Origin of the sequence: Cellulomonas sp. PhB150 (genome assembly GCF_003755175.1) — a bacterium.
GTDB lineage: Bacteria > Actinomycetota > Actinomycetes > Actinomycetales > Cellulomonadaceae > Cellulomonas.
The window spans coordinates 1-56,800 of the sequence record NZ_RKHX01000003.1 but is presented as its reverse complement, the minus strand read 5'-3'; the positions used below and the strand labels follow the sequence as shown (position 1 = coordinate 56,800).

The following is a 56,800-nucleotide window of genomic DNA, read 5'->3' as shown; positions in this document are numbered from 1 at the left end:
GGCCGCGGGGGTGCCGCTCGTGGCAGGGTCCGGGCTGCTGGGCTCGGTCGACGAGGCGCTCGCCGCGGCGGCGGTCGTCGGGTACCCGGTGATGGTCAAGGCGGTCGGCGGGGGCGGCGGGATCGGCATGCAGGCCTGTGCGGACGCCGACCAGCTGGTCGCGGCGTTCGACCGTGTGCAGCGGCTCGCCGCCGCGAGCTTCGGCAGCGCCGGCGTCTTCCTCGAGCGGTTCGTCTCCCGGGCCCGGCACCTCGAGGTGCAGGTGTTCGGCGACGGGCTGGGCCGCGTCGTCAGCCTCGCGGACCGCGACTGCTCGCTGCAGCGCCGCAACCAGAAGGTGGTGGAGGAGGCGCCGGCTCCCGGCCTGACCGACGAGATCCGCACCCGGCTGCGCGCCTCCGCGCGGGACCTGACCGCGTCCGTGGGCTACCGGTCGGCGGGCACGGTCGAGTACGTCTACGACGTCGAGCGCGGCGAGATCTCGTTCCTCGAGGTCAACACCCGCCTCCAGGTCGAGCACCCCGTGACGGAGGCGATCACGGGCGTCGACCTCGTCGAGTGGATGCTGCGGCTCGCGCAGGGCGATCCCTCGTTCCTCGAGTCCGTGCCCGACGCCGGGCCCGCGCTCACGGGCCACGCCGTCGAGGTCCGGGTGTACGCCGAGGACCCGCGCAAGGACTACCAGCCGAGCGCCGGCCTGCTCACCGAGGTCGTCTACCCGGCCGGTGCCCGCGTCGACGCCTGGGCAGAGACCGGCCAGGAGGTCAGCAGCCACTACGACCCGATGCTCGCCAAGATCATCACGCACGCGCCGACCCGCACCGCCGCGTTCGAGGCCCAGACCGCGGCGCTCGCCGAGACGCGGATGAGCGGCCTGCAGACGAACCTGCCGCTGCTGCGGACCATCGTCGGGCTGCCGACCGTCCTCGAGGCGACCCATACGACCGGCACGCTCGCCCACGTCGGCGACGACGAGCCCTACGTCGACGTCCTGCGCGGCGGCGTCATGACCACGGTCCAGGACTGGCCCGGGCGGCTCGGGTTCTGGGACGTGGGCATCAGCCCGTCCGGGCCGATGGACGACCTGTCCTTCCGGCTCGGCAACCTCGCGGTCGGCAACCCCGAGGGGGCTCCCGGGCTCGAGTGCACGCTGGCCGGGCCACGCCTGCGGTTCAGCCACGCCGCCGTCGTCTGCGTGACCGGCGCCGACGCACCCGTGACCGTCGACGGCTCGCCGGTCGCGCAGTGGGAGCCGATCACCGTCCCGGCCGGGTCCGTGCTCGACGTGGGGACGCCGCACGAGGCGGGGCTGCGCACGTACGTGCTGATCCGTGGCGGGCTCGACGTGCCGTCGTACCTGGGGTCGGCCGCGACGTTCTCGCTCGGCGGGTTCGGCGGGTACACCGGCCGCGCGCTCGTCGTCGGCGACACCCTCGTCCCCGGCGCCGTGCCCGACGACGCGCCGGCGCCCGCGCCCGTCCCGCGCGACGTGCGGCCCGAGCTCGTGCACGCGTGGGAGGTCGCGGTCCAGGAGGGGCCGCAGCCCGCGCCGTCGTACTTCACGCACGACGACATGGACATGCTGTTCTCCGCGACCTGGCAGGTGCAGACGCACGCGAACCGCACGGGCATCCGCCTGACCGGGCCCAAGCCGCAGTGGGCGCGGCCCGACGGCGGGGAGGCCGGCCTGCACCCGTCCAACCTGCACGACAACCCGTACTCGGTGGGCGCGCTCAACGTCTCGGGAGACACCCCGATCCTGCTCGGCCCGGACGGGCCCAGCCTGGGCGGGTTCGCCTGCCCCGTGACCGTCGTGGTGGGGCACCGCTGGAAGATGGGTCAGATCCGACCCGGGGACACCGTGCGCCTCGTGCCGGTGCCCGACGAGACCGCGGCGCTGCTGCGCACGTCGGACGCGCTGCGGTCCGCCGCTCACCTGGGCGCGCACGTCGCCTCGGGCACCGACGGCGACGACGGCGTGCTCGCCCGCGTGGCCGGCGACCCCGCCGACCCGCTCGGCGTCCCCGACGTGGTGTACCTGCGCGGGGGCGACGACAACGTGCTCGTCGAGTACGGGCCGATGGTGCTCGACCTCGGGCTGCGGATGCGGGTGCACGCCCTCGGCGAGGCGTTGCGTGCCGCGGGCACACCGGGCGTCGTCGACATCACCCCCGGCGTGCGGAGCCTGCACGTGCACGTGGACCCGGCTGTGCTGACCGTGCGCGCGCTCGTTGACGTGCTCGTCGGCCTGGAGTCGGAGCTGCCCGCGACCGCCGACCTCGTGGTCCCGTCGCGGCGGGTCCACCTGCCGTTCTCGTTCGACGACCCGGTGATCGGCGAGGCCGTCGCGCGCTACCAGGCGGGCGTGCGGCCCGAGGCGCCGTGGCTGCCGTCGAACATCGAGTTCATCCGCCGGGTCAACGGGCTGGCGTCGACCGACGACGTCTTCGACACGATGCTGCGCGCCGAGTACCTCGTGCTCGGCCTCGGCGACGTGTACCTCGGGGCGCCCCTAGCGGTGCCGCTCGACCCGCGCGACCGGCTGATGACCACCAAGTACAACCCCGCTCGTACGTGGACCGCCGCCGACACCGTCGGCCTCGGTGGGCAGTACCTGTGCGTGTACGGGATGGACTCGCCGGGCGGATACCAGCTCGTCGGGCGCACCGTGCCGATCTGGTCCGGGCACCGCCAGCGGGGCGTGTTCGAGCCCGGCAAGCCGTGGCTGCTGCGGTTCTTCGACCGGGTGGTGTGGCACGCGGTCTCGGCGGAGGACCTGCTCGAGCAGCGCGCGGCGTTCGCCGCCGGACGGCTCGACGTCGAGGTGGAGCACGGCACGTTCTCCTACCGCGAGCACCTGGCGCTGCTGGCCGAGCACGCCGACGACATCGCCGCGTTCCAGGGCCGGCAGGCCACGGCGTTCGCCGCCGAGCGCGCGGCCTGGGAGGCGGCGGGCGAGTTCGACGCGCCCGACGAGCCCGCGCACTCCGGCGACCTCGGCGCCGGACCGGGTGAGATCGAGCTGCTGGACGGCTGCGTGCTCGTCGAGGCGCCCATGGTCGGCAGCGTGTGGCGCATCGAGGCCCGAGCCGGGGAGCAGGTCCGCGAGGGTGACCTGCTCGTCGCCCTCGAGGCGATGAAGCTCGAGCTGGGCGTCACGGCCCCGTCCGACGGGCGCGTGGTGCAGGTGCTCGTCACGCCCGGGCAGCTCGTCGCGCCCGGCGCCCCGCTCGCGATCCTGGAGGTGGGTGCATGAGCGACGTGCTCGTGGAGACCATGGCCGAGCAGCGCGTGCGCGACGCGTACGCGCGGATCGCGGCGGCCGACCGGCCCGAGGTCTGGATCGCGCTGGTGCCCGAGGCCGACGCGCTCGCGGCCGCACGGGTGGTCGACGCCCGGGTCGCCGCCGGCGCCGACCTCCCGCTCGCCGGGCTCACGCTCGCGGTCAAGGACAACATCGACGTCGCCGGGATGCTCACCACGGCCGGCTGCCCGTCGTACGCGACCTCGCCCGCCGGCCGCCCCGGGCCGGCCCCCGTCACCGCGCCCGCGGTCGAACGCCTCGTCGCCGCGGGCGCGGTACTGCTCGGCAAGACCAACCTCGACCAGTTCGCGACCGGGCTCGTCGGGACGCGCAGCCCGTTCGGCGCCGTCCGGCACGCGACGCTGCCCGACCGGGTGTCGGGAGGGTCGAGCTCGGGGTCCGCCGTGGCGGTCGCGCTGGGGATCGCCGACATCGGCCTCGGCACCGACACCGCGGGCTCCGGTCGGGTGCCGGCCGCGTTCGGCGGGATCGTCGGGATCAAGACCACGGTCGGCCTCGTGCCGACGTCGGGCGTCATCCCCGCCTGCCGCACGTACGACGTGGTCACGACCTTCACGCGCGACCTCGCCCTCGGCGTGCTCGCCACGCGGCTCATGGTCGGGACCGATCCGACCGACCCGTCGGGGCGGCCGTGGCCCGCCGACGTGCGGCTCGGGCTGCGGGCCGCGCCCGTCGTCGCGGTGCCCCGGCCCGACGACCTGCTCCCGCTGTCCCCGACCTGGCGCGCCGCCTTCGCCGCCGCCGTCGCCTCCGTGCGGGCGACCGGCGCGTCCACCGTCGAGGTCGACGTCTCGCCGATGCTCGAGGCCGCCCGCCTGCTGTACGACGGCGCGATCGTCGCCGAGCGGTACGAGGCTGTCGGCGCGTTCCTCGACACCGCACCACCCGACGCCGACCCGACGGTCGCCGCGATCATCGCGGCCGGCCGTGACGTCGCCGCGCACGCCTACGTCGCCGACCGGGCGACGCTCGCCGCCGCGGCCGCCCGGACCGAGGAGATCCTCGCCGGGGCGGACCTGCTCCTGCTGCCCACGACGACCGAGCACCCGACGATCGCCGCGGTGCAGGCCGACCCGGTCGCGATCAACCGGCGCCTCGGGACCTACACGAACTTCGTCAACATGCTCGACCTCGCGGCGGTCGCGGTTCCCGCGGGCACCGTCGACGGCGGACCGTTCGGCGTGACCGTGCTGGCCCGGGCGTTCGACGACCAGCTCGCCCTCGACCTGTCCGCGCGGCTGCTGCGTGAGTCCGTCGGGTCGGTGGTCGAGGCGGGCGTGGACGTCCTCGTCGTGGGCGCCCACCTGCGCGGGCAGCCGCTGCACCCCGAGCTCGAGGCGCTGGGCGCGCGGTTCGTCGCGAGCGTGCGGACGAGCGCCGCCTACCGGCTCGTCGCGCTCGACACCGTGCCCCGCAAGCCGGGGCTGGTGCGGACCGGCTCCGGGTCCCCGATCGCGGGAGAGGTGTGGCGGATGTCGGCGGGCGCGCTCGGGTCCTTCCTGGCGGCGCTGCCCGCACCGATGTCGCTCGGCCGCGCCGAGCTCGAGGACGGGAGCTGGGTCGTCGGGTTCGGGTGCACGGCCGAGGCGGGGGCCGCCGGCGTGGACGTGACCGACGCCGGGGGATGGGTCGCCGCGCTCGCCCGCGGGATCGACGCGCCGGCCGGGTGAGGCCGCGCTCCCGGGTCACGGTTCAGCGCTCCTTCCGCGTGATCCTGCGGGACAGCCCGACCGAGCCCGGTCGGGTAAACGCTGTCATCGTGTCGGAGGTCGGCGGTACGGTCCCGGAAAGGACTCGACGGCTGGGGGCCGACGATGCGACGAGCGGTGCTGTGGGGCGTGGGTGCGGGGGTGCTTGCGATCCTGATCTGGGTGGTCGAGGCGCGCAGCTTCTTCCGGCCCCTGCTCGCCGTCGCGCCCGTGGTGGTCTACGCGGTCGTGCTGCTGGTGCGGGTGGTGATGGAGCCCACCGGTGAGCGGCCCGCGCTCATCCCGCTCGCGTCCGCCCGCCGGGCTCCGCGCGACGACTCCCCGACCGTGCTCCCGTCGGCTGCGGACTCGCGAGTGGTGCTCCCGTCAGCCCCGCAGCCGGTCGCGCTGCCGCCGGACTGACGCCGGGCTCAGTGCGGGTGCGGCTCCCGGTCCCGTGCGGGGATGCGCAGACCTGACGCGCGCAGCCGGCGGATGAGGTCACCAGCGCTGACCGGGACGGCGCCGAGGCCGACGAGCTCGTCGTACCGCGCGTCCGGGATGTCGTAGTGGTCGAGGTCGAAGCTGCGCTCGGGCAGACCGGCGCGCTCGGCGAAGGCGTGCAGCTCCGCGAGGGACGAGTCGCTCACGAGGTGGGCCCAGAGGCGGTCGTGCCGCGGCCACATCGGCGGGTCGACGAGCACGGTCATCCCTCGAGCGTAGGTGCCCGCACCGCGCACCGGCGCGCGCTCACCTCGGCTCTCGACTCCGCCGATCCGTCGCGGAGACCTGGGCGGCGCAGACCGCGCGTGGCCCGACGGCTCGCGAGCTCCGGGTCACGACGGCGTGAACATGCGGGCCGCCTGGGTCTCGGCCTCCGCGTAGGTCTGCCCGGCCGCCTGCATCGCGTGGCTGATCTGGCCGAGCGCGTGGTCGAGCCGCGTGGACGCGGCGGACCACTCGTGCAGGACCGCCGCGAACTGGGTCGCGGCCGACCCGCGCCAGCTGTCCTGCAGCGCCGTGAGCTGGCGCTGCATCCCGGCGACCTCCGTCCGGATCGTCGCCGCCCGCGTCTGGACCGCGGCTGCCGCTGCGGTGACCTGGGTGCTGTCGACCTCGTACCTGCTCATGCTGCCTCCTCACCGGCCGCGCCCGGTCGGCGCGTCCCTCGGATCGACGCTAGGCGGGGCCGACGTCGTCCGGACGCGGTCGCCCGACATCGGTGGACGGGCAGCGCCCCGCGGCAGGCTGTGGTCGGCTCGACGGCCGACCGGGGCCACCAGGGTCAGGATCCGGTGGCGGTCTGCTGCGGTGCCTCGTCGGCCAGCTGGGCCTCGAACTTCGCCTGCTCCTTCTCGAGCCGCTGCAGCTCGGCGGACACGTTCTGCCGCGCGGGCTCCTCCCACGCCGCACCGAGCGGCGAGGAGAACAGGGTCGGGCGTGCCAGCAGCTTCTTCAGGATGCGGATGCGGGCCCGGACGTAGTCCTCGACGGGCAGGTGCGCGTACTCGGCGCGCACGTCGTGCAGGTACGCCTTGTAGCGCTGCGGCTCGGCGGCGAGCATCGCGAGGTCGGCGTCGCACAGGACGGCGCAGTCGAAGTCGTTGGGGTCCGGCGAGTGCCGCACCAGCGCCACCACGAGGTCGTGCACACGCTCCGCGCGCTCGTCGGGCACGCCGAGCCCGACGAGCTCGGACCGGGCGAAGCCGGCGCTCGCGGCCTCGTCCTCGCCGCCCTTGTTCGCGTAGGACTTGGAGCCGGCCGAGTCGAAGACGACGCCGTGGTACCAGGCCGCGAGGCGCACCAGGTCCGGCTCGTGCGTCTCCTCGGCGAGCTCGTCGACGCGGACCAGCACGTCGACGAGGTGCTTGAGGTTGTGGAACTCGCGGCCGGGCTCCGACCAGCGGTCGACGAGCACCTGCCCTACGTCACGGATCTGCTCGTCCGGCGCGGTGGCACCGGCTCCGCGTGCGCTGCGCTGGAAGGCCGACAGCAACCACTGCGGTGCGTCATGGACGCCCATGGAAAAACCTCACGACGGTGACTAGGACGCGCCATCGTAGCCCCGGCCGCGCGGCGATGTGAGCCGGTTCGGGCGTCGCGCGGCGCTCGACGACGCGGATCAGAAGCCGGGGCTCGCGGTCGACGGTCGGTCGGGCACCGGTGCTCCCCCGATCGGGAGCGCGACCCGGACGGTGGTGCCGCCGCCGGGCGTCTCGAACAGCGCGACCGAGCCCTCGTGCGCGGCGACGATCGCGGCCACGATCGCCATGCCGAGCCCCGAGCCGCCCGACGAGCGCCCGCGCGAGGCGTCGACGCGGTAGAACCGCTCGAACACCCGGGCGGCGTGCTCGGGGTCGATCCCGGGGCCGTGGTCGCGGACCTCAAGGACGCCGTGCTCGCCGTCCGTGCCGACCGCGATCTCCACCGCGGTGCCGGGCGGCGTGTGCCGGGCCGCGTTGCCGACGAGGTTGCTCAGCACCTGGCGCAGGCGCGGCTCGTCGCCGACCACGACGCACGGTCCGGTCGACGCGCCCTCGACGAGCGGCACGAGTCGCGGGGTCCGGCTCGGGTCCAGGGCGTGCAGGTCGCTGAGCGCGTCCGCGGCCAGCACGGTGAGGTCGACCGGCGTGCTCTGCAGCGGTCGGCCCTCGTCGAGCCGGGCCAGGGAGAGCAGGTCCTCGACGAGCCCGCCCATGCGGGTCGCGGAGTCCTCGATCCGGCGCATCGTGTCGTCGACCTGCTCGCGCTCGGTCAGGGCGCCCATCCGGTACAGCTCGCCGTAGCCGCGGATGCTCGCGAGTGGCGTGCGCAGCTCGTGCGAGGCGTCGGCGACGAACCGGCGCATGCGGGCCTCGGAGGTCGTGCGCGCGTCGAAGGCCTGCTCGATCTGGGCGAGCATCGTGTTGAGGGCCGCGCCCAGGCGGCCGACCTCGGTCGAGGCCGGCGCCGCGGGGACGCGCTGGGTCAGGTCGCCGTCGGCGATGGCCTCGGCGGTCGCCTCGATCTCGCGCAGCGGGCGCAGCGAGCGGCGGACCGCCCAGCGCCCGGCGAGCGCGCCGGCCGCGACGATCGCGATGCCGCTGAACACCAGGACGAGGAGCATCGTCCGCACGGTCTCCTGGACGCCCCCGAGCGGCAGCCCGACGGCGATCGTGCCGACGAGCTGCTGACCCTGCGTCACCGGGTAGACGACGACGCGCCACGACGAGCCCGCCTGGTCGGAGTCGACCGTGAACGGCTCGCCGTGACGGGCGAGCGCCTCGTCGACCGTGTAGGCCGGGACCTTCGGAGTGCCCCAGGTGTCGCTCACGCTCTCGCGGACGTAGTGCGCGGGCACCCCGTCGAGGTCGGTGAGCTGCAGGTAGTAGTCCGTCGGCACGTGGGACTCGTCGCTGCCGGCGCCGAACGGGTTGAACGTCGACTTCGCCGACGCCACGCCCTCGGTCTGCAGCTTGCTGTCGATCTGGTCGATCAGGCTGCGCTGGAGCAGGGTCGTCGCGACCGCCCCCGCGACGAGCAGGCCGACGGCCAGCAGCACGGTGGTGATGCTGATCAGGCGGCCGACGAGCGGCATCCGGTCCCACCGCGCGCGGGTCCGCGCGAACCGGCGGGTCCTGGCGGCGGGTGGGGCCGGCGCGAGCGGGGCCTCCGCCGTCATGCCGTCGCGCGCAGCAGGTAGCCCACGCCCCGCTTGGTGTGGATCAGGGGAGGCAGCCGCTCGCCGGACGGGCCGTCGACCTGGTCCACCTTGCGGCGCAGGTAGGAGATGTAGGACTCGACGATGTTCGCGTCGCCGCCCCAGTCGTACTGCCACACGTGGTCGAGGATCTGCGCCTTCGACAGGACGCGGCCGGGGTTGAGCATGAGGTAGCGCAGGAGCTTGAACTCGGTGGGGGACAGCTCGATCTCCTGGCCCGCGCGGCGCACCTCGTGCGAGTCGTCGTCCAGCTCGAGGTCCGCGTACCGCAGGATGCGCGCGTCGTCGTCGCGGTCGGGGCCGGTGCGCCGCAGGATCGCGCGGATCCGGGCGACGACCTCCTCCAGGCTGAACGGCTTGGTGACGTAGTCGTCGCCCCCGACCGTCAGGCCCTGCACCTTGTCCGCGGTGTCGTCGCGCGCCGTGAGGAACAGGACCGGCGTGTGCTGGCCCTTCTCGCGCAGGCGCCGCGTGACCGTGAAGCCGTCCATGTCCGGGAGCATCACGTCGAGCACCAGGAGGTCGGGCTCGACCTCGCGTGCGAGACGCAGCGCGGAGGCGCCGTCGGCGGCGGAGTGGACGTCGAACCCGGCGAACCGCAGCGACGTCGCCAGCAGCTCGCGGATGTTCGGCTCGTCGTCGACGACCAGGAGCGTCGCCTCGGGCTCGTGCGCAGTCATGCACCGATCATGGCCCGGGACGCTGAGAGTTTCCTGGACGCCACCCGGACATGAATGGCTTCCGGCATTTCGGACGAGGGCCACCCCGGCGGTACCGTCGAACGGTGACTTTCGTGCTGACCGTGGTGCAGAACGCGCCGGACGTGCCGCTCGACCGCCTCGAGGGCTGGCTGCAGGACGCGACCCTCCGAGTGGTCCGCGCCGACCTCGGCGAGACCCTTCCCTCCGTGGCCGAGCTGGGCGACGGCCTCGTCGTCCTCGGCGGGCACCAGAACGCGTACGACGACGAGGTGGCCCCGTGGCTGCCCACCCTGCGCGCGCTGCTCGCCGACGCCTCGCGCTCCGGCGTCCCCACGCTCGGCATCTGCCTCGGCGCGCAGCTGCTCGCGGTCGCCCGCGGCGGCCAGGTGGCCGTGGCCGCCCCGCCCGGGACCGAGGCCGGCGTCGTGCCGATCTTCTGGCGCCACGAGGCGGTGTCCGACGCCGTGCTCGGGCCGCTCGTCGCGGGGCTGTCCGAGCGCCGCGTCACGTGGCAGCCGACGCTCCACTCCGACGCGGTCGTGGACCTGCCGGCCGGTGCGGTGTGGCTCGCGTCGTCCAACCAGTACCCGTACCAGGCGTTCCGGATCGGCTCGGCGTGGGGCGTGCAGTTCCACCCCGAGGCCTCGACGACGACGCTGCGCGACTGGGCGACGTGGGACGGCGGCGTCGACACCGAGGCGCTCCTGGCCGACTACGCCGCGCGCGAGGCGGAGCTCGTCGAGATCGGCGAGACGCTGGTCGGCGGCTTCGTCGACCACGTGCGCGCGACGGCCGAGCAGCGCGTCGACGCCTGACAGCCCTACCCCTCGTCGGGCGTCACCTCGGTGACGGAGCCGTCCTCGACGTGCCAGCGGCGCGTGAGCCGGACGGTCTCGAGCATCCGCCGGTCGTGCGTGACCAGCAGGATCGTGCCCTCGAACGCCTCCAGCGCGGCCTCGAGCTGCTCGATCGCGGGCAGGTCGAGGTGGTTGGTCGGCTCGTCGAGCACCAGCAGGTTGACCCCGCGCGCCTGCAGCAGCGCGAGGGCCGCACGCGTGCGCTCGCCGGGTGACAGCGACGCCGCGGTGCGGTGCACCTGGTGGCCCGCGAGGCCGAACTTGGCCAGCAGCGTGCGCACGTCGGCCGTCGGCCAGTCGGGCACCTGCGCGGCGAACGCGTCGACCAGGGTGTCGTCGCCCTCGAACGCCCGCCGGGCCTGGTCCACCTCGCCGACGAGCACGCCGGCGCCGAGCTGCGCGGTGCCCTCGTCGGGCGCGAGGCGGCCCAGCAGCAGGGCCAGGAGCGTGGACTTGCCCGAGCCGTTCGGCCCCGTGACCGCGACCCGGTCCTGCCAGTCGAGCTGGAGGTCGACGGGCCCGAGCGTGAACCCGCCGCGCCGGACGACGGCCGCACGCGCCGTGGCGACCACCGCACCCGAGCGCGGCGCGCTCGCGATGCTCATCTGCAGCTGCCACTCCTTGCGCGGCTCCTCGACGCTCTCGAGGCGCTCGATGGCCTTGTCCGTCTGGCGGGCCTTGGCGGCCTGCTTCTCCGAGGTCTCGCCGCGGAAGTGCTTGATGTGCTTGTCGTTGTCCGTGGCCTTGCGCCGGGCGTTGCGCACGCCCTTCTCCATCCACGCGCGCTGCGTGCGGGCCCGCTTCTGCAGGGTCTCGAGCCGCGCGGCGTAGCCCTCGTAGGCGGCGCGGGCCTGCTCGCGGGCGATCGAGCGTTCCTCCAGGTAGGCGTCGTAGCTGCCGCCGTACACCCGCACCTGGCGCAGGCTGCGGTCGAGCTCGACCACGGACGTGACCGTGCGGCTGAGGAACTCGCGGTCGTGGCTGACGACGACGATCGGGGCGTCGGCGCGCTGCACGAAGTCCTCGAGCAGCGCGATGCCGTCGGCGTCCAGGTCGTTCGTCGGCTCGTCGAGCAGGTACAGGTCGAACCGGGACAGCAGCAGCGCCGCGAGGCCGACCCGCGCGGCCTGGCCGCCGGACAGCGCCGTCATCGGCAGGTCGAGGTCGACGTCGAGGCCGAGGTCGTCGACCACGGTGCCGACTCGGGAGTCCAGGTCGGCGCCGCCGAGGGCCAGCCAGCGCTCGAGCGCCTGGCCGTACTCGTCGTCGGAGCCGGGGGTGCCCACCGCGAGCGCGTCGGCCGCGGCGTCCATCGCGGCCTGCGCGGCGGTCACGCCCGTGCGGCGCTCCAGGTGCGCGGCGACGCTCTCGTCGGGCCGCCGCTCGACCTCCTGGGCCAGCAGCCCGAGGGCGGCGTCGGGCGGCGCGACCTGCACGGTCCCCGCCTCCGGCGCGCGCAGCCCCGCGAGGATGTGCAGGAGCGTGGACTTGCCCGAGCCGTTCGGCCCGACGAGCCCGACCACGTCACCGGGCGCGACCACGAGGTCAGCCCCGGTGAACAGCTCCCGGTCGCCGAAGCCGGCGGCGACCCCCTTCGCCTGCACCGTCGCCGTCATGCCACCCATTCTCCCTGACGTGCGCCACTCGTTTCCCGCGGCGATCAGCAGCTCGGCGCCGAGCAGGTGTGCGCGTGGGTGTGCGACACGCCGCACCGGGCGCGGCGCGTCGCACACCCACGGGTGCGCAGCGGGGGCAGCCGTCAGTCGGTGGCGGGCTCGCCGATGCCCAGGTCCTCCGCGTCCACGATCGTGTACGCGTAGCCCTGCTCCGCGAGGAAGCGCTGGCGGTGGGCGGCGAACTCCTGGTCCACGGTGTCGCGCGCGACGACCGTGTAGAAGTGCGCGGTGCGGCCGTCGCCCTTGGGGCGCATGATCCGGCCGAGCCGCTGCGCCTCCTCCTGGCGCGAGCCGAACGAGCCGGACACCTGGATCGCGACGGACGCCTCGGGCAGGTCGATCGAGAAGTTCGCGACCTTGGACACCACCAGCTTGTGGATCTCCCCGGTGCGGAACGCGTCGAACAGCCGCTGCCGCTCGCCCACGGGGGTCTGGCCCGTGATGAGGTCGGCCTGCAGGTGCTCGGCGAGCTCGTCGAGCTGGTCGAGGTACTGCCCGATGACGAGGATCTGGTCGCCCGCGTGCTTCGCGACGAGCTTCTCCACCACGTGGTTCTTGCCCGGAGCGGTGGCGGCGAGGCGGTACTTGTCCTCGGGCTCGGCGGTCGCGTAGAGCATGCGGTCGCGGTCGGGGAGCGTCAGGCGCACCTCGACGCAGTCGGCGGGCGCGATGTACCCCTGCGCCTCGATGTCCTTCCACGGCGCGTCGAACCGCTTGGGCCCGATGAGCGAGAACACCTCGTCCTCGCGGCCGTCCTCGCGGACGAGCGTCGCGGTCAGCCCGAGGCGCCGACGAGCCTGCAGGTCGGCCGTCATGCGGAAGATCGGCGCCGGCAGCAGGTGCACCTCGTCGTAGACGACCAGGCCCCAGTCGCGGGCGTCGAGCAGCTCGAGGTGCGTGTAGACGCCCTTCCGCTTGGTGGTCAGGACCTGGTAGGTCGCGATCGTGACCGGCCGGATCTCCTTGCGGGCGCCGGAGTACTCGCCGATCTCGTCCTCGGTCAGCGACGTGCGCTTGATCAGCTCGTCGCGCCACTGCCGCGCGGAGACCGTGTTGGTCACGAGGATGAGCGTCGTGGTCGACGACTTGGCCATCGCACCCGCGCCGACGAGCGTCTTGCCGGCCCCGCAGGGGAGCACCACGACCCCCGAGCCCCCGTGCCAGAACCCCTCGACGGCCTGCTTCTGGTACGGCCGCAGCTGCCAGCCGGCCTCGTCGAGCGAGATCGCGTGCGCCTCGCCGTCGACGTAGCCCGCCAGGTCCTCGGCGGGCCAGCCGAGCTTGAGCAGCACCTGCTTGAGGTGGCCGCGCTCGGAGGGGTGGACGACGACGTCGGTGTCGTCCAGCCGCGTGCCGAGCAGGCCCGCGGTCCGCTTGGAGCGGGTGACCTCGGCGAGCACCGCGGCGTCCAGGGCGTGCAGGACGAGGCCGTGCACCGGGTCCTGCACGAGCTGCAGGCGCCCGTAGCGGGACATGATGTCGGCGACGTCGACGAGCAGCGCGTGCGGGACCGGGTAGCGGCTGTACTGCAGCAGCACGTCGACGACCTGCTCGGCGTCGTGGCCCGCGGCGCGCGCGTTCCACAGGCCGAGCGGGGTCAGTCGGTAGGTGTGGACGTGCTCGGGCGCACGCTCGAGCTCGGCGAACGGGGCGATCGCGCGGCGGCAGGCGTCTGCCTGGTCGTGGTCGACCTCCAGCAGCAGGGTCTTGTCGCTCTGCACGATCAGCGGGCCGTTGGTCACGCGGTCTCCTCGTCTGCGATGCCGTCGTCGCTCTCGGGCGCGGCGACGGGTCGGGCGCGGCGGACGGACGCGATGCGGTGCACCGCGACGGTCAGCTCGGACTCGCGCTGCACGTCGGCGGCGCGCAGCCGTCCTCCGTCGATGCGCAGGGGCCGCAGCAGCCGGCGTTCCGGTCTGCCCGTGGGGCCCACCAGCTCGACCCACACGTCCGCCTTCTCGGCGACCGCCTCGCGCAGGAGCAGCAACGCGTCGCCGGGCTCGTCTGTTCCGTCGTCGGCGGCCGGGGCGGGCGCGCGTGCCGGCGCGACGGGCTCGGGTGCCCGCAGCCGGGCGACCAGAGCAGTGAGCTCGGCGGCGGTGGCCTGGGCCGGTGCCTCGGTGCCGGCGCGCCGGCTCGCGGCGGCCCGGCCGCGCCGGCCGACCCGCCGCACCTCCCGCGCCACGTGCAGGACGTGCCCGTCGGGCGTCTCGGCGGCGGGCGCGAGCCCCTGCGCGCGCAGGGCGTCGATGAGCTCGCGCGTCGGCGCCTGCGCGGCGAGCACCGTCGGCGCGAGCGTGAACAGGCCGAGCCCGGACAGCTTGGGGTTGTCGACCAGCCCGGCCAGCAGCGCGGGGTCGTCGCTGCGCAGGTAGCTCGAGGCGGCGCCCGCACGCAGGCGGCCGTGCCGGCGCGCGGCGTCGCGCACCAGGTACTCGAGCGGCTGGGGCACGGGCCCGCGCGCGAACCGTGCGAGCTCGGCCAGGAGCCCCTCGGCGGTCGCGCCGTCGTCGAACGCGAGGCGCACGGTGTCCGCCGTGAAGCGGACGGTCACCGCGCCGCCGCGGGACTCGACGCGCGCCGTGCGGGCGATGAGGGACTCGAGCTCGTCGCTCGGCCGGCCCGGGACGATGCCGGTGAGGTCGCCCTGCAGCAGGATCTCGTCGAGCGAGGGGGGCAGCGTCGCCTCGAAGGTCGCCGCCGCCTCGTCGGCCGACGAGAGCAGGGCCCGGCCGGCGTCCGAGAGCGCACCCGCGCCCAGCACGCCTACGTCGGCGGCCTCGGCCAGCACGGCGGCCACGGCGGACACCGGCGGCACCGACCGCGGCGTGCGCCACGCCAGCACCTCGAGCACGGCGTCGGCGTCGGGCGCGGCGCCGGCGGGCTGGGCCGCGAGCATGCCGAGCACCGACCGGCGCAGGCGGGGGGCCCACGCGCGGTGCAGGTCCGGGCTCAGCGCCGGGCGGACCGTGCCGGCCTCGTCGCGCCCGCCGACGAGCCACGGCGTGCGGCTGGTCGCGAGCCACGTCGAGGCGAGCAGCGCCCACCGGGTGGCGACGGGCGCGAGCGACCACTCGTCCATCGCGACGGTGGGGACGAACGACGGCAGCTCCTCGCCGTCGTCGCCCACGAGCCCGGCGGCGGCGGCCAGCTCGACGACCAGCGCGGCCAGCCGCTCGTCGACCTCGAGCTCGGCGGCCACGCGACGCAGCTCGCGCACGCCCAGACCTCCCGAGCGGAGCACCCCGGCGGGGCTCTCCTCCCAGACGCGGCCGAGCTGGGCGACGAGGCGGACGATGCGCTCGCCCGCGTCGGTCGACTCCGCCGCGACGGTCGCGGGCAGCCGGGTGGCGAAGTGCGGCTGCGGCGCGAGGGCGGCGGCGCGGTGCGTGCGGCCCGAGCGCAGCGCCAGCGCCACGGTGCGGGGGAGCACGACGTGCCGGCCGTCGCCCATCACGAGCAGGCGGCGGCGGACCATCCAGTCGACCGCCGCGGCGGTCGCGGTGGCGTTGGACGGAGCCAGGCCCACGGGCGGTCCCCACGTGAGCGCCTCGAGGACCGGGGCGACGCCGGCCGGTGCGTCGGGCAGCACGTCGACGACGTCGCCCGGTGGGTCGGTCGGTGACGCGGGCGCCAGGCCGGCGGGGTACGGGCCGAGCAGCTCGGCCAGGCCCGGGGCCGGGTGCAGGCCGTCTTCGTCGCGGAACAGCAGGGCGAGCTCGCCGGCGCGCTCGAGCGCGGAGTCGACGAGCACCACGCCCGCGGGGGTGTCCGCGATCGCCGCCCGGACGTCTGCGTCGGGCCCGAGTGCGACGACGGCCTCGAGCACCTGCAGCACCCCGGCGTCGACCGAGGCCAGCGCGCGCTCCAGGCTCCCGCGGCTCGTCGCGCGCACTCCCAGCGAGGCGATGGTCGTCGGCGAGGGGGTGGCGAGGTCCGGGCGGCCACGCAGCAGCGCGACGAGATCGTCGTCGGAGCGCGACCGCAGGAAGCCGGTGAAGGTGGACATCCGTCCCACGATACGTGGGCGGGTGTGAGCCGGGTAACGTCCAGGAGTTGAACCACCGACGATCGGAGTCCGGCGTGCCCCTGTCCGAGCAGATCCTGGCCGGCCTGCGGGCCGACGCGTCCGCCCAGCTCCCGCAGGTCGCCGAGCTGCGGCACGCGCTGCACCGCGTCCCCGAGATCGGGCTGGACCTGCCGCTCACGCAGCAGATCGTGCTCGACGCGCTCGCGGACCTGGACCTCGAGGTCAGCACGGGCACGGCGCTCTCGTCGGTCACCGCCGTCCTGCGCGGGGCCCGACCCGGGCCGGCCGTGCTGCTGCGGGGCGACATGGACGCGCTGCCCGTGACCGAGGACAGCGGCGAGGACTTCACGTCCGAGCACGTGGGCGTCATGCACGCGTGCGGGCACGACCTGCACGTCGCGGGCCTCGTGGCCGCGGCCCGGCTGCTGGCCGCCCGCCGCGACGAGATCGCCGGGTCGGTCGTCCTCATGTTCCAGCCTGGCGAGGAGGGCGACGGCGGGGCCGAGCAGATGATCGCCGAGGGCGTGCTGGACGCCGCGGGCGAGCGCGTCGTCGCGGCGTACGGCGTGCACGTGGCCTCGGCGCTGCTGCCGACCGGCGTGGTGTCCGGCCGAGCGGGCACGGAGATGGCGGCCGCCGACTCGTTGCGGGTCACGGTGCACGGCAAGGGCGGCCACGGCTCGGCACCGCACCGCGCTCTCGACCCGGTGCCGGTCGCGGCGGAGATCGTGCTCGCCCTCCAGGCGATGGTCACGCGCCGGTTTGACGCGTTCGACCCGGTCGTCGTCACCGTCGGGGCGATCCTGGCCGGCACGACGAACAACGTGATCCCGGAGCAGGCCGAGCTCCAGGTCACCGTCCGCACCTTCTCGCACGCGACGTGGGAGGTGGTGCCCGCCATGATCACGACGCTGTGCGAGAGCATCGCCGCCGCGCACGGCCTCACCGCGACGGTCGACTACCTGCGCGGCTACCCGGTCACGGTGAACGACTCCGACGAGCTCGACCGCACCGCGCGCCTCACGCGCGAGCTGTTCGGCGAGCAGGCGTGGCAGACGATGCCGCAGCCGCTGGCCGGCGCCGAGGACTTCTCCTACGTGCTCGAGCAGGTGCCGGGCTCGTTCGTCTTCGTCAGCGCGACGCCCGCGGGCGTGGACGCGCGCACCGCCCCCTACAACCACTCGGCGCAGGCCGTGTTCTCCGACGACGCGCTCGTCATCGGCCCCGCGCTGCTCGCCGCGCTCGCGCTCGACCGGCTCGGTGACGCGGCCGCCAGGTGATGAACGCGGGCCAGGGCCGGTAACCTGGACCCAGACGTCTCCCAGCACACCCAGAGAACGAGGTACGCCGTGCCCACCGGCAAGGTCAAGTGGTTCGATGCCGAGCGCGGGTTCGGGTTCATCGCCGGCGACGACGGCGGCGAGGTCTTCCTGCACGCCTCGGCCCTCCCCGACGGCGTGACGCCGTCGGTCGGCACCAAGGTCGACTTCGGCGTGGCCGACGGCCGCCGCGGCCCCCAGGCGCTGTCCGTGAAGATCCTCGACCCGCTGCCCACGGTCGCGAAGGTCGTGCGCAAGCCGGTCGACGACATGGCCGTGATCATCGAGGACCTCATCAAGGTGCTGGACCGCGTCGGCAACGACCTGCGCCGCGGCCGCTACCCGGAGAAGGCCCGCGCCGTGCAGTACGGCACGCTCCTGCGGGCCGTCGCCGCCGACCTCGAGGCCTGACGTGGCCACCGCCACCAAGGACGCCGTTCTCGGCTCGGCCGTCGACCTCGCCCGCAAGGTCGCGATCGAGCTCGCCGGCAACCCCGCGGACGTCGGCGAGCACCTCGGCGTCGTCGTCGAGGGCGAGCGCCTCGTCTCCCACCGGTTCGCCTCCCTGGCCCGCGGCTACCGCGGCTGGGAGTGGACGGTCACCGTCTCGCGCGTGCCGCGCGGCCGCATCGCGACCGTGTGCGAGGCCGAGCTGCTGCCCGGCGACGACGCGATCCTCGGCACCGACTGGGTGCCGTGGTCCGAGCGCCTGCGCCCGGGCGACGTCGGCCCCGGCGACGTCCTGCCCTTCCGCGCCGACGACCCGCGCCTCGAGCCCGGCTGGACGCCCTCGGGCGACCCCGAGCTCGACGAGGTCGCGATCGACGAGCTCGCGCTGGCGCGCGTGCGCGTGCTCTCGCCGCAGGGACGCGACGAGGCCGCCGAGCGCTGGTTCCGCGGGTCGAACGGCCCGACGAGCCCCGGCTCGCTCGCCTCGGCAGCGGCGTGCCAGACCTGCGGCTTCCTCGTCCCGCTGCAGGGTGCGCTGGGCACCGTGTTCGGGGTGTGCGCCAACGAGTGGTCGCCCGACGACGGCAAGGTGGTCAGCCTGGAGCACGGGTGCGGCGCGCACTCGGAGACCGGCAGCGAGCCCGTCCCGACCGAGTGGCCCGAGTCCGCGCCGCTGATCGACGAGCTGCGGATCGACGTGATCCCCGCGCTGTCGACGCTGCCGCACGCGACGCCGGAGGTGGACGTGGCCGTCGAGGCCCAGGCCGACGAGGCCGAGCCCGCCGACGACTCCGCACCGGCCGACGACGTGGCACCGGCCGACGACGTCCTCGACGGTCCGACCGAGGTGGCGCCAGCCGCCGACGACGAGCCGGTGGCACACTCGGAGCCGTGACGGTCGACCCCTTCGGCACTGCCGCGCTCCGTGCGGCCGCCCTCGGGGCCTGGAAGGCGTCGCCCGCGCGACTGCGCGAGGACGCCAACGTCGAGGAGGACCACGCCCGCGGCTACTACCGCGACCGCGTGGTCGTCGAGCTCGCGCAGAACGCCGCCGACGCCGCCGTGCGCGCGGGCGTGCCCGGCCGGCTCCTGCTGCGCCTCGCGCGCACCGGCGAGGGCACGACCTTCGTCGCGGCGAACACGGGCGCCCCGCTCGACGAGGCGGGCGTCGCGTCGCTGGCCTCGATGCGCGCGTCCTCGAAGCGGGACGCGGGCACGCACGCGGTCGGCCGGTTCGGGGTCGGGTTCGCGGCCGTCCGGGCGGTCGCCGACGAGGTCAGCGTGCTGTCCACGACCGGCGGCGCCCGCTTCAGCCTGCGCGACACGGCGGCCCTGCTCGCCCAGGCGGGCGCCGACGTCCCGTCGCTGGCCGACGAGGTCCGGCGCCGCGACGGCTCGCTGCCGGCCCTGCGGCTGCCCCTGCCGGCCGACGGTCGCCCCCCGACGGGCTACGACACCGCCGTGGTCCTCGAGCTGCGCGACGAGGTCGCCGCCGACGAGGTCCGCGCGCTGCTCCGCGCGGTCGGCGACCCGCTGCTGCTCGCGCTGCCCGGCCTCGTCGAGATCCTGGTCGAGGACGGCGACGAGGCTCCCCGGCGGCTCGCGCACGTCGAGGACCGCTGGACGGTCGCGTCCGACGAGGGTGAGCTGCCGCTCGCGCTGCTCGCCGACCGCCCCGTGGAGGAGCGGTCCGCACGCGCGTGGCGCGTCACGTGGGCGGTCCCCGCGCCGCAGGGCTGGGCCGACGAGCGACGCAGGGCTGCCGACCGCGTGGTGCACGCGCCCACGCCGACCGACGACCCGCTCGACCTGCCCGCCCTGCTGGTCGCGACCCTGCCGCTCGACCCCACCCGCCGCCACGTCGCCCCGGGACCGCTGACCGACGCGGTGCTCGACCACGCCGCCGACGTCTACGCCGACCTCGCCCGCCGGCTGGCCGAGGCCGACGGCGACCCGCTCGCCCTGGTCCCGACCGGCCTCGGCGCGGGCCCGATCGACGCCGCGCTGCGCCCCCGCCTCGTCGCCGCGCTCGCTCGCACCCCGCTGCTCGCGGCGGCGGCCGACCCCGGCCGCCGGGTCGCGGCCGGCATGGCGGTCGCCCTCGCGGGCGCGGTGCAGCCGGCCGCGCTCGCCGCCCTCGGTCGTCGCGTCGCGGGCCTCGTCGTGCTGCCGCCGGGGCGCGAGACCCAGGCGCGCGCGCTGGGCGTCGACGTCCGGACGCTCGCCGACCTGGTCGAGGAGCTGCCCGCCGCCGAGCCGGGCGAGTGGCCCGCCCTCTACGAGGCGCTCGCGTCCCTCGCCCAGGACGGCCCGCAGCGCGAGGCCCTCGGGTCGCTGCCGGTGCCGCTCGTCGACGGTCGGGTCGTGCGCGGCGCGCGCGGGCTGGTCGTGCCGACCGGGGAGGTCGACGCCGAGGCGCTCGCGGTCGTCGCGGGCTGGGGCGTGCGGATCGTCGACCCCGGGGCCGTGCACCCGCTGCTCGAGCGGGTCGGCGCGCAGCCCGCGGATGCGCTCGCGCTGCTGCGCCGCCCGGAGGTCCGGCGGGCCGTGCTCGACGAGCCCGACGCCGGCACGACCGTGGCGACCGTCCTGGCGCTCGCCGCCGCCGCCGGGCGCCTCCCCGACGACGTCCGCGCCTGGACCGGGCTCCTCGAGCTCGAGGCCGCCGACGGCGAGCCGACCCCAGCCGACGGGCTCGTCCTGCCGGGATCGCCTGCGGCCGAGCTCCTGGACCCCCGGGTCGTGGCTCCGCTCGCGCGCGACCTGCTGGACCGCTGGGGCGCCGAGGTGCTCGTCGCGGTGGGCGTGCGCGGTGACCTCGTCGTGCTCACGGTCGAGGACGTGCTGGCGGACCCCGCCTCGGTGGGTGAGGGCGACGACCCGGCAGCGCTGCAGGCGCAGTCGCTGGACGGCTGGGAGGACTACCTCGAGGACCTGGGCGAGGTGCTCGGCGCGGGCGCGTACGTGGGGCAGGTCGCCGCGGTCGCCGACCTCGACGCGGTGGGTGACGGGCGCTGGCCGGCGGTCCTCGCGCGGCTCGCGGGCGACCCGGACCTGCGTCGTGCCCTGCTCGACCCCGTGCGCTCCGAGACCGGCACCGTGGGGCCGTCGTACACGGCCTGGTGGCTGCGCGAGCGCGGTGACCTGGACCTGCGGGAGCCGTTCGTCGTGGGCGGAGAGCCGGACGCGCTGGTGCGCGCCGCCCCGGCGTCCGTGCGCGGGCTCGACGAGGAGGTGCAGCGGGCGCTCGGCGGGATCGGCGGTCCGGGTGACCTCGACGGACCCACGTGGATGCGGGTGCTCGCGCGCTGGGGCGATGGGTCCCGCGAGGTCGACGTGCGGGTCGCGACGTCGGTGTGGCGGTGGGCGGCGCCCGACGAGCCGCCCGACCGGCTGCCGGCGCTCGTGGACCTCGGGCGGATCGAGATCGTCGCCGCGGCGCGGGCCGCCGTCGCCGACTCGCCCATGTGGTGGCAGCGGACGGACGTCGCCGCGATGGTGCCCGCGACCGACGTCGACCGGGCGGTCGAGGCGTTCGACCTGCCGCGCGCCTCCGAGCTGGCGGCGGGCCTCGTCGACGACGGCGGCACGACCTCGACCGTGCCCGCCGCGGTGGCACCGGTGCTGCCGGGCGCACCCCGGACGTGGACCGAGCACGACGAGCTGACGGTCGACGGCGTGCCGGTGGACTGGTGGGTCGAGGACGGCCACCCGCACGCCGTGCACCTGTCCGGGCTCGCGTCGGCCCTCGCGCAGGCGGCCGGTCGGTGGGACCTGCGCTACGCGCTCGAGGCCGTCCTCGTCGACCCGGAGCGGGCCGTGGAGGTGGCGGTCGACGTGCTGGCGTGACGCGTCAGGACTCGGTCGTCGTCCGGTGCCGGCGCGCCCAGTCCCAGCCCACGACGCCCAGCACCGCCCCCGTCGCGCAGACCGCGACCGGGATGCCGCCGATCGTGTCGGTCAGCCACAGCACGGCGGCGACCACGAGGGCGACGAGCCACAGACCCGTGCCGATCGTCATGACGCGGCCGAGGTCCACGTCGAGCGGCGCCACGGGGGCGTCGTCGGGGGACCTGCGCCGGGAGGGGGAAGCCACGCCCGAAGCCTACGCGGCCCGCTCCCCGCCCATGGCCGTCGCGGCCGTGAGGGCCTCGGGCATCACGTGCAGGTAGATGCGCGCGACGTCGACCGGGTCGAACCCCGTCGCGACGACCGCGGCGGTGTCGTCGGCCTCGTGGGCGAGCACCGCGTCGAGCACGCCACCGTAGAAGCCGCCGCCGCCCCGGAGCCCGCGGGCCAGCTCGGCCGAGACGCCGGAGCGCTCGACGACCGAGTCGACGGACAGGTCGAGGGCGCCGGCGAGGCCCGAGAGCATGCCGACCGTGTACGCGGCGTCGTCGTCGCCGGCGAGCCGCCAGCAGGCGAGCGCGCGCGTGATGACCGACCACAGGACGTCGACCGCGGCCGGGTGACCGCTCACGACCATCGACGTGACCAGGGCGGACAGGCGGCGGGGCCCGAGCAGGCCGACCGCGCGCGGCAGCGAGTCGATGTGGTGGCTGAGCCCGGTCGCCGAGGCGTTGACGACCTGCAGCACGCGCATGGACAGCTCGGGGTCGAACGAGACCGCGCGGACGACCTTGCCGTGGTCCGGGACCTCGGCCGAGAGCAGGCGCAGGAGCTGCAGGTGCTGCACCTCGCCGGCCGAGACGGCGCGACCCTCGTCGGGGTCCTGGCGACGGACGAGCGCGCGCTGCATGAGGTCCATCGACAGCTCGTGCGCGAGGCTCGCCCGCTCACGGGTGTCGGCGTGCTCGCCGACCGCCCACGCGCCGCCCTCGTGGATGCGCTCGACGAGGAGCGCCAGGCGGTCCGGGTCGCTGCGCAGGTCGACCTTGACGAGGTCGGCGAACGGCAGCAGCGCGTCCTGCGCGGGGGTCGCGGCGTAGCCGGACAGCGCGAGGCCCGCGCCACGCTCGCGCAGCTGGGCGAGGAGCTCGTCGGCGTCGTCCTGGCGGGCGACGGCCGCGGGCACCTCGGCGACGAGCGCGCGCGGGGTCACCGGCAGCGGCAGGTCGCCGCGCAGCATGCGCGCCCCGATCCGGAGCACCACGGGGCGGTCGCCCACGAGCTGGCCGAAGTCGGTCGCCGCGTACTGCTCGTCGGCGAGACGCTCCTCGGCCGCGGGCGTGATCAGCGCGTCCTGCGGGTCCGCCACGTCGGCACGCACCGCGTATCCGAACAGGGATCCGTCCGGGTGGACGACGGCCTGCCGCCGGATGGCGACACGGCTGGATGATGACATCGACTGCCTCCTCGACTGAGCACTCCACCCGCCCATCGGCCGGGAGCGCCCAGGTGTGAGGCGTCTAGGAGATCGGCGCGCGCAGGGGCCAGTCGCCGTCGAGCACGGTCTGCACGGTCCGGCCGGTCGCCACCTCGACGACGAGGGGCGCGAGCAGGTTCGCCGTCGGGGCGTCGCCCACCGTGGACGGGTGCACGACGACGAGCAGCGCCCGCTCGCCGTCGGTCGCGTCGAGCTCCGGCGCGTAGTCCGGGAAGTGTGCCGTCGGGTCGACGACGAACAGCCGCGCCTGCGGCTCGTCGCCCTGCGAGCGCAGGGCGAACAGGACGCCGGCGTCGTCGAGGGGCTCGAGGCGGTACGACGAGCGACCGGGCAGCCCGGGCAGCGGCTCGAGCATCTCGAGGTCGGCCGGGATGTCGCGTGCCCCGACGCGCACGGTCGCGACGGTCATCGCAGGAAGTCCAGCAGCGTCGGCTGCAGCACCTTGGCGGCCGCACCGAGCGCGCCGTTGTAGGCGACCTCCTGCGTCTGCAGCTCGAGGATCACCTCGGCCAGGTCGATGTCCTCGATGCCGGACAGGTGCGACTTCACGTCGAGCTCGTTGCTCAGCAGCGCGCTCTGGGTGTCCAGCACCTGCTTGTGCCGGGCACCGACGCCCGAGAGCTGGCTGAGCATGGCGTCCATCCGGGTGTCGATCGCGTCGAGCTTCGTCGTGGGGTCGCCCCCGGCGCGCAGGGTGGCCGAGATGTCGTCCAGGAGCGCGAACACCGAGTCGGAGCCGGTGCCGAAGACCGCGGCGCCGTCAGCGTCGACGCGGACCGTGGACGTGGCCCCGACGCGGCGGTCGACGCTCGCCCCGGTGCCGGTCCAGGCGTACGACGCGTCGAACGCGACCCCGGCGTCGGACGTGCCCGCGAAGACCGTCCGGCCCACGTAGGTGGTGTTGGCCTGGCCGAGGAGCGTGGCCCGCAGGCCGTCGATCTCGGTGGCGAGCGCCTCGCGCGAGGTGCTGCCGAGCGCGCCGTCGCCGCCCTGCATCGTCAGGTCGCGGGCCCGCCGGAGCGTCGCGAGCGAGCCGGTCAGCGCGGTGTCGACCGTCGTGAGCCAGGAGTCGGCGTCCGAGGCGTTGCGCTTGTACTGGCCGATCGCCCGCTGGTCGCCGCGCAGGCGCAGCATGTCCGAGGCGGCCGCGGGGTCGTCGGACGGGACCGAGACGTTCTTGCCGCTGGACATCTTCGACTGCAGCGCGGCCATCGCCGACAGGCTGCCCTGCAGGTTGGCCAGCGTGCTGTGCTGGATGGTCTGGTGCGTCACGCGGGGGATCACGATGGTTCCTACCTTCCGACCAGGCCGGTGCGGTTGATGAGCGTGTCGAGCATCTCGTCGATCGCCGAGAGCACCCGGGCCGCGCCCTCGTAGGCGCGCTGGAACGCCAGCATGTTGACGGTCTCCTCGTCGGTGTCGACGCTCGCCTGGGCCAGCTGCTGGCCTGCGGCGCTCGCGCGGGCCGACTCTGCCACGCCGGCCCGCGCCTGCGCGCTGGCCGTGCGCACGCCGAGGTCGACGACGAGGTGGTTCCACGCCGCGTCGGGGCCGTCGTTCCTGCCCGCGAGCGACGCGATCGCGTCGGCGACCGAGCTGTCGAGCGCGCCCGCGCCCGGGGCCGCGACCGCGATGCCCGCGGGGTCGGTGACCGCGACGTGCAGGCCGAGCGCGGCGGGGCGGCCGGCGGTGAAGGCGAAGAAGTCGCCGCCCGCCGTGCCGCTCGTCGTGAGCGCCGTGCCGTGCAGGGCGTTCACCTGCGTGGCGAGCGTCTGGGCGAAGGTGTCGTAGCCGGCGGCGGCCTGGGCCAGGACGCCGCCCGTGCCGTCGGCCTCGGCCGGGGCGAGCACCGAGAGCAGGCCGGCGACGCGGCCGCCGTCGAGCCCGACGTTCTGCGCGGGGCGGTCGGCCCACACGACGGAGACCGCCGTGGCCGGCGTCGTGGTGACCTGGTCGAACGACGTGGCGCCCGTGACCGCGAGGGCCGACGAGCGGTTGCCGGAGACGAGCGCGTTGCCCGCGACGAACACGTCGAGGCGGCCGTCGGCGCGTAGCTCGGTCGACGCGCCGACGAGGCTGGAGAGCTGGGTCGCGAGCAGGTCGCGCTGGTCGGTCAGCTCGTGGGCGGTGCCGCCCGCGTTGGTGATCTCCAGGATGCGCGCGTTGAGGTCGGCGACGCCGGCCGCGGCCGTGTTCACCTGGTCGACGAGCGCGACCGCGGTCGAGCGGGTCTGGGTCCACTGCGTCTGCGCGGCCGTGTACAGGGTGCCGAGGCGGTCGGCGACGGCCTTGGCGTCCTCGAGCAGGACGGCCCGCGACGACGCCTTGTCGGGTGAGTTCGCCACGTCGTGCCACGCGGCCCACATGGTCGACAGCTGCGACGCGAGGCCCGTGGAGGCGGGCTCGCCGACACCCTGCTCGAGCTGGACGAGGGCGTCGGCGCGGGCCGCCAGGTACGCCGAGCTGGACGTGCTGGTGCGCACCTTGGCGTCGAGGAAGATGTCACCGAGGCGGTCGATGCTGCCGACGCGGGTGCCCTGGCCGGTGCCGGTCGTCGTCGAGAACATCGACGGCACCTGCGCGGCGGGAAGCGACGACAGCGTCGCGCGCTGCCGGGTGTAGCCGACGGTGTTGGCGTTGGCGATGTTCTGACCCGAGACCTCGAGCGCCTGCCGCTGGGCGACCAGCGAGCTCAGCGCGGTGCCGAGCCCGGAAAAGGTGCTCACGTGGATCGTCCTCCTACGGGTGTCAGTCGTGCGGGCGTCAGAGCGTGCGGTCGACGAGGCGGGCGGCGGGCTCGGTGGCCGCGCTCTGGCCGCTGCCGTCGTACGTGTGCACGTCGTGCAGGGACGCCAGGGTCTCCTGGGTCGCGCGGTGCGACATCGCGAGGAGCTCGCGGTTGCCGTCGGCGAGCTGGGAGATCTGGGTGGTGAGCGAGGCGAACGCCTCGCGGTGCGCGCGGAGCAGGTCCGACCAGGGCTCGGGGGCGCGGTCGGCCAGGTCGGCCAGGCTCGCGCCCTCGGGCAGGCCGAGCTCGGCGCTCACGGTCGTCGCCTCGACGGCGCGACCCAGCTCGGCGTCGCGGATCTGCGAGAGCACGGTCTCGACCTCGCGGGTCGCGTGGGCGAGCCATCGGGTCTTGCCGCTCGTGAGGAGCAGCTGCTCCTCCTCGAGCTTGAAGAGCAGCAGCTCGAGCAGGTTCCGCTCGTGCCACAGCACCTCGGACAGCCTGTTGTAGGCCATCGTTTCCTCCTGTCGTCCGTCGCGGGCCGTCGTGGACCAGGCAGCAGGTTCACCGGCTCGCGTCCGCCCTGGACTATCGGCAGGCGCTCGGCAGTGCTGAAGCATCCGGGTGGAGCGTCCGGGGCATTCTGGCGTGGTGCGGCTCCGATGGCTAGACCGGGCCGCTCTGCGGGTGGGCCCCTGAACTGGACGAACGTTCAAGAGAACGGTTTCGTTCGTGGGAGCGCGTCCACTCCAATGTGAGGTATGTCACACTCTAACGGCTGGGGTGGTGGCACCCAAGGGTGTCCACGAGAACGATGGCCCTGGTAAATCGTCGAAATCTAGGACCAAGGTCCTCGAAACGCTTCGATGATGCTGTGAGCGCTCACAACTTTCTTCGGAAAGTTCGCTCAAGCCAGCGTGCCGAAGCGCCGAGCGACATCCTGTGAACACCGCTCCGACCTCCGTCGACGACCTCGTCGTCAGCAACCTGGCCCTCGTCGGGTACGCCGTCTCCGAGCTCCTGCGTCGGGTCCCGCCGACCGTGGCGCGCGACGACCTGGCGTCCGCCGGCAGCCTCGCGCTCGTCCTCGCGGCGCGGTCGTACGACCCGTCGACGGGCGTCCCGTTCGCGCGGTACGCGTCGCTGCGGATCCGTGGGGCGCTGCTCGACGAGCTCCGCTCGATGGACTGGGCGACCCGGGGCTCCCGCACCCGGGTGCGGGAGCTCGCCGCCACGACCGAGCAGCTCGCCGCCGCGCTGGGGCGTCCCGCGACGCGCGACGAGATCGCGACCGCGCTCGGCGTCGAGGTGCGCGCAGTCGACCAGATCCGCGCCGACGCGGACAGGCGGGTGCTCAGCATCGACGCGAGCGAGGGCGTCATCGCGGACATGATCATCGACGGCACGAGCACGCCGGAGGAGGCGGTCCTCGCGTCCGAGCGCGTGCACTGGCTGCGCGCCGCCGTCGACACGCTGCCCGAGCGTCTGCAGGTCGTCGTCCGGGCGATCTTCCTCGAGGACCGGTCCGTCGCGGACCTGGCCGAGGACCTCGGCGTGACGCAGTCGCGGATCAGCCAGCTGCGGACCGAGGCGCTCGCGATGCTGCGCGACGGGCTCAACACCCACTTCGAGCCCACCCTGGTCCCGGTGGCGGAGCGGCCCGACGGCGTGGCCGAGCGGCGCCGGCAGACGTACTTCGCCTCGATCGCCTCGCGAGCCGCGCTCAGCGCGCAACGCACGAGCGATCGCCTGTCCTACGTGCCGGAGCCCGCGGTCTCCGACGAGGACGCCGTCTCGCGTCAGGTGCTCGCCTGACAGATCCGTCCGCAGAACTCCTCACACCCCCCGGGGTGCGGTCGATGGGAGGGAGGTAGCCCACGGATGGGCTTTCCTGACCCGACTCAAGGAGGAAGAGAACGATGGGTCTCTCGATCAACCAGAACATCGCGGCCGTGAACTCGTACCGCAACCTGTCCAACACGCAGAACGACCTGAGCAAGTCGCTCGAGAAGCTCTCGTCCGGCTTCCGGATCAACCGTGCGGCCGACGACGCCGCCGGTCTGGCCATCTCCGAGGGCCTGCGCTCGCAGGTCGGCGGGCTGAAGGTCGCCGCCCGCAACGCGCAGGACGGCATCTCCGTCGTGCAGACCGCGGAAGGCGCGCTCACCGAGGTCCACTCCATCCTGCAGCGTGTGCGTGACCTGGCCGTCCAGGCCGGTAACGACTCGAACAACACCGAGGCGCGCGCCAACATCAAGACGGAGTCGGACAGCCTCGTCTCCGAGCTCGACCGCATCTCGAAGTCCACCAACTTCAACGGCACCAAGCTGCTCGACGGCTCGGCCGGGACGCTCAAGTTCCAGGTCGGCGCGGACGGCAACGCGGACAGCCAGATCTCGGTCGACCTGTCCGGCGCCAACGTCAAGGCGATCGCCGACTCGCTCGGCGCCGCGGCCTCGGGCACGACCCTCTCGGTCGACACCCCGACGCTCGTCGCGGGTGCGCAGTCGTTCAGCATCACGACCCCGGGCGCCACCAAGACCGTCACCACGGCGTCGGTCGGCACCGCGGGCGACATCAAGACGGTCCAGCAGCTGGCCGACAAGCTCAACTCCGACAGCGCCTTCTCGGCCGACCTCACGGCGTCGGTGGACAAGGACAACAAGCTCGTCGTCCAGGCCAAGAACGGTGGCACCGTCGTCGGTGGCGCCACGGCCGGCACGGACGCGAGCTCGGGCACCGGCGTCGGCACCAGCGCCGCCGTCACGGGCACGACGGGCCTGGACTTCAGCTCCGCCGCGAACGCGCAGAACTCGATCACGCGCATCGACGCCCAGATCAAGTCGGTCTCGACGGCTCGTGCCGGGCTCGGTGCCCTGCAGAACCGGTTCGAGCACACGATCAAGAACGTCAACGTCGCGGTGGAGAACCTGTCCGCGTCGGAGTCCCGCATCCGCGACACGGACATGGCGTCGGAGATGGTCTCGTTCACGCGGGCCCAGATCCTGTCGCAGGCCGGCACCGCGATGCTCGCGCAGGCCAACCAGATCCCCCAGGGCGTGCTCTCGCTCCTGCGGTGATCGACGCGGCTGAGCCGCTCGCACCACGACCCCGCCCCGGACCGCACCACCTCGACCAGGTGTGCGGCCCGGGGCCGGGGTCGGCACGACCGCCCGGTGGCGGCCCGACGATCGTCGGCCGCCCCGGGCGCTCCCACACACGGACGGAGGGGCCATGGCGACCCTGGGCATCGACGGGCTGGTCAGCGGCCTCGACACCACGAGCCTCATCAACCAGCTCATGCAGGTCGAGTCGGGACCGCAGACCCTGCTCAAGACGAAGCAGACGGCGACGACCTCGCTCGTGACCGCGCTGCAGGCGCTGAACACTAAGGTGTCCTCGCTCGCGGACGCCGCGACCAAGGCCGCGACCGCGTCGTCGTGGCAGGTCGCGAAGGCGACCTCGTCGGCGTCCTCGGTGACGGCGACGACGTCCGCCGGCGCGACCGCCGCGGCCCTCAGCTTCACGGTCGACGAGGTCGCGACGAGCCAGGTCTCGCTCGCCTCCTACGACGACCTCGTCGCCGGCCTCGGGGGCGCCACGACGCTCACGCTGCGCCGCCCCGACGGCACCACCACCGAGGTCGCGGTCGGCGAGAGCGCCGCGGACCTCGCGAAGAACATCTCCGCGTCGGGCGCCGGGGTCTCCGCGGCGGTCGTGACCGCGAACGGGACGACCCGCCTCCAGCTGACCGGCACCGCGCCCGGCGCCGCGAACGCCTTCGAGCTGCTCGCCGGCAAGGCTGCCGACGTCGCGGACGGGCAGCCGCCCCTCACGACCACCTCCCTGCGCGCTGCGGGCGACGCGGCCATCACGCTGTGGGCCGGCACGTCGGGCGCCCAGCAGGTGACGTCCTCGACCAACACGTTCGCCGACGTCCTGACCGGGGTCTCGATCTCGGTCTCCGCGGTCGAGGCTGCGCCGGTCACGCTCACCGTCGGCCGCGACACCTCGGCGGTCACCGCGCTCGCGTCGGGCCTCGTCGGCTCGCTCGGCGTGGTGCTCTCCGAGATCACCTCCCGCACCACGGCCACCACGACGACCGACACCGACGGGCGCACGGTCGTCTCGGGCGGGCTGTTCGCCGGCGAGAGCGCCACGCGGGACCTGCAGCAGCGCCTCCAGCAGGCGGCCTCCTACCCGGTCGACGGCATCTCGCCCTCGACCGTGGGGATCGTCGTCGGGCGCGACGGCACCTTCACCTTCGACCAGACGACCTTCGAGGCCGCGCTCGCCGCGGACCCCGCGAAGGTGCAGAAGGTCGTCTCGGGTCTCGCCCAGCGCGTCGCGGACGTCGCGACCCGCACGTCGGACAAGGTCGACGGCTCGCTCACGCTGCAGATCGCCGGGCAGCAGACGCTCGTCTCGGACATGGGCGACCAGATCGCGAACTGGGACGTCCGCCTCGCGCTGCGGCGGGAGTCGCTGCAGCGCACGTACTCCGCCCTCGAGGTCACCCTCTCGGGCCTGCAGTCGCAGTCGAGCTGGCTGTCGAGCCAGCTCGCGTCGTTGTCGACCTCCTCCAGCTGACCGGTAAGGAACCGCCATGATCGACGCACGCTCCCGCTACGTCACCGACGCCGTGGCCACGGTCGGCCCGGCCCGGCTGCTGACGATGCTGTACGACCGCCTGCTGCTCGACGTCGACCGTGCGGCCGAGGCACTGGCCGCGGGCGACCGGGCCGCCGGTGCGAGCCAGCTCCAGCACGCGCAGGACATCGTGGCCGAGCTGATGTCGAGCCTCGACGAGCGCGTGTGGGACGGCGGTGCCCAGCTCATGGAGATCTACCGCTACCTGTTCACGGCGCTCGTGGACGCGGCCGTGCGGGCGGACCCCGAGCGGGTCACCGAGTGCCGGGCCGTCATCGAGCCGCTGCGCGAGGCGTGGCACGAGGCCGCGCTCGCCGGTGCGGCGCCGAGCCCGTCGCCGGTCGTCGCCGCCACGCCCGGTGCGGGCCTGTTGGGCGTGGGCTGACGTGCCCGACGGGCAGGACTGGGACGCGTCCTGGCGCGGCGCGCTCGACGCGCTCGAGCTGGACGTGGCCTGGGTCGAGGAGGCGCTGAGGGCCGCGCACCTGCCGGCGGCCGACGAGGTCGCCCGTCTGGCCGCCTGGGTGCCGCCCACCGGCCTCGGCCCGCTGCCGGCCGACCTGGTCGTGCGTGCGACCGCGCTCCTCGACCGGCAGACGCAGGTGGCGCGCGCGACGATCGAGGCGATCACCCGCAGCAGGCGCCACGTCGCGGCCCTCGACGCGCTGCGCCCCCACCGCGGCGACGTCGCCGTCTACGTGGACACGCAGGCCTGACCGCCGCCCTCGACCCCGTCGGTGCACGGGCCGGTGCTCGGCCGGTGCTCGGGCCGGTGCTCCGATCGGGTGACGAGCGATTGACCGGCCGGAAACCCTTACAGGGCCGCCGAACTCTCCGATGGGGACAGCGAGCACGGATCGCTCACCCCGCAGGCCATGGACAGGCCGCACCTTTCACGTTCGCATGAGGTGGCCCTGTCATGGGTGTGTTCGACTCCGTGAGCTCCGTCGCGCTGAGCAGCGCCCTGGACGGGCTCGCCCTGCGCCAGCGCGCGATCGCCGACAACGTCGCCAACCTGCAGACGCCCGGCTACCACGCGCGCGTCGTCGAGTTCGAGGGCGCGCTCGCCTCCGCGGTGCGTGACGGCGACGGTGCGGCCCGCGCGACCCTGAGCCGGTCCGACGCGGCGACCCGCGAGGACGGCAACAACGTCAACCTCGACGAGCAGACGCTGCTCAACGTGGAGACGAACCTGCGGTACCAGCTCGCCAGCCAGGCCGTCACGGGGACCTTCTCCTCCGTGCGCGCCGCGATGCGGACCTCCTGATGGGGATCTTCGGCGCGATCGGCATCGCGCAGAGCGGTCTCACGGTGCACCGCACGTGGCTCGACGCCGTCAGCGACAACCTCGCGAACCTCTCCACGGTGCGTCCCACGTCCGAGGACGCGTTCCGCGCGCGCTACGTCGTGGCGCAGGAGACCCCCGGCGCCGAGGGCGGCGTGCAGGTCGCGGGCGTCGCGTTCGGCGACGCGGCGGGCCGGCTGGTGTACGAGCCGGACAACCCGCTGGCCGACGAGACGGGCTACGTGCGCTACCCCGACATCGACATGTCGAGCCAGATGGCGCAGCTGATCATGGCGCAGCGCGGCTACCAGGCGAACGCCGCCGTGGTCGACCGCGCCAAGGAGACCTACCAGGCAGCACTGCAGATCGGACGTTCCTGATGACCATCCCCGTCGCCGCCGTCGGCGCCCCCACCGCCGTCCTGCCCACCGGCTCGGTGGGCGCCACCGCCGCCGTGCCCGCGGGCCACGGTGCCGCGTTCGACTCCGTGCTCGGGTCCGTGGACGGCCTCCAGCAGCTCCAGTCCACGTCGAGCGACCTCGCCGTGCAGGCCGCGACGGGCTCGCTCGAGAACGTCCACGACTACACGATCGCGGCCGCGAAGTCGTCGCTCGCGATCGAGCTGACCGCCGCGGTGCGCAACAAGGCCGTCGAGGCGTTCTCCGAGATCATGCGGATGCAGGCCTGATGCCCGCGCAGGTGCAGGCCGCGCTCGACCGGCTGACCGGTGCGGTCAAGCAGTTCTCGATGGCGCAGCGGACGCTCGCGATCATCGGCGTCGCCGTGCTCGTGCTCGGTGCCGTGGGCCTGAGCAGCTGGATGTCGCGGCCGACGATGAGCCCGCTGTTCACGAGCCTGTCCGGTGCCGACGCGAGCGCCGTGGTCGACGAGCTCGACGCGCAGGGCGTGGCCTACCAGCTCGCCGACGGGGGATCGACCGTGCTGGTCCCCGCCAAGAACCTCTACAGCCAGCGCATCCACCTGGCCGCGGAGGGCATCCCGGCCAACGCGGACGGCGCCGGCTACTCGCTGCTGGACGACATGCCGATGACGTCGAGCGAGTTCCAGCAGGAGAAGACCTACCAGCGGGCGCTCGAGGGCGAGCTGGCCAAGACCATCGGCGCGATCGACGGGATCGACGCCGCCACCGTCAAGCTCGCGATCCCCGAGGACACCGTCTTCGTGGCCACCAAGCAGGACCCGACGGCCTCCGTCTTCGTCCGGACCCGTGCCGGGGTCACGCTCTCGGTCGACCAGGTCGACTCGATCGTGCACCTCGTCTCGGCGGGCATCCCGGACATGGTGCCCACCGACGTCTCCGTGGTGGACGCGACCGGCAAGGTCCTGTCCGCCGTCGGCACCGGCACCACGGGCGCGTCCGGCGGGCGCGAGACCGACTACGAGGCGCGTGTCCAGGCGTCCGTGCAGACGCTGCTCGACCGCGTGATCGGCGTGGGCAAGTCGGCGGTGACGGTCACCGCCGCCCTGAACTTCGACGAGACGCAGCGGACCACCGAGAAGTTCGACGCGACGCCGAACACCCCGCCGCTGGCGTCGTCGACCAAGAAGGAGTCGTACACCGGCACCGGCTCGTCGGCGACCGGCGTGCTCGGTCCGGACCAGACGGTCGTGGGGCCCACAGCGGGCGACGACCCCGGCAAGTACAGCTCGACCACCGAGGACGTGACGAACTCCGTCAACAAGACGACCGAGGTCGTCACGGCCGCGCCGGGGGCCGTCGAGCGGCAGTCCGTGGCCGTCGTCGTGGACGAGAAGGCGGCAGCCGCGCTCGACATGGCCCAGCTGCAGGCCACGATCGCCGCCGCGGCGGGCATCGACACGACGCGCGGCGACACCCTCGCGGTGCAGGCGGCGGCGTTCGACACCTCGCAGGCGGACGCCGCGGCCACGGCCCTCGCGGCCGCCGACGCCGCGGCCAAGACCGACAAGGCGAACGCGCAGGTGCGTCAGCTCGCGACCGTCGGCGGCGTCGTCCTGCTCGTGGTCGTCCTCATCATCCTGCTGGCCCGCCGCTCCGGCCGGTCCCGGCGGACGGCCGTCGACCTGGGCGAGCTGCCCGTGCTCGGCGGCCCGGACGGCGCCGCGCTCGGCATCGAGGGGTCGGGCGCCGACGAGCTCCCGGTCCTGCCGCCCGCGCCGCGGCCGCTCGAGCCGGACCCGATCGCGCTCAAGCGTGCCGAGATCACCGCGCTCGCCGACGACCAGCCCGAGGAGGTCGCGGACCTGCTGCGCTCGTGGCTCAGCACCCCGGCCGGGGCGCGGCGCTGATGGCCGCCACCCTGACCGGCTCGCAGAAGGCCGCGATGCTGCTCATCCAGCTCGGGCGCGAGCGCGCCGCGCGCGTGATGTCCTCGCTCGACGTGGCAGAGATCGAGGAGCTCACGGCCGAGATCCTGCGCCTGGACCGCGTGGACCAGCAGCTGGCCGACGAGGTGCTCGAGGAGTTCTACGCTGCCTCGGTCATCGGCCCCGGGGTCGGTGGCGGGCTGGGTCTGGCGCAGCAGCTGCTCGAGGCGTCCCTCGGCGCCGACGAGGCGGCCTCCGTCCTGGAGCGCCTCCAGGTCAGCATGGCCGGCCAGCCGTTCGAGTTCCTCCAGCACGCCGACGCGCGCCAGGTCGTCTCGCTCCTGTCCGGGGAGCACCCGCAGGCGATCGCCCTCGTGCTCGCGCACCTGCGCCCCGACCACGCGTCCGCGATCCTGGCGGGCCTCGAGCCGAACCTGCAGGGCGACGTCGCGCACCGCATCGCCCTCATGGAGCGGGCCTCGCCGGACGTCGTGACGGTCGTCGCGGAGTCGCTGCAGCGCAAGGCGTCGACGGTCCTCGCCCCGCGCGAGCTCGCCGCGGTGGGCGGCGTCCAGCCGCTCGTCGAGATCATCAACCGCGCGGACCCGACCACGGAGAAGGCGATCCTCGAGGGTCTGGCGACCCGCGACGAGGAGCTGGCCGAGGAGGTCCGCAGCCGGATGTTCGTGTTCGGCGACATCGTGCTGCTCGAGGACCGCGCGATGCAGCTCGTCCTGCGCCAGGTCGAGACGGCCGAGCTCTCGGTCGCGCTCAAGGGCGTGGCCGACGAGGTGCGCGAGACCGTGCTCCGCAACCTGTCCGAGCGGGCGCGCGAGAACCTCGTCGAGGAGATCGACCTGCTCGGGCCCGTGCGCCTCTCGCAGGTCGAGGAGGCACGCGCGGGCATCGTCCAGGCGATCCGCCGCCTCGAGGAGAGCGGGCAGATCACCGTGCGGCGCGAGGGCGAGGACGAGTTCGTTGCCTGACTTCCGCAGCGCTCCCGTCGAGCCCGTGCGCGCGTTCCACCCCGCCGCGCTGGGCAGCACCGCCGCGCGCGACGAGGCCTACGAGGACGCCCGGTCCGCGGGCTTCGCCGCCGGCTACGCCGCGGGTGCCCGGCGGGCTGCCCAGGAGGCCGACGCCCAGGCCGCGCGCGTCGTGCGGGCCGCGGCGGCGGACGCCGAGGACGCCGCGCGCCAGGTCGCCGAGGTGCTCGTCGCGCTCGACCGCGCGGCCGCCGCGGTGCGGGCGATCGTCGCACCCGTCCTGGCGGACGCGACCCTCGCGCTGCACGAGGGCGCGCTCACGCTGGCCGAGGCCGTGCTGGGCGTCGAGCTCGCGGACGACGAGCGGTCCGCGTCCGCGGCCCTCGCGCGCGTCCGCGCCGCCGAGCCCGGGCCGGGACCCGTGACGGTCCGGCTCCACCCGCGGGACCTCGCCGCCCTGCTCACGAGCGATGCCGACGTCACCGACCTCCGGCTCGAGGCCGACGCGGGCCTGGCCCCGGGTGACGCCGTCGCCGAGCACGCCGAGGGCCACCTCGACGCACGCGTCGGCGCCGCCCTCGGGCGCGCCCGCGCCGCCCTGACCGACGCGGGGGACGGCCGATGAGCCCCCTGACGGCCGAGCGACCCCGCATCAGCCTGCCCCCGACCGTCCTGGCCGCCGCCCGCCCCGAGGCGGTCGGGCGGCTGCGCGCGGTCGTCGGCCTCACGCTGGACGTCGTCGGCACGAAGGCGGCCGTCGGCGAGCTCGTGCAGGTCGGGACCGGGCCGGGCTCGGTGCTGGCCGAGGTGGCCGCGACGACGGCCGGGACCGCGCGCTGCATGCCGCTGGGCCCGACCCGCGGGCTGCGCGCCGGCATGCCCGTGCACCCCGCCGGGTCGTTCCGCGTGCCGGTCGGCGCCGGCCTGCTCGGCCGCGTGCTGGACGGGCTCGGGCGCCCCATCGACGGACGCGGCCCGCTGCACGCCCAGGCCTGGGTGCCGGTCGACGGCCGCGCGCCGCACCCCCTCGAGCGAGCCCGGGTGGACGCCCAGCTCGGGCTCGGGGTGCGTGCGCTGGACACGCTGGTCAGCGCCGGTCGCGGGCAGCGGCTCGGGCTGTTCGCCGGGTCCGGGGTCGGCAAGTCGAGCCTGCTGTCGATGATCGCCCGTGGCACCGAGGCGGAGGTCTCGGTGATCGCCCTGGTCGGCGAGCGCGGCCGCGAGGTGCGCGAGTTCCTCGAGGACGACCTCGGCGCCGAGGGACTGGCGCGCAGCGTCGTCGTCGTCGCGACCTCCGACGAGCCGGCGCTGGTGCGCCTGCGCTCGGCCTTCGTCGCGACCCGCATCGCCGAGCACCTGCGCGACGAGGGGCGGCACGCGGTGCTGATGATGGACTCCCTGACGCGGGTGGCCATGGCGCAGCGCGAGATCGGGCTCTCCGTGGGGGAGCCGCCCGCGACCCGGGGCTACCCGCCGAGCACGTTCGCGCTGCTCGCCCAGCTCCTCGAGCGCGCCGGTACCGGGCCCACCGGCTCCGTGACCGGCCTGTACACCGTCCTGGTCGACGGCGACGACCACAACGAGCCGATCGCCGACGCCGCGCGGTCGATCCTCGACGGCCACGTGGTCCTGGACCGGCGGCTGGCGGTCGCCGGGCACTTCCCGTCCGTCGACGCGCTCGGCTCGGTGAGCCGCGTCGCGACCCGGGTGACCTCGCCCGAGCAGCGCGAGGCGGCACGCCGGCTGCGTTCCGTGCTCGCCGCGCGCCGCCAGGCGCAGGACCTGCTCGACGTGGGCGCCTACGTGGCGGGCTCGAACCCGCTCGTCGACGCCGCCGTGACGCACGGGCGGCAGATCGACCAGTTCCTGCAGCAGTCCATGGACGAGCGGGCGCTGCCCGCCGAGTCCTGGCAGCGCCTCGCGGCGCTCGTCCACACCCTGGGAGACCTGACATGACGCGTGCGTTCCCTCTCGCCGGACTGCTGCGCATGCGCGGCCGGGCCGAGGAGCAGGCCGTCGCCGACCTCGCGACCGCGCGGCGCGACGAGGCACGCGCCGCCGACCTGCGCCGGGCGACCGCTGCGGCGCTGGCCGGAGCGGGCATGCCCGCCACGGGCGACGACATCGCGTGGATGGCCGCGGTCGCGAGCCGCTCGACGCTCGCCGCGCTGCTCTCCGAGCGCGACCACCAGCTCGGCCGGGCGGCCGAGACCGTGCAGGACTGCAGCGAGGCGTGGTCGGTCGCTCGACGCGACGCGCGCGCCCTCGAGCTCCTCGAGGAGCGGCACGTGGCGACAGAGCGCGCCGAGGAGCTGCACGCCGAGCAGGTCGTGCTCGACGAGGTCGCGGCACGCGGAGCGGCCCCGGCCCGGATCGGAGCGACGTCGTGAGCAATGAGTCCATCGCCGCCGTCCAGTCCCGCGTGCAGGAGCTGCGCGCGCTGGTCGCCCCCGCGTCGGCGAGCCCGGCGACCTCCGCCTCCACCTCCCTCTCCACCTCCGGGGCCGCGGGCTCCGGCGGCTCGGCGGCCGCCTTCCAGACGGCGCTCGCCGAGGCGACCGGCACGACCGCGTCGACCGCCGCGGCCGCCGCCGCGTCCTCTCTGGCCGGCGCGGCCGGCGCGGCCAGCGCCAGCGGCGTCCCGACGGGTGCGGGCATCGCCCCGGAGACCGACGTCACCGCGCAGGACCTCATCGCGACCGCGAAGACGTACCTCGGGGTCCCGTACGTGTGGGGCGGCGAGTCGCTCTCCGAGGGCGGCCTCGACTGCTCGGGCCTGGTGCTGCGGTCGCTCACGGACCTGGGCGTCGACGGCGTCCCGCGGACCGCGCGGGAGCAGATGCACCTCGGCACCAAGGTTCCCTCGATGGACGAGGCCCAGCCCGGTGACCTGCTCGTCTTCGGCGGCGGCACGCACATCGCGATCTACCTGGGGGACGGGAAGATGATCGACGCACCCAAGCCCGGCGGCCACGTGAACATCCGGGACGTCTACACGACGCCGACGGCGATCCGGCGGATCCTGCCGCAGGAGGGCGCTGCCGCAGCCGCGGTGCCCGCCGCGATCACGTCGCTCGGCGCCGACGCGACGTCGCTGGCCGCGCTGCTCGGATCGGGCACGACCTCGTCGTCGTCGGTCGGTGGCGTGTCGTCGCTGGCCGGCCTGTCGTCGCTGTCCGGCCTGTCCTCGCTGTCCGGCCTGTCGGCGCTGTCCGGACTCGGCGCCGTCTCGGGCGCGTCCTCGTCGGCCGGCGCGACGTCGTCCGCCGACGCGCAGCGCCTCGCGTGGGAGCTGTTCGCCGGGGTCGCCTCGTGATGCCGGCCGCGGTCGCACCGACCGCCGCCCCCGTCGCACCCGCGCGAGCCTCGTCGGGGCAGCGGCCGGACGCGGGCGACCCGTTCGCGAGCGCCCTGCGCGCGGCGGGCGTGCGCGACCAGGAGCCCGCCACCCCGACCGCCCGCCCCGGCCGTGACCGCGGCGAGCGCACGACGGAGCCCGACGACCCGTCGGCGACCCCGACCGCTGCTGCGTCGACGACCGCGGCGCCCGGCGCCGTCGACCCCACCGCTGCCGCCCCGACGACGCCCCCGGGTGCCGTCGTGCCCACGGCACCCGGCGACTCGGCGGCCCCCGGAGCGGCAGCCGCGGCCGCCGCGCCGCTCGTCGCCGCGGCCGAGCCGGCCCCGGCCGTCCTCTCGGCGGGCGCGACCGCGCTCGCGGCACTCACCGCGGCGACCCCGACCACGGCGACCCCGACCGCGGCGACCCCGACCGCTGGGGCGGCGACCACCGTCGTCGCGACCACGGCGGCACCCGCCACGGGCGACGCGGTGCCCGTGCCCGCGACTCCGGCGCCGGCTCCGACGGATGCCCCGGCGCAGCCGGCACCGACCGGACCCCCCGCGCAGCCGAGCACGGTGGCGACGGTGCCTGCGCCGACCGCGGGCCCGCAGCAGCCGTCGCGCCCCGACCAGGCCGCGCCGGCCCAGCCGGCCACGCCCGCGGTCGGCGACCCGGCACCGCCCGCGGCGGGCGCGCCGCACCCGGCCGCCGCGGCGACCGCGGACGTCGGCCCCACCGCGACCCCAGCCACCGTGCCTGCACTGCCTGCTGTGCCCGCGGCGGGGGCCGGTGCCGCGGGCGTGGTCCCGGTGCCGGTCACCCCGGCGGCGACGGCACCCGCGCCGGCGACGCCCGCACAGCCCGCCCCAGCCACGCCCGCGCCGCTCGCCGAGCAGCTCGGTGCGCGCCTCACGTCGCTGCACGGGCTCGCGCGGGGCACGCACGTCCTCACCGTCCCGGTCGACCCCGAGCACCTCGGGCCGGTCCGGATCGTCGCGCACATCGGACCCGAGTCGGTCCGCGTCGAGCTCGTCGGCGCGACGGACGCCTCGCGCGAGGCCCTCCGCTCGTCGCTCGCGGACCTGCGCCGCGACCTCACCGCCGCCGGCGTCCAGGTGGACGTCGGGTCCCGCGGCTCCGGGCAGGCCGGTGCCCAGGGCGCGGACGGCCAGTCGGGCGACGCCCCAGCGGCCCGCACCGGCCGCGGCGGCGGGACGACGTCGGGCGACGACCCCGGCGGCTCCGCACCCGCCCCGGACACACCCCGCGCGGCCCCCGGCCGCATCGACCTGCTCGTCTGACCGCACTCGTCCGACCGCACGACCTTGAAGGAGGCACCCATGTCCATCGACACCTCGTACGTCACCGGCACGTCCGGCACGTCCGGCACGTCGACCACCGCCGCGAGCGGCGACCTCGACAAGCAGGCGTTCCTCAACCTGCTCGTCACGCAGCTGCGCAACCAGGACCCCAGCAGCCCCATGGACTCCTCGCAGCTCATGGCGCAGACCACGCAGCTGACCACGATGGAGAAGCTCGTCGAGCTCAGCGACACGTCCCGCGAGTCGTTCGCGCTCCAGATGCGCGTCGCCGCGTCCTCGCTCGTCGGCAAGCAGGTCTCGTGGACCGACGACGCCGGTGCCGCGCACACGGGCACCGCGGAGTCGGTCTCGTTCGCCGGCCCGGTCCCGACGGTCTCCGTCGACGGCCACGACGTCCCGCTCGACGTGGTCGCCGCCGTCACCGAGACGAAGCCGACCACCCCCTGACCAGCTGCAGCGGCAGCACCCGAAGCACCCGCAGCACAGACCGATCACCGAACCGCCGCGCCGACCACCGGTCCGGCCCCCCGAAGGGAACCCGCCATGCTCCGCTCGCTCTTCTCCGGCATCAGCGGTCTGCGTAGCCACCAGACCATGCTCGACGTCACGGGCAACAACATCGCCAACGTCAACACCACGGGCTTCAAGTCCTCGCAGGTGCAGTTCCAGGACACGCTGAGCCAGGTGCTCATCAACGCGGGCGGCGCGCAGGGCGGCGTCGGCGGCACCAACCCCGCGCAGGTCGGCCTGGGCGTGCGCGTCGCGGGCATCACGACCAACTTCACGCAGGGCGCCTCGCAGTCCACCGGCCGCAGCACCGACATGATGATCCAGGGCGACGGGTTCTTCGTCGTGCGCAAGGGCACCGACACCTTCTACACGCGCGCCGGGTCGTTCGACTTCGACGCGACCGGCCAGATGGTGCTGCCCGGCGAGGGCGCGCTCGTGCAGGGCTGGGCCGCCGTCAACGGCGTGATCGACACCAACGCCCCGCTCACGGACCTCAAGGTGCCCGCGGGCACGCTGATGGCTGCCGTGGCCTCGACGAAGGCCGGCTACACCGGCAACCTCGACTCGGCTGCGGCGGACGGCACGGTCCTGAACCGCACGGTGGACGTGTACGACGCGAAGGGCAACGAGCGCACGCTCACGCTGACCTTCACCAAGTCGGCGACGGGCTGGACGGTGGGCGCGGGGGACGGCTCCTCCACGGTCCCGCCCGCGGCGATGACGTTCGCGGCGGACGGCTCCCTGACCACCCCGACGACCCTGACGGTCGGCGCGGTCAGCGTCGACATCTCCAAGCTCACGGGCTTCTCCGGCCTGGACACGGTCAAGGCCCAGAGCCAGGACGGTCAGGCGGCCGGGACGCTGCAGTCGTTCTCGCTGGGCGCGGACGGCACCATCACGGGCGCGTTCAGCAACGGCCTCAAGCAGACCATCGGCCGCATCGCGCTCGGCTCGTTCACCAACCCCTCGGGGCTGGAGAAGGCCGGCGGCTCGCTGTTCCAGACCACGGTGAACTCGGGCGACCCGGCGATCGGCACCGCGGGCACGGGCGGCCGCGGCTCGCTGCAGGGCGGCGCGCTCGAGATGTCGAACGTCGACCTCTCGAGCGAGTTCACCAGCCTGATCATCGCGCAGCGCGGCTTCCAGGCGAACTCGCGCGTCATCACCACGTCCGACGAGGTGCTCCAGGAGCTCGTCAACCTCAAGCGCTGACCCGGTCCGGTGTGAGGGAGCACGCGAACCCTCACACCGGCGGGCGCGTGACCGATGGGTAGGACATCGAGGGCCCACGGACGGGCCCTGCGGCACCAGCCGCACCGCACCAAGGACGGGTACCTGCCGTGATCGTCGTGACGCGCCTGACGGGCGCCCAGTTCGGGGTCAACCCCGACCTCATCCAGCGTGTCGACAGCGCGCCGGACACGATCCTGACGCTCATCGACGGCACCAAGTACATCGTCGCGGAGCCGATGCTCGAGGTCATCGGCCGCATCAACGAGCACCGCGCGGCCGTGCTGGCCCGCTCCCAGGACATCCGGACCGCTCCCCGCATGGAGCTGGTCCCTGACCCGAGCGACGAGTCCGACGACCACGACGACGAGCTCGCCCCGCCCCTGCCCCTGCGACCGAGGAGTGTGTGATGGATCCGGCCGGCCTGATCGGCATCGGCATCGCGTTCGTCGCGATCTTCGGTGCGCTGTTCCTCGAGGGCGCGGACCCGATGTCCATCATGCTGCCCGCGCCGCTGATGCTCGTCTGGCTGGGCACGATCGGCGTCGGCATCGCCGGGCACACGCTCAAGGACGTCAAGGGCTCCTTCGCGGCCGTGCCGCGCGCGCTGCGGAGCAAGGCGCCCGACCCGGCGACCACCGTCGAGACCGTCGTCGGCCTGGCCGACCGCGCACGCCGCGAGGGGCTGCTCTCGCTCGAGGACGCGGCACGCACCATCGACGACGAGTTCCTGCGCAACGGGTTGCAGGCCGCGATCGACGGCACGGACCCCGAGGACCTGCGGATCATCCTCGAGGACCGGATCGCGACCAAGCGCGCGAGCGACCGGGTGCACTCCAAGTACTTCGCCGACATGGGCGGCTACGCGCCGACGATCGGGATCATCGGCACGGTCATCTCCCTCGTGCACGTGCTCGAGAACCTGTCCGAGCCCGCCGAGCTGGGCCACTCCATCGCCGCGGCCTTCGTCGCGACGCTGTGGGGCATCCTGTCCGCCAACGTCATCTGGCTGCCCCTGGGCGCCCGCATCAAGCGGATCTCCGACCTCGAGTGCCAGCAGATGGAGGTCACCCTCGAGGGCCTGCTGGCCGTCCAGGCCGGCGCCAACCCCCGCCTGGTGGGGGAGCGGCTGCGCAGCCTGCTGCCGCCCGCGGCGGCCGAGAAGAAGGCCGCGGCGTGAGCGCGCACGCGGGCCGGGGCCGCGGACGGCGCAGCGGTGGCCACGAGGAGGAGCACGTCAACCACGAGCGGTGGCTCGTGTCCTACTCGGACATGATCACGGTGCTCATGGCGCTGTTCATCGTGCTGTTCGCGATCAGCCAGGTGGACCAGGACAAGTACATCGCGCTGCGGGACTCGCTCAGCGCCGGCTTCCAGGACCAGACCGGCACCGAGTCCGTCCTGGACGGCTCCAACGGCACGCTCACCGGGGACAGCGTCGTGCCCGACGCGACCCAGGTGCAGGGCACCGCCGGACTGGTCACCGCGGACGCCGAGCTCGGGACGCAGGGCGCCAGCCCCACGACCGCGCCGGACGACGCCGTCGACCCTGACGTGCTCGCCGCCGCCCAGAAGGAGGCGGCGCACCTGAAGGACCTGCGCGACAAGATCGAGGCGCAGCTCGCCGCGAGCCACCTGGGCGACGCCGTGCGCTTCCGGATCGACGAGCGCGGCCTGGTGCTGGGGCTCGTCGCCGACGACGTGTTCTTCGCCGCCGCGAGCGCCGACCTGACCCCCGTGGCCCGCGAGGTGCTCGACGTGGCGGGCCCGATGCTGCGCCGCGTCGACGAGCAGATCTCGGTCGAGGGCCACGCCAACGTGCTCCCCGTCTCCGGGCGCTACGCGACCAACTGGGAGCTCTCGGCGGACCGCGCCACCCAGGTGCTGCGGCACCTGGTGGAGAAGGACCGCCTGCCCGGCAAGCGGATCATGGCCGTCGGCTACGGCGACGAGCGCCCGCTCCAGGCCGGTCACGACGACGAGGCCCTCGAGGCCAACCGCCGCGTCGACCTCGTCGTCCTGTCCAGCGCCCCCGAGGCCGTCCGGGCCCTGCTGCCCGCCCTGAGCAAGGAGTAGTCGGATGCCCATCGAGCAGCGCGTCGTGTCCGGTCCGAAGATCGGCGGCAAGATCGGCGGCGGGGCGGGTGCCCCGCAGACCGAGGCGGAGCCGGCCGCGGAGACGAAGAAGTCGAAGAAGAAGCTCGTCCTGGTGCTCGTGCCGGTCGTGCTCGTCGTCCTCGCCGCGGCGTGGTTCTTCCTGCTGCGCCCGTCCGGCCCCGCCGAGCCCGCCGCCGAGCCCACGCCCGAGCCCGGCGAGGTGCTGACCGTCGAGCCCGTGAGCCTCAACCTCGAGGGCGGCCACTACCTGCGCCTGGGCCTGGCCCTCCAGCTGACCACCGACGTGACCGAGGCACCGGACCCGTCGAAGGCGGTCGACCACGCGATCGCGCTGTTCTCCGGACGCTCCGTCGAGGAGGTCTCGGACCCGAAGTCCCGCGAGAAGCTGCGCGACCAGCTCGCCCACGAGCTGTCCGAGGCGTACGAGGGCGAGGTGATGGGGGTCTACCTGACGAACTACGTCACGCAGTAGCCGGCACGGCCGGTCGTTCACTGGCGCCACGGAGGGCGCCGCACCGCTCCGCCGGGTCCCGCACCGGGACCCGAACCCACCCATGGAGGGTGGGCCGGAGAAGAAGTCCCGAGCGATCGCTCACAACGCCCGCGCGCCCGCCGATGGGTGGCTCGTGACCGACCAGGACGCCCCCGCCGTGACCGCCAACGGCGTACCCGATGCCGGCGGCGTGCCCACGCCCCGCCGCGCGCGCAGCACGCAGGTCGACACCTACGACTTCCGCCGCCCGCTCACGCTCGTGCGCGAGCACGCGCGCCACCTCGAGATGGCCTTCGAGCGGTTCGCGCGCCAGTTCGGCAACCAGCTGACCGCGCGCCTGCGCGTGGTCAGCCACCTCGCGTTCGAGCAGGTCGCGCTCCAGACGTACGACGAGTACGTCAACCTCCTGCCGAGCCCCACCGCGATGGTCCTCTGCACCGTCGAGCACAGCCGCCAGACCGCCGTGGTGCAGCTTCCCGTGGGCGCCACGATGGTGTGGATCGACTACCTCTTCGGCGGGGACGGTCGCGGCGACGAGCGCGAGGGCCGCGAGCTCACCGAGATCGAGCTCACGCTCGTCCGTGACCTCCTGCAGCACTCGCTGGCCGACCTCGAGTACGCGTTCGCGGGCCTGACCCGGCTCGGCGTCACCGTGCAGGGCGTGCAGTACAACCCCCAGTTCGTGCAGGCCACGGGCGCCTCGGAGACCGTGCTCGTCGCCTCGTTCACGCTGCGCGTGGGCGAGCGCGAGGACGCCGTCACGTTCATGCTGCCCGCCGACACGATGCTCGCCGCGCTGCACGCGGCCGACGGCGCCATCGCCCACTCCGCCGAGGACCGGCAGGCGGCCGCGGCCGCGCACGCCGACCTCGAGCTCGCCGTGCAGGGCGTGCCGGTCCGCGTCGGCGTGCAGTTCGCCCCCGTGACCGTCCACCCCCGCGACGTCCTGTCGCTGCAGGTCGGCGACGTCCTGCCCCTGTCCCACCCGTCGTCGACCCCGCTGGACGTGGTCGTCGACGGGGTCGTGCTCGCCCGGGCCGCCATCGGCAGCCACGGACCACGGCTCGCGTGCCGTGTCGTCACCGTCGAGGAGATCCCCGCATGAACACCCTCAGCCCCGCCGTCGCCCCCGGCGACCTCGGTACCGCCCAGCTCGCCGAGCGCGCCGCTCGTGCCGCGGCCGCGCTCGTGCCGTCGACCATGCCGCTGACGGTCGTCGTCGCGCGCGACGCCGACGTCCCGGCGGGAGCCGTGGCCGTCGTCGCGACCCTGGTCGGCGCCCCGAGCGCGGACCTCGTGCTCGTGGCCTCGGACGTGCTCGGCGACGTCACGGCCGCCGCCGGCGGCTCGCTCACGGTGCTCGACGCCCTGCGCCCCGCGCTCGAGGCCGCCGGCCGCGAGGTCGGCGCGGGCGTGCTCGAGGCGAGCCGCACCGAGGAGGCGGGTGCCGCGACCGGCGGCGCCGAGGTGCTCGCGCTGCAGGACGACGGCCGGACGGTCGCGTGGTTCGCGCTGCGCGTGCGCGGCCAGGCCCCCGCCCCCGCCCGCGCCGCGGTGCCCTCCCAGCGCGGCACCAGCATGCGGATGCTCTACGACGTCGAGATGACGCTGACGGCCGAGATCGGCCGCACGACGCTGCCCGTCCGCCAGGTGCTCGAGCTCACGCCCGGCACCGTCCTCGAGCTCGACCGTGCGGCCGGTGCGGCCGCCGACGTCATGGTCAACGGCCGGCTCATCGCCCGCGGCGAGGTCGTCGTCGTCGACGAGGCCTACGGCATCCGCGTCACGGAGATCGTGTACGACGAGGACGCCGCGCGCTGATGGACACCGTCATGCTCGCCGCGCGGGTCCTCCTGTCGCTCGCGTGCGTGATCGGGCTCATCTGGTTCGCCGGTCGGCGGCTGGGCGGGCCGCGACGCGTCCGTGCCCAGCGCGAGGCCGAGGTGCGCCTGGTGGGCAAGCAGTCCGTGAGCCGCCACTCGGGTGTCGCGGTCGTCGCGGTGGGCAACCGCCGCCTGCTGGTCGGCTACGGCGACCAGCAGGTCACGATGCTCACCGAGCTCGCGCCCGTCGTCGAGGCCGCACCGGCACCGGCGCCGGCGCCGGCCAAGCCCCGCGTCCCGGCCGTCCCCGTCCCGCGCGCCGCGCTCGACGCCGGCCCGACCGCTGTGCCGACCGGCGCGACCGCCGGCCCGCTGCACGGCTCGGTGCTGTCGCCCGAGACCTGGCGCACCCTGGTCAAGACCCTGCAGGACCGGACGGTCCGGCGGTGAGCGCGCGTGCAGCCGCACGCCGGCTGACGGTCGTCGCCGCGCTCGTCGGGATCACCCTGCTGGCCGGGGCGAGCGCCTCGTCGGCCGCACCCACCGACCCGGCCACCCCGACGCCGCCCAGCGCGCCGACGGGCCTCGGCGACAGCGTGACCGTCTCCGTCAACGGCGTGAACGGCACGCCCAGCTCCTCGATCGTCGTCCTGATCGCGATCACGCTCCTGTCCGTCGCCCCGGCGTTCATCCTCATGACGACGAGCTTCACCAAGATCTTCGTCGTCCTGGCCTTCACGCGGAACGCGCTCGGCCTGCAGGGCGTGCCGCCCAACCAGGTCCTCGCCGGGCTCGCGCTCTTCCTCAGCCTGTTCGTCATGTCGCCCGTGCTCTCGGACGTCAACACCGACGGGGTGCAGCCCTACCTCGACGGCACGATGACGTTCTCCCAGGCGGTCGACGCCGGGTCGGCGCCGCTGCGCGAGTTCATGGCGTCGCACACCCGCGAGCAGGACCTCGCGCTGCTCACGCGCGCCGCGGACCGCCCCAACCCGGAGACGCCGCAGGACGTCCCGATGGTCACGCTGGTCCCCGCGTTCCTGCTCTCGGAGCTGCGCTCGGCGTTCATCATGGGCTTCGTCATCTTCGTGCCGTTCCTGGTCATCGACCTGGTGGTCTCGGCGTCGCTGATGTCGATGGGCATGATGATGCTGCCGCCGGTGATGATCTCGCTCCCGTTCAAGCTGCTGCTGTTCGTGCTCGTCGACGGCTGGGGCCTGGTGGTCACCTCGCTCGTCGGCTCGTACACGGGCGGTGGCTAGTGGACACCGCGGCGGTCCTCGACGTGGGCCTCGACGCGCTCGTGCTCGCGGCCAAGCTGTCCGCGCCCGTGCTGGTCACGGCGCTGGTCGTCGGCTTCATCGTCTCGCTCGTGCAGTCGGTGACGCAGATCCAGGAGGTCACGCTCAGCTTCGTGCCCAAGGCGCTGGCCGCGGGCGTCGCGCTGCTGGTCTGCGGGCACTGGATGATCTCCGAGCTCGTGAGCTTCACGCACGACCTGTTCGCGCGCATCCCGTCCCTGGTGGGCGGCTGACGTGGGACCCGTGGCGCTGACGCTCCCGCTGGCCGGGATCGAGACGGTGATGCTCGCGAGCGTGCGGTTCGCCGCGTTCCTCGTCATCGCGCCGCCGTTCGCGCACCGCGCGGTGCCGGGCACCGTCAAGGTGGGGCTCGCGATGGCGCTCGCGCTCGCGGTCTCGCCCCGGCTCGACCCGCTGCCCTCGGACACCACGGGGGCGTTCCTCGGCGCGCTCGTCGTGCAGGCCGTCGTCGGCGGCGCGCTCGGCTTCCTCGTCTCGCTCGTGTTCTCCGCCGTGCAGTCGGCGGGTGCGCTCATCGACCTGGCGGGCGGGTTCCAGATGGCCACCGCCTTCGACCCGCTGGGCATGACCAGCGGCGCACCCTTCCAGCGGCTCTACCAGATGGCCGCGCTCGTGCTGCTGTTCGCGACCGATGCCTACCAGGTCGTCATCGCCGGGATGGTCCGCTCGTTCGACGCCCTGCCGCTGGGCGCGATGCTCGACACGGCGGCGCTCGCCGACGCGCTCACCACCGGGATCACCCAGATGTTCCTGTCCGCGCTGCAGATCGCCGGCCCGCTCGTCGTCGTGCTCTTCCTCGCCGACGCCGGGCTCGGCCTGCTCACGCGCGTCGCGCCCGCGCTCAACGCCTTCGCCCTCGGCTTCCCGCTGAAGATCCTGCTGACCCTCACGCTCGGCGGCTTCGCGTTCGTCGGGCTGCCGGCCGTGGTCCAGGGCCTTACCGGCCGCTCCGTCACCCAGATGCTGGGGGTGCTGCCGTGAGCGAGGACAAGTCGGAGAAGGCGACCCCGCAGCGGATGAAGGAGGTCCACCGCAAGGGTCAGCTGGGACGCTCGCAGGACCTCGCGGCGTGGCTCGGACTCGGTGCGGCCGTCCTGATGATCCCGACGACCATCTCGCGCGGGCAGGCGGCCGCGGTCGACCAGCTCGCGCAGGTGCGGGACGTGGCACGCGACCCCAGCGCGGCCGCGGCCGTCGCGGTGCTGCGCGACGGGCTCGCGAGCGTGCTCACCACGCTCGCACCGCTGTTCGTGGTCGCCGTGCTCGTGACGCTCGCGGTCGGCCTGGCCCAGGGCGGCTGGCGCCCGCGCCGGTTCCGCCTGCACGTCGACCAGCTCAACCCCGTCAAGGGCGTCAAGCGGCTCGTCGGCGCGCAGGCGTGGTGGCAGGGGATCAAGACGCTGCTCAAGACGGCCGTTGTCGGCGTCGTCCTGTACGTGTCCGTGCAGGCGCTGGTGCCCCTCGTCGTCGGCTCGGGACGGCTGCCGCTGTCGCACCTGCTCGGTGAGGCCGCCCGCGGCACGCAGGCCCTGCTGCGCTGGGGCATCGCGGCCGGCGTCCTGCTGGCCGTGCTCGACGTCGTCGTCGTCATGCGCCGCAACCGCAAGCAGACCCGCATGTCGCTCAAAGAGGTCAAGGACGAGCACAAGCGCACCGAGGGGGACCCCATGCTCAAGGGCGCGATCCGCTCCAAGCAGATGGCGATGAGCCGCAACCGGATGATGGCCGAGGTGGCCGGCGCGGACGTCGTGCTCGTCAACCCCACGCACGTCGCCGTCGCGCTGCGGTACGAGCCCGGCACGGGCGCCCCGCGCGTCGTGGCCAAGGGCGCGGGCGTGGTGGCCGCCAAGATGCGCGCCGCCGCGTCGGAGAACCAGGTCCCGATGGTCGAGGACGTGCCGCTGGCGCGCGCGCTGCACGCGGCCTGCGAGCTCGGGCAGGAGATCCCCGCCCACCTGTTCACCGCCGTGGCCCGCGTGCTCGCGTTCGTCATGGCGCTGCGCCGACGCGGCGCGGCCACCGGCCAGCACCGCCTGCAGGGCGGCTCCGCGCTCCCCGCCGACGACACCACCGACCACCGGGCCGCCGCACGCGCGGCCCGCCGCACGCCGGCCCGCGCCGGCGCGACCCCGAAGGCCCAGCCATGAAGAACCGGTCCCTCGCCCCCATGGCCGTGCCCGCGGGCGTCGTCGGCATCGTGCTCATGCTCGTCGTGCCGCTGCCGGCAGCCCTGCTCGACGTCCTCATCGCGGTGAACATCACCGCGTCGCTCGTCATCCTCCTGACCAGCATGTACGTCAAGCGGCCGCTCGACTTCTCGGTGTTCCCGTCGCTGATCCTGGTGTTCACCCTGTTCCGGCTCGGGCTCAACGTCGCCTCGACCCGGCTGGTCCTGCGCGACGGGTACGCGGGTCAGGTCATCGACGCGTTCGGCCACTTCGTGGTGGGCGGCTCGCTCGTGATCGGCCTCGTGATCTTCCTGATCCTCGTGGTCATCCAGTTCGTCGTCATCACCAACGGCGCAGGCCGCGTCGCGGAGGTCGGCGCGCGGTTCACGCTCGACGCGATGCCCGGCAAGCAGATGGCCATCGACGCCGACCTCAACTCCGGCCTCATCGACGAGGACCAGGCCCGCCGCCGACGTGCCGACGTCGCCGCGGAGGCCGACTTCTACGGCGCGATGGACGGCGGGTCGAAGTTCGTCAAGGGCGACGCGATCGCCGGCATCGTCATCACCGTCATCAACCTCATCGGCGGCTTCGTCATCGGCATGCTGCAGATGGGCATGTCGCCGGCCGAGGCGCTCGAGCGGTTCAGCCTGCTCACGATCGGCGACGGCCTGGTCACGCAGATCCCGGCGCTCCTGCTGTCCGTGTCCACGGGCATCGTCGTGACGCGCGCGACCGCCGAGGGCGACATGGGCTCGGCCGCGGCCAAGCAGCTCACGCAGTCGCGCAACGCCCTGCTGATCGCCGGCGGCGGCGCGGTCAGCCTCGCGCTGCTGCCCGGCATGCCCAAGCTCCCGTTCCTGCTGGTCGGCTGCCTCCTGATCGTCGTCGCGCAGCGCACCAAGGCGACCCAGGCGCGCGAGGAGAGGGCGGCCCTCACGCCCGCCGCCCCCGCGGCCGCGCCGTCCGCCGACACCCCCGAGCAGCTCATCGAGCAGATGCGGGTGCACACGCTGGAGATCCTGCTCGCACCGGACCTCGTCGACCTCGTCGGCGAGGGACCGGAGCAGGACCTGCTCGCCCGCGTGCGGGGGCTGCGGCGCAAGACGGCGCTCGAGCTCGGCATCGTCGTCCCGCCCGTCCGGACGCGCGACAGCGTGGACCTGCCGCCCGCGACCTACGCCGTGCGGATCGCCGGCGTCGAGGTCGGCCGCGGCCAGGCGCCCGCGGGTCGCGTCCTCGCGCTGGGCGACGACCTCGCCGCGCTGCCCGGCTCCGTGGTGCAGGAGCCCGTGTTCGGCCTGGCCGGCAAGTGGGTGCCGGCCGAGCTGCGGCACGCGGCGGAGATGACGGGGGCGACCGTCGTCGACCGGGTGTCCGTGCTCATCACGCACCTGGGGGCACTCATCAACCAGAACGCGGCGCGCCTGCTGGGCCGCGAGGACGTGCGGGTGCTGACCGAGGGGATCAAGCGCGTGAACCCCTCGGTCGTCGAGGAGCTCGTCCCCACGCTGCTCTCGCTCGGCGAGGTGCAGCGCGTGCTGCAGGGGCTGCTCACCGAGGAGGTGCCGATCCGCGACCTCGGCCGGATCTACGAGGCGCTCACGCTCCGCGCCCGCGCCGGGACGGACCCCGAGGGGCTCGTCGAGGCGGCCCGCGGCGCGCTCGGACCCGCGCTGTCCGCGCCCTACGTGCAGGACGGCGCGCTGCGGGTCGTCACGCTCGAGCCGATGCTCGAGCAGCAGCTCGTCGAGTCCGTCCGACCCGCCGAGCACGGCACGCAGCTGCTCGTGGACCCGTCGCGCGTCGAGCTCGTGCTCGCCCAGCTGCGCGAGGCCGTCGCGCACGCCGAGGCCGCCGGGCGGACGGTCGTCCTGGTGTGCGCGCCGACCATCCGGCCCGCGCTGCGCCGCCTGGTCGCGCTCGGGCTGCCGCGCCTGCCGGTGCTGTCCTACGGCGAGGTCACCGGCGCGGGCGTCACGATGGAGACCGTCGGGGTGGTGAGCAGTGGGCACGCGGTTGCTGCTTGAGGGCACCGACCTGGCCGCGCTCATGGCCCACGTCCGGGAGGAGCTCGGGGCCGGTGCGAAGGTGGTCCGGGCCGAGCGGGTGCGTACGGGCGGCGTGGCCGGGTTCTTCGCGCGCGAGCACTTCGAGCTCACGGTCGAGGTGCCCGAGCCGGTCGCACCGCGTCCGCGCGCGAGCCGGGTCGACGCCGGGCTCGAGGACCTGCTGGACGCCGCCGACGCGTCGGACTCCGCCGCGTCCGCCGACGACGGCCGGCCCGAGGTCTCCACGGGCGGACCAGCCTTCGCGGACGTGCTCGAGCAGGTCCGCGCGCTCGTCGGCGAGTCCCGCACGGAGCCGCGCCCCGCGCCGCCCGAGGTGCTCCGTGCAGCTCCCGACGAGCCCCCGACCGACCTGGCGGACCGGCTGACCACCCTGGGCGTGCCGCCGCGCCTGCTCGTCGACAGGCCGCGCACGCTCTCGCAGGCCCTCGCGGCCGTCCCGGTGGCAGCCGACCCCGACCGCAGCCCCGGCTCCGTGCTCGCGGTCGTCGGCGCGGCCGGGGACGTCGACGCGGTCGCGACGCTGCTCGCCGAGCGCCTGCACCTCGACGCCGCCGCGGTCGTCCCCGCGGGCACCCCGACCGCCCGGCCCGCCGTGCCCCGCCCGCGCAGCGGCGCCGGCCGGGTGCGGCCGACGGGGCCCGACGAGGCCGCGCGCTGGCGCGAGGTGGCGGCGCGCGCACCCCACCCGTGGGTGGTCGCGCTCGCGGTGGCGCCCGACGCGGACGAGCGGTCGACCGCCGCCGAAATCCTGCGCGTCCTCGGCCCGGACCAGGCGTGGGCGGTCGTCGACGCGCGCACCAAGACCGTCGACGCGCGCGCGTGGATGGCGTCGCTCGGCGTGTTCGACGCGGTCGCCGTGCGCGGCGCGTTCGACACCACCGAGCCGGGCAGCGTGCTCGACCTCGGGGTCCCGGTCGCCTGGCTCGACGGCATCCCGGCGTCGACCGCCGCGTGGGCCGCGCTCCTCGACCGCGCGCTGGGCGGCCTGGGACGCTGGGACTGAGTCCGGGCGGTAGTGTCGCGGCATGCTCGTGCTCAGCCGCCGCGTCGGCGAACGCCTGGTGATCGGTGACGGGATCGTCGTCACGGTCATCGAGGTCCGAGGCGACGGCGTCCGGCTCGGCATCGACGCCCCCCGCTCGGTCCGCGTCCACCGCGCCGAGGTGCTCGAGGCCGTCGAGGCCGCGAACGTCGACGCCGCCGCTGCCGACGACGACGCGGTCGCGGACCTGCGCCGCCTCGTGGCGCCCACCCTCCCCGACTCCTCAGGAGACCCCCTCCCCGACCGATGAGGGGATAGCCGGAGCGGTACCCGTCAACGCCCGGTGGGGAGGGCGTTGTGGAGGACATCGACGAGATCGTCCGCGAGTTCCTGGTCGAGAGTCACGAGAATCTCGACCAGCTGGACCGTGACCTCGTGGCGCTCGAGGAGCACCCGGGATCGCGCGAGCTGCTGAGCAGCGTGTTCCGCACGATCCACACCATCAAGGGCACGAGCGGCTTCCTCGCGTTCGGCCGGCTGGAGCAGCTCACCCACGTGGGCGAGAACCTGCTGGTCGAACTGCGGGACGGCAAGCGTTCCATGGACCAGCCGACGACCGACGTGCTGCTGCGCATGGTCGACACCGTGCGCGACCTGCTGGGCGCGATCGAGCGCACCGGCGGCGAGGGCGACGTCGACGTCGAGGCGGCCCGTGCCGCGCTCGTCGCGGTGCAGGAGGGCGTGCTGCCGGAGGCGACTGCTGCGGCGGTAGCCGAGCCGGAGCCGGTCGCCGAGCCGGAGCCGGTGGCCGTGCCCACCCCGACGCCCGCCCCCGCCGCCGTCCTGCCCACCCCCCGCGCGCCCGAGCCGCCGGCCCCGGCGGCGCCGCCCACCGCGGCCCCGTCGAGCCTCGACGACACCGGCACCCTGCGCGGCGCGGCCGACTCCTCGATCCGGGTGGACGTCGAGCTGCTCGACTCGCTCATGCGGCAGGTCGGCGAGCTGGTGCTGGCACGCAACCGGATCAGCCGCCTCGCGTCGTCGGCCCAGGACGTCGACCTGGCGCGGTCCGCGCAGCAGCTCAACCTCATCGCCTCGGAGCTGCAGGAGGGCGTCATGCGCACCCGCATGCAGCCCATCGAGCACGTGTGGTCGAAGATGCCGCGCGTCGTGCGTGACCTGGCGGCGCTGTGCGGCCGCGAGGTGCGCCTCGAGATGGTCGGCGGCGACACCGAGCTCGACCGCGGCCTGCTCGAGGCCGTCAAGGACCCGCTCACGCACCTGGTCCGCAACGCGGTCGACCACGGCATCGAGTCGCCCGCGGACCGCGTCGCCACCGGCAAGGCGCCCGCCGGCCTGCTCGAGCTGCGTGCCTCGCACGCCGGTGGCCAGGTGTCGGTCGAGGTCCGCGACGACGGCCGGGGCATCGACCCCGAGGTCGTCGCCGCGAAGGCCGTCGCCAAGGGCCTGCGAACCGCCGACCAGGTGGCCGCGATGAGCGCGAACGAGCTGCTCCAGCTGCTGTTCCTGCCCGGTTTCTCGACGGCCGAGAAGGTCACCAACGTCTCCGGCCGCGGCGTCGGCATGGACGTGGTCCGCACCCGGATCGAGTCGATCGGCGGGACGGTCGACGTCGAGTCCACCGTCGGCGCCGGGACCGTGTGGCGGCTGCGCATCCCGCTGACGCTGGCGATCATGCCGTCGCTGTCCGTGGAGTGCTCCGGGGACCTGTACGCGCTGCCGCAGGTGCACGTGGTCGAGCTCGTCGCGCTGGACACCCAGCGCTCGGACGCGGGCGTCGAGTACGTGCACGCGGCTCCGGTCTACCGGCTGCGCGGCGAGCTGCTGCCGCTGGTGTCGCTGGCCGGTGCGCTGGGCGTCGAGGCGACCACGCCCGAGGCGGAGTCCGTGATCGCGGTCGTGCAGGCGGACCAGCAGCGCTTCGGCCTGCTCGTCGACCGCGTGCTGACCACCGAGGAGATCGTCGTCACGCCGCTCGCCAGCCGCCTCAAGGCGATCGGCGTCTACTCCGGCGCCACCGTGCTGGGTGACGGGCGGGTCGCGCTCATCCTCGACGTGCAGGCCATCGCCCGCCGCTCGCTGGTGCGTGACCCGGAGCTCGCCGCGCGCGTCGCGGCGGAGAGCCGGGCCGCCGTGAAGGTGCAGACCGAGCAGGTGCTGGTCGCCGGGATCGGGGGCGGGCGCCGCGTGGCGATGCCCCTTGCGTCGGTCGCGCGGCTCGAGCACGTGCGGGCCGACCAGGTCGAGCTCGTCGGCGGTCGCGAGGTCGTCCAGTACCGCGGCACGATCCTCCCGCTCGCGCGGCTGGACCGCGTGCTCGGCACCTACGCCCGCGAGTCCGACGAGCTGCTGCTCGTGGTCTACACGCGCGCCGGCCGGTCGGTCGGCCTCGTGGTCGAGGAGATCGTCGACATCGTCGAGGACGAGGTCGGGCGGCACTCGAGCATCGACGACGCGGGCCTGACCGGCTCGACCGTGCTGGGCGACCGTGTCACCGAGCTGCTCGACGTCCGCGCAGCCGTGCTGGCCGCCGACCGCGACTTCTACGCCGAGGACCCGTTCCTCGCGCTCGCCGACACCGCCGACCTCGTGGGAGCCACCCGATGAGCAGCTACGTCACGTTCACGGTCGACGACGGGCTCTACGGCGTCGACGTCCAGCGGGTCCAGGAGGCGCTGCGGGCCCAGACGCGCACGCGCGTGCCGCTCGCCCCGGAGGGCGTCTCCGGCCTCGTGAACCTGCGCGGCCAGGTGGTGCTCACCGTCGACCTGCGGCCCCGGCTGGGGCTGCCGCCGCTGGGGGAGGGGGCCGAGCAGATGATGGTCGTCGTCCAGGTGGGCGGGGAGACCGTGAGCCTCCTGGTCGACGAGATCGGCGACGTCGTCGACGTCGAGCCGGGACGCGTGGAGGCGCCGCCGGACACCCTCGACGTCGCCATCAGGCCCCTCATCCGCTCGGCCTGCACGCTCGACGACCGGCTCCTGCTGGTCCTCGACGTCGACGAGGCCGCCGCAGCCTGATCTCACCCGTCGTCCCGCGTGATCACGCGGCACGACCCCTCACACCCGCGTCGCGACGACCGATCGGTCGGTCGACGACGGACCTTGGAGAAGGAGCCACTTCCATGAGCACCACGACCACCGCACCCGGCGGACCCGCGCAGCACCGGCGGGCCGCCTGGTTCTCCGACCGTTCGGTCCAGACCAAGATCCTCACGGTCTTCGCCCTCCTGGGCGCGGTCGCCGTGGCGTCGGGCCTCTACGCGATCTCGTCGCTCAACTCCTCCAAGAGCGACCTGCAGACGCTGTCGTCGATCCAGGAGAGCATCTCCGACGTCCGCAACGCGATCCACCAGGACCAGCTCAAGGTGCGGATGATCATCGCGCAGATCGGCGCGTCGACCACGAACGAGGACCGACGCAGCTGGAACAACCAGCTCGACGCGACCGACTCGGCGATCAACGACAACATCGACGCCTACTCCGCCACGGAGGCCGGGTCCTCGGAGTCGTGGAAGGCGTTCGAGACGGACTACGCGGCGTGGATCAAGATCCGCGACGAGCAGTACGTGCCGGCCGCGATGAGCGGCAATGACGTCGCCTACAGCGACATCCGCGACGACATCGCACAGCCGGCCATCGAGGCGTACGTCGCCGACCTGGACGCCGTCGCGACCGAGATCACCGCGTACGTCGCGGACGTCGCCGACACCGCGACGACGCGCACCGCCCACGCCACCACGATCCTGACAGTGAGCCTCGCGGTCGCGCTCCTGGTCTCGCTCGCGCTCGGCTACGTCGTGACCCGCAACATCCGCCGTGCCGTGGCCCGCGTGCAGGTCTCGCTCGAGGCGATGGCCGCCGGCGACTTCACCGTCAGGGCCGAGGCCACGTCGCGCGACGAGCTCGGCCGGATGGCCGAGGCCCTCGGCGCGGCCCAGGCCGCGGTCCGCGAGACGCTCGCGGGCGTGGTGGACACCGCGCAGACGGTCGCCGCGGCGGCCGAGGAGCTGTCGGCGGCGTCCAACCAGGTCGGCTCCTCGCAGGAGGAGACGAGTGCGCAGGCGGGTGTGGTGGCTGCTGCTGCGGAGCAGGTGTCGCGCAACGTGCAGGCGGTTGCTGCGGGTGCGGAGCAGATGGGTGCCTCGATCCGGGAGATCGCGCAGAACGCGACGGATGCGGCGAAGGTGGCGGGTCAGGCGACGGTGGTTGCTGCCTCGACGAATGACACGGTGGCGAAGCTGGGTGCGTCCTCGCAGGAGATCGGGAACGTGGTGAAGGTGATCACGTCGATCGCGGAGCAGACGAACTTGTTGGCGTTGAACGCGACGATCGAGGCTGCTCGTGC

56 protein-coding genes (1 of these 56 cut by a window edge) are annotated in these 56,800 nt (G+C 74.5%); 42 read left to right on the top strand and 14 right to left on the bottom strand.

All coding sequences use genetic code 11. From position 1 onward, the window contains the following. From uca to EDF34_RS10615, 3 genes are all read left to right on the top strand, one after another. Positions 1–3,256 carry the 3' portion of an urea carboxylase gene (gene uca / locus EDF34_RS10625; RefSeq protein WP_123371450.1) on the top strand. Its footprint begins 371 nt before the window's first position, so 3,256 of the gene's 3,627 nt are visible here — the last part of the coding sequence; its start codon lies off the left edge, out of view; it ends in the stop codon at positions 3,254–3,256. Further along, positions 3,253–4,995: an allophanate hydrolase gene (gene atzF / locus EDF34_RS10620; protein WP_199737824.1), complete on the top strand. Its 1,743-nt coding sequence runs from the start codon at positions 3,253–3,255 to the stop codon at positions 4,993–4,995. Before uca ends, atzF begins: the two co-directional genes overlap by 4 nt. 180 nt (positions 4,996–5,175) lie before the next feature. After that, positions 5,176–5,436 (top strand): hypothetical protein, encoded by a 261-nt coding sequence (locus tag EDF34_RS10615; protein WP_148076615.1) that lies wholly within the window; start codon positions 5,176–5,178, stop codon positions 5,434–5,436. 8 nt (positions 5,437–5,444) lie between these two features. Here the strand turns inward: EDF34_RS10615 and EDF34_RS10610 are convergent, their stop codons facing one another. The 5 genes from EDF34_RS10610 to EDF34_RS10590 all read right to left on the bottom strand — a co-directional run bounded on the left by EDF34_RS10610 (position 5,445) and on the right by EDF34_RS10590 (position 9,393). Further along, entirely contained in the window at positions 5,445–5,723 is a 279-nt protein-coding gene (locus tag EDF34_RS10610; protein ID WP_123371446.1) for a DUF4031 domain-containing protein, read from the bottom strand. 126 nt (positions 5,724–5,849) lie between these two features. After that, positions 5,850–6,143 (bottom strand): WXG100 family type VII secretion target, encoded by a 294-nt coding sequence (locus tag EDF34_RS10605; protein ID WP_123371444.1) that lies wholly within the window; start codon positions 6,141–6,143, stop codon positions 5,850–5,852. A 155-nt stretch (positions 6,144–6,298) separates the two neighbouring features. Further along, on the bottom strand, positions 6,299–7,036 hold the full coding sequence (locus EDF34_RS10600) for a hypothetical protein (RefSeq protein ID WP_123371442.1): 738 nt from the start codon (positions 7,034–7,036) through the stop codon (positions 6,299–6,301). A 99-nt stretch (positions 7,037–7,135) separates the two neighbouring features. After that, positions 7,136–8,674, bottom strand: a complete 1,539-nt coding sequence (locus EDF34_RS10595; RefSeq protein ID WP_123371441.1) for a cell wall metabolism sensor histidine kinase WalK — start codon at positions 8,672–8,674, stop codon at positions 7,136–7,138. Next, a complete protein-coding gene (locus EDF34_RS10590; RefSeq protein ID WP_123371439.1) occupies positions 8,671–9,393 on the bottom strand; it encodes a response regulator transcription factor in 723 nt (240 codons plus the stop codon). The genes EDF34_RS10595 and EDF34_RS10590 overlap by 4 nt, the downstream gene beginning before the upstream one ends. Before the next feature lie 104 nt (positions 9,394–9,497). Here EDF34_RS10590 and EDF34_RS10585 point away from each other — a divergent pair, with 104 nt between their 5' ends. Then, entirely contained in the window at positions 9,498–10,229 is a 732-nt protein-coding gene (locus tag EDF34_RS10585) for a type 1 glutamine amidotransferase (protein WP_233575328.1), read from the top strand. 5 nt (positions 10,230–10,234) lie between these two features. Here the strand turns inward: EDF34_RS10585 and EDF34_RS10580 are convergent, their stop codons facing one another. The 3 genes from EDF34_RS10580 to EDF34_RS10570 all read right to left on the bottom strand — a co-directional run bounded on the left by EDF34_RS10580 (position 10,235) and on the right by EDF34_RS10570 (position 15,956). Continuing rightward, positions 10,235–11,887 (bottom strand): ABC-F family ATP-binding cassette domain-containing protein, encoded by a 1,653-nt coding sequence (locus EDF34_RS10580; protein ID WP_123371435.1) that lies wholly within the window; start codon positions 11,885–11,887, stop codon positions 10,235–10,237. Between the two features lie 143 nt (positions 11,888–12,030). Beyond that, positions 12,031–13,689, bottom strand: coding sequence for a DNA repair helicase XPB (locus tag EDF34_RS10575; RefSeq protein WP_123371433.1), 1,659 nt, complete (start codon positions 13,687–13,689; stop codon positions 12,031–12,033). Continuing rightward, positions 13,686–15,956: a helicase-associated domain-containing protein gene (locus EDF34_RS10570; protein WP_123371431.1), complete on the bottom strand. Its 2,271-nt coding sequence runs from the start codon at positions 15,954–15,956 to the stop codon at positions 13,686–13,688. Before EDF34_RS10570 ends, EDF34_RS10575 begins: the two co-directional genes overlap by 4 nt. 47 nt (positions 15,957–16,003) lie before the next feature. Between EDF34_RS10570 and EDF34_RS10565 the strand changes: the two genes are divergently transcribed. From EDF34_RS10565 to EDF34_RS10550, 4 genes are all read left to right on the top strand, one after another. After that, positions 16,004–17,257: a M20 family metallopeptidase gene (locus EDF34_RS10565; protein WP_233575327.1), complete on the top strand. Its 1,254-nt coding sequence runs from the start codon at positions 16,004–16,006 to the stop codon at positions 17,255–17,257. Positions 17,258–17,326: 69 nt separating this feature from the next. Next, a complete protein-coding gene (locus EDF34_RS10560) occupies positions 17,327–17,707 on the top strand; it encodes a cold-shock protein (protein WP_123371429.1) in 381 nt (126 codons plus the stop codon). A 1-nt stretch (position 17,708) separates the two neighbouring features. Continuing rightward, positions 17,709–18,641, top strand: coding sequence for a DUF3027 domain-containing protein (locus EDF34_RS10555; protein ID WP_123371428.1), 933 nt, complete (start codon positions 17,709–17,711; stop codon positions 18,639–18,641). Beyond that, on the top strand, positions 18,638–21,595 hold the full coding sequence (locus EDF34_RS10550; RefSeq protein WP_123371426.1) for a sacsin N-terminal ATP-binding-like domain-containing protein: 2,958 nt from the start codon (positions 18,638–18,640) through the stop codon (positions 21,593–21,595). Before EDF34_RS10555 ends, EDF34_RS10550 begins: the two co-directional genes overlap by 4 nt. Before the next feature lie 4 nt (positions 21,596–21,599). Here EDF34_RS10550 and EDF34_RS10545 read toward each other — a convergent pair whose 3' ends face one another. The 6 genes from EDF34_RS10545 to flgN form a co-directional block, all read right to left on the bottom strand. Continuing rightward, positions 21,600–21,842: a DUF2530 domain-containing protein gene (locus tag EDF34_RS10545; protein WP_158615080.1), complete on the bottom strand. Its 243-nt coding sequence runs from the start codon at positions 21,840–21,842 to the stop codon at positions 21,600–21,602. 9 nt (positions 21,843–21,851) lie between these two features. Further along, positions 21,852–23,051 (bottom strand): EAL and HDOD domain-containing protein, encoded by a 1,200-nt coding sequence (locus EDF34_RS10540; RefSeq protein ID WP_123371425.1) that lies wholly within the window; start codon positions 23,049–23,051, stop codon positions 21,852–21,854. A gap of 64 nt (positions 23,052–23,115) precedes the next feature. Then, positions 23,116–23,502 (bottom strand): flagellar assembly protein FliW, encoded by a 387-nt coding sequence (locus tag EDF34_RS10535; RefSeq protein WP_123371424.1) that lies wholly within the window; start codon positions 23,500–23,502, stop codon positions 23,116–23,118. After that, positions 23,499–24,365: a flagellar hook-associated protein FlgL gene (flgL, locus tag EDF34_RS10530; RefSeq protein ID WP_370450055.1), complete on the bottom strand. Its 867-nt coding sequence runs from the start codon at positions 24,363–24,365 to the stop codon at positions 23,499–23,501. The genes EDF34_RS10535 and flgL overlap by 4 nt, the downstream gene beginning before the upstream one ends. Positions 24,366–24,385: 20 nt before the next feature. Continuing rightward, a complete protein-coding gene (flgK, locus tag EDF34_RS10525) occupies positions 24,386–25,819 on the bottom strand; it encodes a flagellar hook-associated protein FlgK (protein WP_123371420.1) in 1,434 nt (477 codons plus the stop codon). A 37-nt stretch (positions 25,820–25,856) separates the two neighbouring features. Beyond that, positions 25,857–26,336, bottom strand: coding sequence for a flagellar export chaperone FlgN (flgN, locus tag EDF34_RS10520; protein ID WP_123371419.1), 480 nt, complete (start codon positions 26,334–26,336; stop codon positions 25,857–25,859). 427 nt (positions 26,337–26,763) lie between these two features. Here flgN and EDF34_RS10515 point away from each other — a divergent pair, with 427 nt between their 5' ends. The 34 genes from EDF34_RS10515 to EDF34_RS10350 all read left to right on the top strand — a co-directional run. Next, positions 26,764–27,636, top strand: coding sequence for a sigma-70 family RNA polymerase sigma factor (locus EDF34_RS10515; RefSeq protein WP_123371418.1), 873 nt, complete (start codon positions 26,764–26,766; stop codon positions 27,634–27,636). 104 nt (positions 27,637–27,740) lie between these two features. Beyond that, entirely contained in the window at positions 27,741–28,901 is a 1,161-nt protein-coding gene (locus tag EDF34_RS10510) for a flagellin (protein ID WP_123371417.1), read from the top strand. A 154-nt stretch (positions 28,902–29,055) separates the two neighbouring features. Next, a complete protein-coding gene (gene fliD / locus EDF34_RS10505) occupies positions 29,056–30,411 on the top strand; it encodes a flagellar filament capping protein FliD (protein ID WP_123371415.1) in 1,356 nt (451 codons plus the stop codon). A 16-nt stretch (positions 30,412–30,427) separates the two neighbouring features. After that, the gene (fliS, locus tag EDF34_RS10500; protein ID WP_123371413.1) at positions 30,428–30,856 is read left to right on the top strand and encodes a flagellar export chaperone FliS; all 429 of its coding nucleotides are present in this window, start codon (positions 30,428–30,430) and stop codon (positions 30,854–30,856) included. A 1-nt stretch (position 30,857) separates the two neighbouring features. After that, complete coding sequence (locus tag EDF34_RS10495) at positions 30,858–31,187, top strand: hypothetical protein (protein WP_123371412.1); 330 nt, start codon at positions 30,858–30,860, stop codon at positions 31,185–31,187. 203 nt (positions 31,188–31,390) lie between these two features. Beyond that, positions 31,391–31,738, top strand: coding sequence for a flagellar basal body protein (locus tag EDF34_RS10490; protein WP_199737821.1), 348 nt, complete (start codon positions 31,391–31,393; stop codon positions 31,736–31,738). Next, positions 31,738–32,136 carry a flagellar basal body rod protein FlgC gene (gene flgC, locus EDF34_RS10485; protein ID WP_123371410.1) on the top strand — a complete coding sequence of 133 codons (399 nt, stop codon included), beginning with the start codon at positions 31,738–31,740 and terminating at the stop codon, positions 32,134–32,136. Before EDF34_RS10490 ends, flgC begins: the two co-directional genes overlap by 1 nt. Further along, the gene (fliE, locus tag EDF34_RS10480; RefSeq protein WP_123371408.1) at positions 32,136–32,444 is read left to right on the top strand and encodes a flagellar hook-basal body complex protein FliE; all 309 of its coding nucleotides are present in this window, start codon (positions 32,136–32,138) and stop codon (positions 32,442–32,444) included. The genes flgC and fliE overlap by 1 nt, the downstream gene beginning before the upstream one ends. Further along, positions 32,444–34,045 carry a flagellar basal-body MS-ring/collar protein FliF gene (gene fliF / locus EDF34_RS10475; protein WP_123371405.1) on the top strand — a complete coding sequence of 534 codons (1,602 nt, stop codon included), beginning with the start codon at positions 32,444–32,446 and terminating at the stop codon, positions 34,043–34,045. Before fliE ends, fliF begins: the two co-directional genes overlap by 1 nt. Further along, a complete protein-coding gene (fliG, locus tag EDF34_RS10470) occupies positions 34,045–35,049 on the top strand; it encodes a flagellar motor switch protein FliG (protein WP_123371891.1) in 1,005 nt (334 codons plus the stop codon). Before fliF ends, fliG begins: the two co-directional genes overlap by 1 nt. Continuing rightward, positions 35,042–35,674 (top strand): FliH/SctL family protein, encoded by a 633-nt coding sequence (locus EDF34_RS10465; protein WP_123371404.1) that lies wholly within the window; start codon positions 35,042–35,044, stop codon positions 35,672–35,674. Before fliG ends, EDF34_RS10465 begins: the two co-directional genes overlap by 8 nt. After that, complete coding sequence (locus EDF34_RS10460; protein ID WP_123371402.1) at positions 35,671–37,005, top strand: FliI/YscN family ATPase; 1,335 nt, start codon at positions 35,671–35,673, stop codon at positions 37,003–37,005. The genes EDF34_RS10465 and EDF34_RS10460 overlap by 4 nt, the downstream gene beginning before the upstream one ends. Next, the gene (locus tag EDF34_RS10455; RefSeq protein ID WP_123371400.1) at positions 37,002–37,439 is read left to right on the top strand and encodes a flagellar FliJ family protein; all 438 of its coding nucleotides are present in this window, start codon (positions 37,002–37,004) and stop codon (positions 37,437–37,439) included. Before EDF34_RS10460 ends, EDF34_RS10455 begins: the two co-directional genes overlap by 4 nt. Next, positions 37,436–38,365 (top strand): C40 family peptidase, encoded by a 930-nt coding sequence (locus EDF34_RS10450; protein WP_233575326.1) that lies wholly within the window; start codon positions 37,436–37,438, stop codon positions 38,363–38,365. The genes EDF34_RS10455 and EDF34_RS10450 overlap by 4 nt, the downstream gene beginning before the upstream one ends. Beyond that, on the top strand, positions 38,365–39,693 hold the full coding sequence (locus tag EDF34_RS10445; protein ID WP_123371398.1) for a flagellar hook-length control protein FliK: 1,329 nt from the start codon (positions 38,365–38,367) through the stop codon (positions 39,691–39,693). Before EDF34_RS10450 ends, EDF34_RS10445 begins: the two co-directional genes overlap by 1 nt. Positions 39,694–39,732: 39 nt before the next feature. After that, positions 39,733–40,161 carry a flagellar hook assembly protein FlgD gene (locus tag EDF34_RS10440; RefSeq protein ID WP_123371396.1) on the top strand — a complete coding sequence of 143 codons (429 nt, stop codon included), beginning with the start codon at positions 39,733–39,735 and terminating at the stop codon, positions 40,159–40,161. Between the two features lie 96 nt (positions 40,162–40,257). Further along, positions 40,258–41,436 (top strand): flagellar hook protein FlgE, encoded by a 1,179-nt coding sequence (locus EDF34_RS10435; protein ID WP_123371395.1) that lies wholly within the window; start codon positions 40,258–40,260, stop codon positions 41,434–41,436. A 128-nt stretch (positions 41,437–41,564) separates the two neighbouring features. Then, positions 41,565–41,864, top strand: coding sequence for a flagellar FlbD family protein (locus EDF34_RS10430; RefSeq protein ID WP_123371393.1), 300 nt, complete (start codon positions 41,565–41,567; stop codon positions 41,862–41,864). Continuing rightward, the gene (locus EDF34_RS10425) at positions 41,864–42,634 is read left to right on the top strand and encodes a motility protein A (protein ID WP_123371391.1); all 771 of its coding nucleotides are present in this window, start codon (positions 41,864–41,866) and stop codon (positions 42,632–42,634) included. The genes EDF34_RS10430 and EDF34_RS10425 overlap by 1 nt, the downstream gene beginning before the upstream one ends. Beyond that, positions 42,631–43,530 (top strand): flagellar motor protein MotB, encoded by a 900-nt coding sequence (locus tag EDF34_RS10420; protein WP_123371390.1) that lies wholly within the window; start codon positions 42,631–42,633, stop codon positions 43,528–43,530. The genes EDF34_RS10425 and EDF34_RS10420 overlap by 4 nt, the downstream gene beginning before the upstream one ends. A gap of 4 nt (positions 43,531–43,534) precedes the next feature. Next, the gene (gene fliL, locus EDF34_RS10415; protein WP_123371388.1) at positions 43,535–44,044 is read left to right on the top strand and encodes a flagellar basal body-associated protein FliL; all 510 of its coding nucleotides are present in this window, start codon (positions 43,535–43,537) and stop codon (positions 44,042–44,044) included. A 154-nt stretch (positions 44,045–44,198) separates the two neighbouring features. Further along, complete coding sequence (locus EDF34_RS10410; protein ID WP_233575325.1) at positions 44,199–45,170, top strand: flagellar motor switch protein FliM; 972 nt, start codon at positions 44,199–44,201, stop codon at positions 45,168–45,170. Next, entirely contained in the window at positions 45,167–45,886 is a 720-nt protein-coding gene (gene fliN, locus EDF34_RS10405; protein WP_123371385.1) for a flagellar motor switch protein FliN, read from the top strand. Before EDF34_RS10410 ends, fliN begins: the two co-directional genes overlap by 4 nt. After that, positions 45,886–46,338 (top strand): flagellar biosynthetic protein FliO, encoded by a 453-nt coding sequence (locus tag EDF34_RS10400; RefSeq protein WP_123371382.1) that lies wholly within the window; start codon positions 45,886–45,888, stop codon positions 46,336–46,338. Before fliN ends, EDF34_RS10400 begins: the two co-directional genes overlap by 1 nt. Continuing rightward, positions 46,335–47,150: a flagellar type III secretion system pore protein FliP gene (gene fliP, locus EDF34_RS10395; protein ID WP_123371381.1), complete on the top strand. Its 816-nt coding sequence runs from the start codon at positions 46,335–46,337 to the stop codon at positions 47,148–47,150. The genes EDF34_RS10400 and fliP overlap by 4 nt, the downstream gene beginning before the upstream one ends. After that, the gene (fliQ, locus tag EDF34_RS10390) at positions 47,150–47,422 is read left to right on the top strand and encodes a flagellar biosynthesis protein FliQ (protein ID WP_123371379.1); all 273 of its coding nucleotides are present in this window, start codon (positions 47,150–47,152) and stop codon (positions 47,420–47,422) included. The genes fliP and fliQ overlap by 1 nt, the downstream gene beginning before the upstream one ends. Positions 47,423–47,432: 10 nt before the next feature. Further along, complete coding sequence (locus EDF34_RS10385; RefSeq protein ID WP_123371377.1) at positions 47,433–48,191, top strand: flagellar biosynthetic protein FliR; 759 nt, start codon at positions 47,433–47,435, stop codon at positions 48,189–48,191. Continuing rightward, entirely contained in the window at positions 48,188–49,357 is a 1,170-nt protein-coding gene (locus EDF34_RS10380; protein WP_199737819.1) for a flagellar biosynthesis protein FlhB, read from the top strand. The genes EDF34_RS10385 and EDF34_RS10380 overlap by 4 nt, the downstream gene beginning before the upstream one ends. Further along, positions 49,354–51,408, top strand: coding sequence for a flagellar biosynthesis protein FlhA (locus EDF34_RS10375; RefSeq protein ID WP_123371375.1), 2,055 nt, complete (start codon positions 49,354–49,356; stop codon positions 51,406–51,408). Before EDF34_RS10380 ends, EDF34_RS10375 begins: the two co-directional genes overlap by 4 nt. Further along, a complete protein-coding gene (locus EDF34_RS10370; RefSeq protein WP_123371374.1) occupies positions 51,386–52,453 on the top strand; it encodes a hypothetical protein in 1,068 nt (355 codons plus the stop codon). Before EDF34_RS10375 ends, EDF34_RS10370 begins: the two co-directional genes overlap by 23 nt. A gap of 22 nt (positions 52,454–52,475) precedes the next feature. After that, on the top strand, positions 52,476–52,742 hold the full coding sequence (gene csrA / locus EDF34_RS17980; protein WP_123371372.1) for a carbon storage regulator CsrA: 267 nt from the start codon (positions 52,476–52,478) through the stop codon (positions 52,740–52,742). A 47-nt stretch (positions 52,743–52,789) separates the two neighbouring features. Further along, a complete protein-coding gene (locus EDF34_RS10360; RefSeq protein ID WP_123371370.1) occupies positions 52,790–55,060 on the top strand; it encodes a chemotaxis protein CheA in 2,271 nt (756 codons plus the stop codon). Beyond that, entirely contained in the window at positions 55,057–55,473 is a 417-nt protein-coding gene (locus tag EDF34_RS10355) for a chemotaxis protein CheW (protein ID WP_123371368.1), read from the top strand. The genes EDF34_RS10360 and EDF34_RS10355 overlap by 4 nt, the downstream gene beginning before the upstream one ends. Positions 55,474–55,577: 104 nt before the next feature. Beyond that, the coding region (locus EDF34_RS10350) for a methyl-accepting chemotaxis protein (RefSeq protein ID WP_148076613.1) at positions 55,578–56,800 on the top strand (1,223 nt) is incomplete at its 3' end.

What these genes read in the sequence shown, in the direction of transcription:
- atzF (WP_199737824.1), top strand. Translation starts at nt 3,253, where the DNA reads ATGAGCGACGTGCTCGTGGAGACCATGGCCGAGCAGCGCGTGCGCGAC.
- EDF34_RS10540 (WP_123371425.1), bottom strand. Translation starts at nt 23,051, where the DNA reads ATGTCATCATCCAGCCGTGTCGCCATCCGGCGGCAGGCCGTCGTCCAC.
- EDF34_RS10580 (WP_123371435.1), bottom strand. Translation starts at nt 11,887, where the DNA reads ATGACGGCGACGGTGCAGGCGAAGGGGGTCGCCGCCGGCTTCGGCGAC.
- EDF34_RS10400 (WP_123371382.1), top strand. Translation starts at nt 45,886, where the DNA reads ATGGACACCGTCATGCTCGCCGCGCGGGTCCTCCTGTCGCTCGCGTGC.
- fliL (WP_123371388.1), top strand. Translation starts at nt 43,535, where the DNA reads ATGCCCATCGAGCAGCGCGTCGTGTCCGGTCCGAAGATCGGCGGCAAG.
- EDF34_RS10535 (WP_123371424.1), bottom strand. Translation starts at nt 23,502, where the DNA reads ATGACCGTCGCGACCGTGCGCGTCGGGGCACGCGACATCCCGGCCGAC.
- EDF34_RS10440 (WP_123371396.1), top strand. Translation starts at nt 39,733, where the DNA reads ATGTCCATCGACACCTCGTACGTCACCGGCACGTCCGGCACGTCCGGC.
- csrA (WP_123371372.1), top strand. Translation starts at nt 52,476, where the DNA reads ATGCTCGTGCTCAGCCGCCGCGTCGGCGAACGCCTGGTGATCGGTGAC.
- fliN (WP_123371385.1), top strand. Translation starts at nt 45,167, where the DNA reads ATGAACACCCTCAGCCCCGCCGTCGCCCCCGGCGACCTCGGTACCGCC.
- EDF34_RS10570 (WP_123371431.1), bottom strand. Translation starts at nt 15,956, where the DNA reads ATGTCCACCTTCACCGGCTTCCTGCGGTCGCGCTCCGACGACGATCTC.
- EDF34_RS10375 (WP_123371375.1), top strand. Translation starts at nt 49,354, where the DNA reads ATGAAGAACCGGTCCCTCGCCCCCATGGCCGTGCCCGCGGGCGTCGTC.
- EDF34_RS10510 (WP_123371417.1), top strand. Translation starts at nt 27,741, where the DNA reads ATGGGTCTCTCGATCAACCAGAACATCGCGGCCGTGAACTCGTACCGC.
- EDF34_RS10435 (WP_123371395.1), top strand. Translation starts at nt 40,258, where the DNA reads ATGCTCCGCTCGCTCTTCTCCGGCATCAGCGGTCTGCGTAGCCACCAG.
- EDF34_RS10595 (WP_123371441.1), bottom strand. Translation starts at nt 8,674, where the DNA reads ATGACGGCGGAGGCCCCGCTCGCGCCGGCCCCACCCGCCGCCAGGACC.
- EDF34_RS10460 (WP_123371402.1), top strand. Translation starts at nt 35,671, where the DNA reads ATGAGCCCCCTGACGGCCGAGCGACCCCGCATCAGCCTGCCCCCGACC.
- EDF34_RS10455 (WP_123371400.1), top strand. Translation starts at nt 37,002, where the DNA reads ATGACGCGTGCGTTCCCTCTCGCCGGACTGCTGCGCATGCGCGGCCGG.
- EDF34_RS10445 (WP_123371398.1), top strand. Translation starts at nt 38,365, where the DNA reads ATGCCGGCCGCGGTCGCACCGACCGCCGCCCCCGTCGCACCCGCGCGA.
- EDF34_RS10590 (WP_123371439.1), bottom strand. Translation starts at nt 9,393, where the DNA reads ATGACTGCGCACGAGCCCGAGGCGACGCTCCTGGTCGTCGACGACGAG.
- EDF34_RS10605 (WP_123371444.1), bottom strand. Translation starts at nt 6,143, where the DNA reads ATGAGCAGGTACGAGGTCGACAGCACCCAGGTCACCGCAGCGGCAGCC.
- EDF34_RS10425 (WP_123371391.1), top strand. Translation starts at nt 41,864, where the DNA reads ATGGATCCGGCCGGCCTGATCGGCATCGGCATCGCGTTCGTCGCGATC.
- EDF34_RS10355 (WP_123371368.1), top strand. Translation starts at nt 55,057, where the DNA reads ATGAGCAGCTACGTCACGTTCACGGTCGACGACGGGCTCTACGGCGTC.
- flgN (WP_123371419.1), bottom strand. Translation starts at nt 26,336, where the DNA reads ATGGCCTACAACAGGCTGTCCGAGGTGCTGTGGCACGAGCGGAACCTG.
- EDF34_RS10600 (WP_123371442.1), bottom strand. Translation starts at nt 7,036, where the DNA reads ATGGGCGTCCATGACGCACCGCAGTGGTTGCTGTCGGCCTTCCAGCGC.
- fliF (WP_123371405.1), top strand. Translation starts at nt 32,444, where the DNA reads ATGCCCGCGCAGGTGCAGGCCGCGCTCGACCGGCTGACCGGTGCGGTC.
- fliE (WP_123371408.1), top strand. Translation starts at nt 32,136, where the DNA reads ATGACCATCCCCGTCGCCGCCGTCGGCGCCCCCACCGCCGTCCTGCCC.
- flgC (WP_123371410.1), top strand. Translation starts at nt 31,738, where the DNA reads ATGGGGATCTTCGGCGCGATCGGCATCGCGCAGAGCGGTCTCACGGTG.
- fliS (WP_123371413.1), top strand. Translation starts at nt 30,428, where the DNA reads ATGATCGACGCACGCTCCCGCTACGTCACCGACGCCGTGGCCACGGTC.
- fliG (WP_123371891.1), top strand. Translation starts at nt 34,045, where the DNA reads ATGGCCGCCACCCTGACCGGCTCGCAGAAGGCCGCGATGCTGCTCATC.
- EDF34_RS10610 (WP_123371446.1), bottom strand. Translation starts at nt 5,723, where the DNA reads ATGACCGTGCTCGTCGACCCGCCGATGTGGCCGCGGCACGACCGCCTC.
- fliD (WP_123371415.1), top strand. Translation starts at nt 29,056, where the DNA reads ATGGCGACCCTGGGCATCGACGGGCTGGTCAGCGGCCTCGACACCACG.
- EDF34_RS10490 (WP_199737821.1), top strand. Translation starts at nt 31,391, where the DNA reads ATGGGTGTGTTCGACTCCGTGAGCTCCGTCGCGCTGAGCAGCGCCCTG.